At 61.0% G+C, this 56,242-nt stretch carries 59 protein-coding genes, 1 tRNA gene and 2 pseudogenes (1 of these 62 cut by a window edge); 32 read left to right on the plus strand and 30 right to left on the minus strand.

Features of this window, described 5'->3' with window-relative positions; all coding sequences use genetic code 11:
- From GM668_RS30535 to GM668_RS10120, 9 genes are all read left to right on the plus strand, one after another.
- Positions 1-461: hypothetical protein (locus GM668_RS30535; RefSeq protein WP_170305578.1), on the plus strand; the 461-nt coding region annotated here is incomplete at its 5' end.
- Complete coding sequence (locus GM668_RS10085; RefSeq protein ID WP_155438832.1) at positions 449-1,087, plus strand: hypothetical protein; 639 nt, start codon at positions 449-451, stop codon at positions 1,085-1,087. The genes GM668_RS30535 and GM668_RS10085, both read left to right, overlap by 13 nt.
- Positions 1,084-1,611, plus strand: coding sequence for a hypothetical protein (locus tag GM668_RS10090; RefSeq protein ID WP_155438833.1), 528 nt, complete (start codon positions 1,084-1,086; stop codon positions 1,609-1,611). The genes GM668_RS10085 and GM668_RS10090 overlap by 4 nt, the downstream gene beginning before the upstream one ends.
- Positions 1,612-3,729: a secretin GspD/PilQ domain-containing protein gene (locus GM668_RS30905; protein ID WP_371868679.1), complete on the plus strand. Its 2,118-nt coding sequence runs from the start codon at positions 1,612-1,614 to the stop codon at positions 3,727-3,729.
- The gene (locus GM668_RS10100) at positions 3,726-4,217 is read left to right on the plus strand and encodes a type II secretion system protein (RefSeq protein ID WP_155438834.1); all 492 of its coding nucleotides are present in this window, start codon (positions 3,726-3,728) and stop codon (positions 4,215-4,217) included. Before GM668_RS30905 ends, GM668_RS10100 begins: the two co-directional genes overlap by 4 nt.
- Complete coding sequence (locus GM668_RS10105; RefSeq protein ID WP_155438835.1) at positions 4,211-4,591, plus strand: type II secretion system protein; 381 nt, start codon at positions 4,211-4,213, stop codon at positions 4,589-4,591. The genes GM668_RS10100 and GM668_RS10105 overlap by 7 nt, the downstream gene beginning before the upstream one ends.
- 37 nt (positions 4,592-4,628) lie before the next feature.
- Positions 4,629-5,075: a type II secretion system protein gene (locus tag GM668_RS10110; protein WP_155438836.1), complete on the plus strand. Its 447-nt coding sequence runs from the start codon at positions 4,629-4,631 to the stop codon at positions 5,073-5,075.
- Between the two features lie 95 nt (positions 5,076-5,170).
- On the plus strand, positions 5,171-5,596 hold the full coding sequence (locus tag GM668_RS10115; protein ID WP_155438837.1) for a F0F1 ATP synthase subunit epsilon: 426 nt from the start codon (positions 5,171-5,173) through the stop codon (positions 5,594-5,596).
- A 56-nt stretch (positions 5,597-5,652) separates the two neighbouring features.
- Complete coding sequence (locus GM668_RS10120) at positions 5,653-6,600, plus strand: hypothetical protein (protein WP_155438838.1); 948 nt, start codon at positions 5,653-5,655, stop codon at positions 6,598-6,600.
- On the opposite strand, the gene GM668_RS10125 is transcribed toward GM668_RS10120, so the two are convergent.
- The 9 genes from GM668_RS10125 to GM668_RS10160 form a co-directional block, all read right to left on the minus strand.
- Positions 6,597-7,148 carry a hypothetical protein gene (locus tag GM668_RS10125; RefSeq protein ID WP_155438839.1) on the minus strand — a complete coding sequence of 184 codons (552 nt, stop codon included), beginning with the start codon at positions 7,146-7,148 and terminating at the stop codon, positions 6,597-6,599. The genes GM668_RS10120 and GM668_RS10125 overlap by 4 nt on opposite strands.
- Positions 7,149-7,158: 10 nt before the next feature.
- Positions 7,159-7,524, minus strand: a complete 366-nt coding sequence (locus tag GM668_RS10130; protein WP_155438840.1) for a VOC family protein — start codon at positions 7,522-7,524, stop codon at positions 7,159-7,161.
- Between the two features lie 142 nt (positions 7,525-7,666).
- Positions 7,667-8,167 (minus strand): GTPase RsgA, encoded by a 501-nt coding sequence (rsgA, locus tag GM668_RS31425; RefSeq protein WP_260115500.1) that lies wholly within the window; start codon positions 8,165-8,167, stop codon positions 7,667-7,669.
- A complete protein-coding gene (gene rsgA / locus GM668_RS31430) occupies positions 8,101-8,757 on the minus strand; it encodes a GTPase RsgA (protein ID WP_371868680.1) in 657 nt (218 codons plus the stop codon). The genes rsgA (GM668_RS31425) and rsgA (GM668_RS31430) overlap by 67 nt, the downstream gene beginning before the upstream one ends.
- A 179-nt stretch (positions 8,758-8,936) precedes the next feature.
- Entirely contained in the window at positions 8,937-9,308 is a 372-nt protein-coding gene (gene speD, locus GM668_RS10140) for an adenosylmethionine decarboxylase (protein WP_155438841.1), read from the minus strand.
- Positions 9,308-9,490: a hypothetical protein gene (locus GM668_RS10145; protein WP_155438842.1), complete on the minus strand. Its 183-nt coding sequence runs from the start codon at positions 9,488-9,490 to the stop codon at positions 9,308-9,310. Before GM668_RS10145 ends, speD begins: the two co-directional genes overlap by 1 nt.
- Positions 9,490-10,944: a DUF4178 domain-containing protein gene (locus GM668_RS10150; protein WP_155438843.1), complete on the minus strand. Its 1,455-nt coding sequence runs from the start codon at positions 10,942-10,944 to the stop codon at positions 9,490-9,492. The genes GM668_RS10145 and GM668_RS10150 overlap by 1 nt, the downstream gene beginning before the upstream one ends.
- A 19-nt stretch (positions 10,945-10,963) precedes the next feature.
- Positions 10,964-11,998, minus strand: a complete 1,035-nt coding sequence (locus GM668_RS10155; RefSeq protein ID WP_155438844.1) for an SPFH domain-containing protein — start codon at positions 11,996-11,998, stop codon at positions 10,964-10,966.
- 65 nt (positions 11,999-12,063) lie between these two features.
- Positions 12,064-12,450, minus strand: coding sequence for a DUF350 domain-containing protein (locus GM668_RS10160; protein WP_170305579.1), 387 nt, complete (start codon positions 12,448-12,450; stop codon positions 12,064-12,066).
- 55 nt (positions 12,451-12,505) lie between these two features.
- On the opposite strand from GM668_RS10160, the gene GM668_RS10165 reads away from it, so the two are divergent.
- The 11 genes and pseudogenes from GM668_RS10165 to gabD all read left to right on the plus strand — a co-directional run bounded on the left by GM668_RS10165 (position 12,506) and on the right by gabD (position 25,709).
- Entirely contained in the window at positions 12,506-14,017 is a 1,512-nt protein-coding gene (locus GM668_RS10165) for a polyamine aminopropyltransferase (protein ID WP_155438845.1), read from the plus strand.
- Entirely contained in the window at positions 14,017-15,627 is a 1,611-nt protein-coding gene (locus GM668_RS10170) for an NAD(P)-binding protein (protein WP_155438846.1), read from the plus strand. The genes GM668_RS10165 and GM668_RS10170 overlap by 1 nt, the downstream gene beginning before the upstream one ends.
- Positions 15,628-15,664: 37 nt before the next feature.
- Positions 15,665-16,123, plus strand: coding sequence for a hypothetical protein (locus tag GM668_RS10175; RefSeq protein ID WP_155438847.1), 459 nt, complete (start codon positions 15,665-15,667; stop codon positions 16,121-16,123).
- 100 nt (positions 16,124-16,223) lie between these two features.
- Entirely contained in the window at positions 16,224-17,372 is a 1,149-nt protein-coding gene (gene dgoD / locus GM668_RS10180) for a galactonate dehydratase (protein ID WP_155438848.1), read from the plus strand.
- A gap of 5 nt (positions 17,373-17,377) precedes the next feature.
- Positions 17,378-17,584 (plus strand): annotated as a pseudogene (locus GM668_RS31145) (2-dehydro-3-deoxygalactonokinase); the annotation flags it as partial.
- A 62-nt stretch (positions 17,585-17,646) separates the two neighbouring features.
- Positions 17,647-17,811, plus strand: a pseudogene (locus tag GM668_RS31150) (2-dehydro-3-deoxy-6-phosphogalactonate aldolase); the annotation flags it as partial.
- 2 nt (positions 17,812-17,813) lie between these two features.
- Positions 17,814-18,449: an SMP-30/gluconolactonase/LRE family protein gene (locus GM668_RS10190; protein ID WP_155438850.1), complete on the plus strand. Its 636-nt coding sequence runs from the start codon at positions 17,814-17,816 to the stop codon at positions 18,447-18,449.
- Positions 18,450-18,522: 73 nt separating this feature from the next.
- Positions 18,523-19,476, plus strand: a complete 954-nt coding sequence (locus GM668_RS10195; RefSeq protein ID WP_155438851.1) for a LysR substrate-binding domain-containing protein — start codon at positions 18,523-18,525, stop codon at positions 19,474-19,476.
- 60 nt (positions 19,477-19,536) lie between these two features.
- Complete coding sequence (locus GM668_RS10200; protein WP_155438852.1) at positions 19,537-20,343, plus strand: PPK2 family polyphosphate kinase; 807 nt, start codon at positions 19,537-19,539, stop codon at positions 20,341-20,343.
- 110 nt (positions 20,344-20,453) lie between these two features.
- On the plus strand, positions 20,454-24,209 hold the full coding sequence (locus tag GM668_RS10205) for a response regulator (protein ID WP_170305581.1): 3,756 nt from the start codon (positions 20,454-20,456) through the stop codon (positions 24,207-24,209).
- Positions 24,210-24,257: 48 nt separating this feature from the next.
- The gene (gene gabD, locus GM668_RS10210; protein WP_155438854.1) at positions 24,258-25,709 is read left to right on the plus strand and encodes an NADP-dependent succinate-semialdehyde dehydrogenase; all 1,452 of its coding nucleotides are present in this window, start codon (positions 24,258-24,260) and stop codon (positions 25,707-25,709) included.
- A gap of 4 nt (positions 25,710-25,713) precedes the next feature.
- On the opposite strand, the gene GM668_RS10215 is transcribed toward gabD, so the two are convergent.
- Positions 25,714-26,832 carry an extracellular catalytic domain type 2 short-chain-length polyhydroxyalkanoate depolymerase gene (locus GM668_RS10215; protein WP_155438855.1) on the minus strand — a complete coding sequence of 373 codons (1,119 nt, stop codon included), beginning with the start codon at positions 26,830-26,832 and terminating at the stop codon, positions 25,714-25,716.
- A 156-nt stretch (positions 26,833-26,988) separates the two neighbouring features.
- Between GM668_RS10215 and GM668_RS10220 the strand changes: the two genes are divergently transcribed.
- A complete protein-coding gene (locus GM668_RS10220; protein WP_155438856.1) occupies positions 26,989-27,576 on the plus strand; it encodes a glutathione peroxidase in 588 nt (195 codons plus the stop codon).
- Between the two features lie 14 nt (positions 27,577-27,590).
- On the opposite strand, the gene GM668_RS10225 is transcribed toward GM668_RS10220, so the two are convergent.
- Entirely contained in the window at positions 27,591-28,001 is a 411-nt protein-coding gene (locus GM668_RS10225) for a rhodanese-like domain-containing protein (RefSeq protein ID WP_155438857.1), read from the minus strand.
- Positions 28,002-28,095: 94 nt separating this feature from the next.
- Here GM668_RS10225 and ftrA point away from each other — a divergent pair, with 94 nt between their 5' ends.
- Entirely contained in the window at positions 28,096-29,052 is a 957-nt protein-coding gene (ftrA, locus tag GM668_RS10230) for a transcriptional regulator FtrA (RefSeq protein ID WP_155438858.1), read from the plus strand.
- A gap of 70 nt (positions 29,053-29,122) precedes the next feature.
- A complete protein-coding gene (locus tag GM668_RS10235; protein WP_155438859.1) occupies positions 29,123-29,482 on the plus strand; it encodes a DUF1428 domain-containing protein in 360 nt (119 codons plus the stop codon).
- Between the two features lie 2 nt (positions 29,483-29,484).
- Here the strand turns inward: GM668_RS10235 and GM668_RS10240 are convergent, their stop codons facing one another.
- The 6 genes from GM668_RS10240 to GM668_RS10265 all read right to left on the minus strand — a co-directional run bounded on the left by GM668_RS10240 (position 29,485) and on the right by GM668_RS10265 (position 37,076).
- Positions 29,485-30,669: a hybrid sensor histidine kinase/response regulator gene (locus tag GM668_RS10240; protein WP_170305582.1), complete on the minus strand. Its 1,185-nt coding sequence runs from the start codon at positions 30,667-30,669 to the stop codon at positions 29,485-29,487.
- Positions 30,666-32,849, minus strand: a complete 2,184-nt coding sequence (locus tag GM668_RS10245) for an ATP-binding protein (RefSeq protein WP_155438860.1) — start codon at positions 32,847-32,849, stop codon at positions 30,666-30,668. The genes GM668_RS10240 and GM668_RS10245 overlap by 4 nt, the downstream gene beginning before the upstream one ends.
- Entirely contained in the window at positions 32,849-33,733 is an 885-nt protein-coding gene (locus GM668_RS10250) for a TIGR02285 family protein (RefSeq protein ID WP_155438861.1), read from the minus strand. Before GM668_RS10250 ends, GM668_RS10245 begins: the two co-directional genes overlap by 1 nt.
- Positions 33,734-33,846: 113 nt before the next feature.
- On the minus strand, positions 33,847-35,745 hold the full coding sequence (pabB, locus tag GM668_RS10255; protein WP_155438862.1) for an aminodeoxychorismate synthase component I: 1,899 nt from the start codon (positions 35,743-35,745) through the stop codon (positions 33,847-33,849).
- 3 nt (positions 35,746-35,748) lie between these two features.
- On the minus strand, positions 35,749-36,321 hold the full coding sequence (slmA, locus tag GM668_RS10260; protein WP_155438863.1) for a nucleoid occlusion factor SlmA: 573 nt from the start codon (positions 36,319-36,321) through the stop codon (positions 35,749-35,751).
- 26 nt (positions 36,322-36,347) lie between these two features.
- Positions 36,348-37,076 (minus strand): HAD-IA family hydrolase, encoded by a 729-nt coding sequence (locus GM668_RS10265; protein WP_170305583.1) that lies wholly within the window; start codon positions 37,074-37,076, stop codon positions 36,348-36,350.
- A gap of 18 nt (positions 37,077-37,094) precedes the next feature.
- On the opposite strand from GM668_RS10265, the gene GM668_RS10270 reads away from it, so the two are divergent.
- A complete protein-coding gene (locus GM668_RS10270) occupies positions 37,095-38,021 on the plus strand; it encodes a TraB/GumN family protein (RefSeq protein ID WP_155438864.1) in 927 nt (308 codons plus the stop codon).
- Positions 38,022-38,062: 41 nt separating this feature from the next.
- Here the strand turns inward: GM668_RS10270 and GM668_RS10275 are convergent.
- Positions 38,063-38,137, minus strand: a tRNA-Thr gene (locus tag GM668_RS10275).
- A gap of 42 nt (positions 38,138-38,179) precedes the next feature.
- On the minus strand, positions 38,180-39,106 hold the full coding sequence (gene argB / locus GM668_RS10280) for an acetylglutamate kinase (protein WP_155438865.1): 927 nt from the start codon (positions 39,104-39,106) through the stop codon (positions 38,180-38,182).
- 120 nt (positions 39,107-39,226) lie between these two features.
- On the opposite strand from argB, the gene GM668_RS10285 reads away from it, so the two are divergent.
- The 6 genes from GM668_RS10285 to GM668_RS10310 are packed head-to-tail and all read left to right on the plus strand — an operon-like array spanning position 39,227 to position 44,775.
- Positions 39,227-39,805, plus strand: a complete 579-nt coding sequence (locus GM668_RS10285) for a sigma-70 family RNA polymerase sigma factor (protein ID WP_155438866.1) — start codon at positions 39,227-39,229, stop codon at positions 39,803-39,805.
- A 2-nt stretch (positions 39,806-39,807) separates the two neighbouring features.
- A complete protein-coding gene (locus GM668_RS10290; protein WP_155438867.1) occupies positions 39,808-40,014 on the plus strand; it encodes a zf-HC2 domain-containing protein in 207 nt (68 codons plus the stop codon).
- On the plus strand, positions 40,011-40,220 hold the full coding sequence (locus GM668_RS10295) for a cysteine-rich CWC family protein (protein WP_155438868.1): 210 nt from the start codon (positions 40,011-40,013) through the stop codon (positions 40,218-40,220). Before GM668_RS10290 ends, GM668_RS10295 begins: the two co-directional genes overlap by 4 nt.
- 42 nt (positions 40,221-40,262) lie before the next feature.
- The gene (locus GM668_RS10300) at positions 40,263-43,304 is read left to right on the plus strand and encodes a hybrid sensor histidine kinase/response regulator (protein ID WP_155438869.1); all 3,042 of its coding nucleotides are present in this window, start codon (positions 40,263-40,265) and stop codon (positions 43,302-43,304) included.
- Positions 43,305-43,315: 11 nt separating this feature from the next.
- Positions 43,316-44,464: a response regulator gene (locus GM668_RS10305; protein ID WP_155438870.1), complete on the plus strand. Its 1,149-nt coding sequence runs from the start codon at positions 43,316-43,318 to the stop codon at positions 44,462-44,464.
- Positions 44,464-44,775 carry a SemiSWEET family sugar transporter gene (locus tag GM668_RS10310; RefSeq protein ID WP_155438871.1) on the plus strand — a complete coding sequence of 104 codons (312 nt, stop codon included), beginning with the start codon at positions 44,464-44,466 and terminating at the stop codon, positions 44,773-44,775. Before GM668_RS10305 ends, GM668_RS10310 begins: the two co-directional genes overlap by 1 nt.
- Here GM668_RS10310 and GM668_RS10315 read toward each other — a convergent pair.
- From GM668_RS10315 to GM668_RS10325, 3 genes are all read right to left on the minus strand, one after another.
- Positions 44,772-45,713, minus strand: a complete 942-nt coding sequence (locus GM668_RS10315) for an extracellular catalytic domain type 1 short-chain-length polyhydroxyalkanoate depolymerase (protein WP_308506821.1) — start codon at positions 45,711-45,713, stop codon at positions 44,772-44,774. The genes GM668_RS10310 and GM668_RS10315 overlap by 4 nt on opposite strands.
- Positions 45,714-46,068: 355 nt before the next feature.
- Complete coding sequence (locus GM668_RS10320) at positions 46,069-47,388, minus strand: extracellular catalytic domain type 1 short-chain-length polyhydroxyalkanoate depolymerase (protein ID WP_229499154.1); 1,320 nt, start codon at positions 47,386-47,388, stop codon at positions 46,069-46,071.
- A gap of 9 nt (positions 47,389-47,397) precedes the next feature.
- The gene (locus GM668_RS10325) at positions 47,398-47,811 is read right to left on the minus strand and encodes a ribbon-helix-helix domain-containing protein (protein WP_155438873.1); all 414 of its coding nucleotides are present in this window, start codon (positions 47,809-47,811) and stop codon (positions 47,398-47,400) included.
- A gap of 221 nt (positions 47,812-48,032) precedes the next feature.
- Here GM668_RS10325 and GM668_RS10330 point away from each other — a divergent pair, with 221 nt between their 5' ends.
- Together GM668_RS10330 and GM668_RS10335 are read left to right on the plus strand one after the other, a co-directional pair.
- The gene (locus GM668_RS10330) at positions 48,033-48,248 is read left to right on the plus strand and encodes a DUF1289 domain-containing protein (RefSeq protein WP_155438874.1); all 216 of its coding nucleotides are present in this window, start codon (positions 48,033-48,035) and stop codon (positions 48,246-48,248) included.
- 4 nt (positions 48,249-48,252) lie between these two features.
- Positions 48,253-49,164 carry an MBL fold metallo-hydrolase gene (locus GM668_RS10335; RefSeq protein ID WP_155438875.1) on the plus strand — a complete coding sequence of 304 codons (912 nt, stop codon included), beginning with the start codon at positions 48,253-48,255 and terminating at the stop codon, positions 49,162-49,164.
- Here GM668_RS10335 and GM668_RS10340 read toward each other — a convergent pair whose 3' ends face one another.
- From GM668_RS10340 to GM668_RS10375, 8 genes are all read right to left on the minus strand, one after another.
- A complete protein-coding gene (locus GM668_RS10340) occupies positions 49,165-49,770 on the minus strand; it encodes a helix-turn-helix domain-containing protein (protein ID WP_155438876.1) in 606 nt (201 codons plus the stop codon).
- A gap of 72 nt (positions 49,771-49,842) precedes the next feature.
- Complete coding sequence (locus tag GM668_RS10345; protein ID WP_155438877.1) at positions 49,843-50,418, minus strand: hypoxanthine-guanine phosphoribosyltransferase; 576 nt, start codon at positions 50,416-50,418, stop codon at positions 49,843-49,845.
- A gap of 91 nt (positions 50,419-50,509) precedes the next feature.
- On the minus strand, positions 50,510-51,790 hold the full coding sequence (locus GM668_RS10350) for a phenylacetate--CoA ligase family protein (RefSeq protein ID WP_155438878.1): 1,281 nt from the start codon (positions 51,788-51,790) through the stop codon (positions 50,510-50,512).
- Between the two features lies 1 nt (position 51,791).
- On the minus strand, positions 51,792-52,151 hold the full coding sequence (locus GM668_RS10355) for an MmcQ/YjbR family DNA-binding protein (protein ID WP_155438879.1): 360 nt from the start codon (positions 52,149-52,151) through the stop codon (positions 51,792-51,794).
- 11 nt (positions 52,152-52,162) lie between these two features.
- A complete protein-coding gene (locus tag GM668_RS10360; RefSeq protein ID WP_155438880.1) occupies positions 52,163-53,011 on the minus strand; it encodes an ABC transporter ATP-binding protein in 849 nt (282 codons plus the stop codon).
- A 90-nt stretch (positions 53,012-53,101) separates the two neighbouring features.
- Positions 53,102-54,406, minus strand: coding sequence for an ABC transporter substrate-binding protein (locus GM668_RS10365; protein ID WP_155438881.1), 1,305 nt, complete (start codon positions 54,404-54,406; stop codon positions 53,102-53,104).
- A 28-nt stretch (positions 54,407-54,434) separates the two neighbouring features.
- A complete protein-coding gene (locus GM668_RS10370; protein WP_155438882.1) occupies positions 54,435-55,493 on the minus strand; it encodes a branched-chain amino acid ABC transporter permease in 1,059 nt (352 codons plus the stop codon).
- Between the two features lie 111 nt (positions 55,494-55,604).
- Positions 55,605-56,242 carry the 3' portion of a branched-chain amino acid ABC transporter permease gene (locus GM668_RS10375; protein ID WP_211923374.1) on the minus strand. 259 nt of this gene lie beyond the right edge of the window, so the window shows 638 of its 897 coding nt (coding positions 260-897); the start codon falls outside the window, past its right edge — the gene reads right to left on this strand; its stop codon occupies positions 55,605-55,607.

The raw sequence follows: 56,242 nt of genomic DNA on the forward strand, positions 1-56,242 counted from the left end.
CCGGCGCTGTGCTGGCGCTGGCGTCGCTGATGGCTGGCGCTGCCTGGCAAACCAGCACGCGCGCTGCGGCGCTGGAACAGGCCCTGGCGGCGCCGGCGGCGCCATCGCCGGTGGCCCAAGCGCGCCGCAGCGAAGCCGAAACGGTCCGCATCCGGCACGTCAACCATGCAATCCGCACGCTGAATATGCCGATTGCCGCCTTGCTGCGCGCCATGGAGCCGCCGCAGGATTTGCCAGTGTCGCTGCTGAACGTGCAAGTGGCGGAAGCCGAGCCGGCCACCGGGCGCGGCACGCTGCGTTTGCAGGCGCAGGCTGCGGACAGCAATGATATGGCCCGCTACGTAGCGTACCTTGCCGACCGGCGGCCGTTGACGGCGGCCGTGCTGACGCAGCACGAACAGGACGATACGGCGCCGGCACGTCCATATCGCTTCACGGTGGAGGTGCGATGGCAGCCTTGACGTACGTGCGCCAATGGCGCGGCGCCGGCGCCGCGCTGGCCTGGCGGATCCGATGTGGCGCCCGGCGCGCGCTCCGGCGCCATGGCTGGCTGCCGCTGGTGTTGCTGGCGGGCGTGCTGCTGGCCGGCGCGGCCTGGTGGGTGGACGATACCCAGGGCCGCCGGCTGCAGGCATTGCAGCGGGAATCCGTGTTGCGGGACGCTGCGCGTGTGCGCGCCCCGGCCGCGCAAACGCCGCAAACAGGGACGGCAGCGCGATTACAGGCGTTTGACGATGTGCTGACACCTTATGCGGAACTGCCGGAAGTGGTCCAGGAAGTTTTGCAATTGGGGGCGCAGGAAGGATTGGCCATGCAGCGCGGTGATTACCGCGAGCAGGCCGACGTGGCAGGCGGCTTTGTCCGTTACCATATGAGCCTGCCCGTTAAAGGCAACCCGCAGGCCGTGCAGCGGCTGATACAGCGCGCCCTGCAAGCCCGGCGCGCGCTGGCGCTGACCAGCGTTCAATACCGGCGCGAGCGCCCGGAGTCGCTGGAAATGGAGGCGCGTATCGAGTGGGTGGTGCATGCCCGTTTGCCGGCCGGCGCCGTTGCAGCCGCGCAGGCGCTGCCGGAGGGGGCGCCATGAATGCACGGACACGCCGCGCAGGATTGATGGTGGTATTGCTGGCGACACTGCTGGCCGCCTATTGGGCGCCGCGGGATGACGCGCAGTCGGCGCTCAGTACGCCCGCCCGGCCGCAGCGGCAACCTGTTGCGGCCACGGCGGGTCCAGTTGCTTTACCGGACAGGGATGCCGAAGTGCTGGAAATCCTGCCGCGCACCGGCGAGGCGATGGCGGAAAACGTCTTTGCCGCGCCACGGCCGGTACAGCCGGTGGCCGCGCCTGTTGCCGCAACAGCGCCGCCGCCCCCGCCATCGCAGCCGGTGGCGCCGGTGGCGCCGCCCCCGCCATTCCAGGTGCTGGGCCGCGCCGTCGAGGATGGCCAGGTCACGCTGTTCCTGCGCTGGGGCGACCGTACGATCCTGGCCAAGGTGGGGGACACGGTCGAAGGCCAGTACCGATTGGATAGTGAAGATGGGCGCATCTTGCAGATACGTTATCTCCCGTTGGATCAACCGCAACATTTGACGATAAGTGCAGGTAAGTAAGTGAATCAACATGACAAGCAGGGTTTCCGGTATGCGCCGTGGCGGTGGGCGATCGCCGCACTGTGCGCCGCTTCGCTGGCTGGATGCGCCGGTCCGCGCGCGTTCCGCGAAGGACAGGGATTGCTGGCCGCCGGCCAGTATGAGCAGGGCCTGGCACAACTGGAAGCCGCCGTGCAGCACGAGCCCGGCAACGGTGAATACCGCCTGGCGCTGGCCAGCCAGCGCACGTCCGTGATCAATCGTTTGCTGGCAGCGGCGGATATGGCCAGGAGCGAAGGACGTGCGGACGAGGCGCGCCAGTATTTCGCGCGGGTGCAATCCATTGAGCCGGCCAACGCCATGGCGCGCCAGGGCTTGCAAAACCTGGCGATGGACCGTCAGCATGAAACGCTGGCCAGGGAAGCGGCGCAACTGGTGGAAGAAGGCAGCCCGGCCAGCCTGCTGCAGGCGCAGGATAAACTGCGCCAGGTCTTGGCCGAGAACCCGTTCCAGCGCCAGGCGCTGGCCGTGAAAGAACGGTTCGACGAATTGCATGGCCGGCAGGCGCGCACGGATGCGCGGCTGTCTGCACGCTTCCAGAAGCCGATTACGCTGGAATTCCAGGATGCACCGCTGCGCACTATCCTCGATGCGATTGCGCAGATGGCGGGCCTGAACATTTTTTATGACGCCGATGTGCGTCCGGACTTGAAGGGTACGTTGCGGGCCAAGGACATGTCGGTGGAGGACTGCCTGAACCTGCTGCTGACGACCAGCCAGTTGCGCCAGAAAGTACTGAGCCAGAATGCGGTCCTGATTTATCCGAATGCCCAGCAAAAGGTCAAGGATTACCAAACGCTGGTGGTGCGCACGTTTATCCTGGCCAATGCCGACGTCAAGGCAGTGGCGAACAGCATCAAGACCATCGTTAAAACCCAGGACCTGGTGGTCGATGAGCGCCTCGGCATGCTGATCATGCGCGATACCCCCGAGGCCGTGCGCCTGGCCGAACGCCTGGTCGCGTTGCAGGATGTCGGCGATCCCGAAGTCGTGCTGGACGTGGAAATCGTTGAAGTCAAACGTTCCCGCCTGCTGGAATTGGGTATCCAATGGCCGACCCAGCTGGCATTGTCGCCATTACAGCTGGATAAAACCCCTTTAACGCTGCGTAACTTGCGCGGCATCCGTTCCGCGACCACGGCGGCGACGATCGACAGCCTCCGGATCAATGCCCGCAAGGAAGACCAGGATGGCAATATTCTGGCCAATCCCCGCATCCGTGTGCGCAACAAGGAAAAGGCCAAAGTGACCATCGGCGACCGGGTTCCGGTCATCACGACCACGTCCACCAACCTGGCCGTCACTGAATCCGTCAATTACCTGGATGTCGGGCTGAAGCTGGAAGTGGAGCCGACGATTTCGCTGGACGATGAAGTGGCCATCAAGGTTGGGTTGGAAGTGTCGAACCTGGTGCGTGAAGTGATCAGCAAGACCGGTACCTTGTCGTACCAGATTGGCGCCCGCAGCGCCAACACCGTGCTGCGCCTGAAACATGGTGAAACCCAGGTGCTGGCTGGCCTGATCAGCGACGAGGACCGCTCGAATGCCAACAAGGTGCCTGGCGCCGGGGAGTTGCCGCTGCTGGGCCGGTTGTTCGGCAGCCAGAAGGATGATGCGCAGCGGACGGAAATCCTGCTGTCCATTACACCCCGTATCGTGCGCGCCATACGGCGGCCGGAACTGCCGGCAGCGGAATTTGATGCGGGTACGGAAGCGCTGGCCGGGGCCAAGCCGTTGACGCTGGCGCCAGTTGTTGGCGCCGTCCCGGCACAACCGGCAGCGGCACAACCGGCAGCGGCACAGCCGGCAGCGGCACAACCGGCAGCGGCACAACCGGCAGCGGCACAACCGGCAGCGGCACAACCGGCAGCAGCACAGCCAGCCACAGCACAGCCAGCCGCAGCACAGCCAGCCGCAGCACAGCCAGCCGCAGCACAGCCGGCGGCACCGTTGTCGGAAACCGCATCCCCGCCGGGCGCCTGGTCTCCATCCAAGGCGCCGGCTGTTGCACCATTACCGGTGCCGCCATCGCCAGCGCCGGTGCCCATTACTGCCAAAGGCAAGACGGGACACTCATGACTGCAGTTTGCCGCCGCGTATCCCAGCAAGGCTTTACGTTCATTGAATTGATGATGACGCTGGCCATCATGGGGGTGCTGGCCATGCTGGCGGTACCCACCGCGCAAGTGGCGGTCAAGCGTCAGCAAGAATATGAACTGCGCGCCGCGCTGATACAGATCCGGGAAGCAATCGACGCTTACAAACGTGCCGCCGAACAGGGCCGGATCATGATGAAAATCGGCGATAGCGGCTATCCGCCGTCGCTGAATGTGCTGGTGGACGGGGTGGTGGACCAGCGCAGCCCTACGCGGCAGCGCCTGTATTTTCTGAGGCGCTTGCCGGCCGATCCCTTCAATGCAGGTCAAGCTATCCGTCCGGCGGAAAGCTGGGGGGTGCGCAGCTATGCTTCGCCACCGGACGCACCGAGCGAAGGCCGCGATGTTTTTGACGTGTACTCGAAATCCGGGGGAACGGGATTGAACGGCGTCCCGTATCGCGCATGGTGAACCGGCCTGCGCGCGGCTTTACGCTGATCGAACTGTTGACCGTGATGGCCATCATTGCGCTGCTGACCACCGTGGCCGTACCGCGTTACTGGGGAACCATTACACGCGCCCGGGAATTTGCGTTGCGCGACAGTTTGGCATCCATGCGCCGCTCGATTGACCGCTACCACGCTGACCAGGGACGCTACCCCAGTTCCCTGAAGGAGCTGGTTGAGCGGCGCTACCTGCGCGCCGTGCCAGTGGACCCGATCACGGAATCGCCCGCCAGCTGGGTCTTGTTGCCCTCCACGGATCCGGACAGTTCCGGCGTGGCGGACGTGCGCAGCGGCGCCGAAGGGGAGGGCCGGGATGGCATACCGTATGCGGCGTACTAAAGCGCGGCTGGGCCGGCGCTCGGCCGGCTGGGCATATATGTGGACACTGATTGTCGTGGCCCTGGTGGGGCTGGCCGGTACGTATGCGCTGGAGATCGACGCCACGATCAGTCAGCGCGAGAGGGAAAAAGAATTATTGTTTATTGGCCACCAATTCCGTATGGCGCTGCAACGGTACCGCGAGGCAACGCCTGCAAACGGCCGGCCCTATCCTGCTTCGCTGGAAGAGTTGCTGGATGATCGCCGCAGCGGAATGGCGCACCGGCATCTGAGAAAGATTTTTGTTGATCCGATGACGAAAAAGGCGCTGTGGGGCATGGTATGGCTGGATGGCCGCATCGTCGGGATCTATTCCTTGTCGGCACAGGCGCCCGTCAAGCGCGATGGCTTCGAGCAGGACGATGCGGCGTTTAAAAATGCTTCCCATTACAGCGACTGGAAGTTCCTGGTCAGCCCGGAAATGCAGACCGGGGCGAAGCGGTGAGCAGGCATCGCTACACGCCGGTACCTGGGCCGGGCTGCCTTTTCGTTGTCTGGGTGTTAGTATCGTAACCATTCATCACCCTATACAGGATTGCCATGGCCGTCGCCACTTTGCATATCGACGTTGTTTCCGCCGAAGGTCAATATTTTTCCGGTCCCGCCACGTTTGTCGTGCTGCCGGGAGAACAGGGTGAATTGGGTATTTATCCGCGCCATACGCCGCTGATTACCCGCATCCGGCCCGGCGTGGTCCGCATTCAAAAACCGGGCTCAGGCGACGAGGAATTCCTGTTCGTGGCGGGCGGTATTTTGGAAGTACAGCCGGACAATATTACTGTGCTGGCCGATACGGTGATCCGGGGGAAAGACCTGGATGAAGCACGGGCCAATGAAGCCCGCAAACTCGCGGAAGAACAATTGGCGCATCACAGCGGCCAAATTGATTATGCGAAGGTGCAGGCGGAATTGGCGGTTGCCGTTGCGCAACTGGCGGCCATTGCACGCTGGCGAGCCAAGCACTAATGTTGATTTGATAACATTGGCGTGTCATAATTTGCTTTTAATCAACGAAAGCACGGATGAAACGCTTGCTGTTAATAACTCTGCTGTTGTGCACAGCCGTGGCCAGTGCTGGCGAACCGGTGAAAGTCACCAACCTGGCGCGCGATTTCGTGACTTTCTGGGACGCTACCCAGGATATGGCGGAAAACGAACGGGTCGCAGCGTTCCACCGTGACGTCGGCAGCAAATTCCCCGCGTTTTACGGGCTGCAGCGCTTTGGTCCCAAAGCCACCGCAACCGAGCGGGACCGCCACATTGCCAGCGTTATTGCAGGCTTTGGAAAGTGGCGCCAAGCCTACCTGGCCAAGATTGGCCAGTTTGATGCGGAACTGCCTCGCCATATGGCCACGTTTTCGCGCGCTTTCCCTGATTTCCAGCTCCCGGTACCGTTGTACCTGTTGCATTCGCTGGGCGAAATGGATGGCGGCCCCCGTGAACTGGAGGGCAAGCATTACCTGATTTTCGGGGCCGACATGATGACGGCCTTGCATGGCAACGGTAACGAGGCGGCCTTCTTCCACCATGAACTGTTCCATATCCATCACAACGTTCGGGCTCCCGAATGCGAAGGGCAGGGGATGTGGCAGCCATTATGGCGGGAAGGATTGGCAACCTATGTTTCGCAAGCGTTGAATCCTGACGCGACGGAATCGGAAATGCTGCTGACTTTCCCGGAAGGCAGTTTGCCGAAAGTAAAAGCCACGCTATATGCATCGCTGGCGCATTTGGAAACCGTGCTTGATAACAGCGACGATGCGCTGTATGGGCCGTTATTTAGCACTCGACGCGATAACACGGGCCTGGCGCCGCGCCGCGGTTATTACCTGGGCTACCTCGTGGCGCGTGAAATCGGGAAAACCCGCGATTTGCAAACCTTGGCGAGCCTTGATTGCCAACAAGCCCGGCAACTTGTCGTCGATACTGTGCACAAATTAAAGCAGGCTGCCCAGTCCGCCTCTAATTAACTGCACATGCCATAAGTTTTACGGTCTTCAAAATACCGGTACGTAAATGTTCGTACCGGATAGCGTTCATTCTTGATTTTCATATCAGGCAGCATGAAATCAAAGCGCTCCGGCAATTTCCCCTTGAAATGCAATTTAAAACGGTATTGCGTCGTATCCGAGGTGCCGATACCCGTCATCAATACCGGAACTTGTTCAATCACATCGACTATTTCCGGCCGGCCCTCCGTACCACGGCGATAAATCGTCACCAATTCACCGTTGGCTAATGGCGGACCTTTAGGAGCACTGATTTTAAATGCACGGCTGGTGAATTGCGCCATGCCGCCACGGGGCACCATATAGACGACATTGATTTCCACGCCACCGTCCGGCAATGCTATGGGCGGCGTCGCAGTGACAGTAATATTTTCGGGCAGTGCAAATGTCGAACCCTCTTCCCATTTACTGCATGCCGGTGTCGTGGCTTGGTATAACTGTACCGGCTGGTAATCATTGCCACAGGCGGCAAGCGTCAGCAATACAGCAAGTGATGCCCAGTTACGCATAACGATCCTCTCAGCGCTTTTCTTCCATCAATGCCAGTAAATGGCCATCGGGGTCGCGGAAAAACGCCATCCATAATTCATGATCCGGCATTTTAGCAATTAAATGCGGATCACCATCAAATTGTACGCCGCGGGCTTTCAAGATCGCCGCCATGGCTTCAATTTCTTCCACATAGAAATAATGGCAGACCCCGGCGCCCGGCTGGACTGCTTTAGGCGTACCTTCCAGCATCAAACGCACCCCGCCGCAATCAAAAAATACCAGGTCGCCATAACGGAACAGTTTATTCAAACCCAGCGTGCCGCCATAAAACGCTTCTGCGCGGTTGGCGTCGGAAACAGGCAAGGCAATTTGACCGATGCGGGATAAAGCCATGGGATTCTCCGGTTCATGTGGGGGATGCCCAGTTTACTGGTTCTTGTACCATAAATCAGCATGATTGCGCTAACTTCTGGCATAAAACAGTGCTTTTCACCCCTGAAAGGTCCAACCGGGACTTCAGGGGCGCCGCTGGTGCTCATTCCCGTTTGTTGCGGACGGATTTTATGATGGCTTTCCAGCGGGAGCGTTCATTAATACGTTCCAGTGGCGTTTGCTGGGTACGGTGCAAATCGCGCAACAGCTTGTGGTAATTGAAGATGCGGTCCGGATCGCAATGTTCGCGAACTGCACAGCCAGGTTCTGACTCATGGTGGCAATTCCTGAATTGGCATTGTGCTGCCCAATAGCCGATATCTTCAAAGGCTGTGTTAATACTGTCGTCGCCACCATCCGGCCTTAAAGTCCGTAATCCGGGCGCATCAATAATACAGGCGCCGGATACACAGAAATGCATGGAGCGGTGCGTTGTCGTATGACGGCCGCGGCTGTCATCTTCCCTGATGGCGCCTGTTTGCTGATTCGCATTCGTCAAAGTATTGGTTAATGTGGATTTGCCGGCGCCGGACGAACCTAATAAACACAGGGTTTGCCCGCTGTTGAGCCATGGCGCCAATTGTTGAACGGAAGACTTATCCAAGGCGTTGATGGCAAAATGGGGTAGCGGTGATTTAACCTCTGCATGGTTTGTTGAATGCATTCACCAGCGTTAGTAACGGTATCGGCCTTGGTTAATACCACGACAGGTGTAATATCTGCCGCGGCAACCAGGGCAATATAACGTTCCAGCCGCCGTAAATTGAAATCATGGTCCAGGCCCATCACTAATAATGCCGTATCGATATTGCTGGCCACGGATTGTCTACGGCCATCAAAAGAACGGCGGCTTAAATGATTGACTGGGGATAACTTTGAGGTAATCCACAGCTCATCTAATACATTGTTTTCTGCGACAACCCAGTCGCCGACCGCCAGGGAATAATCATTTTCTTCCAATAGGGAGAGTAATCGTGGCAAAACACGGGCTGAACAGGGACGCTCCCCGTCGTGAAGAGTAAGCCTGTCTTTATGAACTTCGATAATGCGCATGACGTGCGCATTCATTCCGTCCTGAACAGGCGCCAGCTGTGAGAAAAACGCGTTGGTAAAACCGATACGCTGCAGCGTTTCAAATTGAATAGATAACATGATGTTTCCCATCAGGCGCGCCATGCAGGCGCGCGACAGCACATCCTTTTGCGTGAAGGCAAAAGGCCGATTTAAATGGGGAAAGCCGGCGCTGCGCGCCGTTACATCATGCCAGTGATGGAAGGGCGTGAATCAGGCTGCCGGCAGGAGGGCAATATCCAAAGTACGCATGGCTGATTCTCCTGTTCGGTTAATGGGAAGCCGCCAGTGTCGCACTATTGTTAATTCGGGTCAATCGCCCTGCCTGGCGTGCGTTCGACGGTTTGCACGATGCACGATTGCGGCGCCAGCGCCGATTGCAACATCTGCAGCGCCAGTTCCGGCCGCGCATCGCCGCACATGAAAATGTCGGCGGCGGCGTAGCCGTGCTCCGGCCACGTATGGATGGAAATGTGGGACTCGGCTAGCAGCGCTACGCCCGTCACACCCTGGCCGGGGCCGAAACCGTGGAAATGGCTGTGCAATACGTGCGCGCCGGCCGCCTCGGCGGCGGCGCGCAGCAGGCGCTCGATCGTGCCGCAACTGGTCAGCTTCGCCGCATCAATGCCCGATAAATCCGCCAGCACATGCCGGCCGCGTGGCTGGTGTTGCATTACTTGTGGCCTCCTCCGCCACCGCCGCCATAGCCCCCGCCATAGCTGCCGCCGCCACTGGAATGCGAACTCCAGCTGGAGCCGCCGCCGGACGAAGAACTGAAGCTGTTCAGCATGTGGACCCAGCTGCTGACAGTGGTCACCGCCAGCACGAAGACCACGTACATGGTGTAGCGGCCCATTATTTATCCTTGTCTTGTGATTCAATGAACAACGCGGGCAGGAAAATCGCCAGCACGCCGAACAGGTTATAGAAGAACGCGCCGCGGAATGACAGCAGGATCGGCACCAGGTTCAGCGCCAGCATGATCATGATGGCTTTCTTGGCCAGGCTCTTGGGGCTGCCGGGGCGTGTTTTCGGGGCCGGTTCCTTGCCGCGCATCGACGCGCCAAACAGCGCCTTCAACTGGTCATAAGGCACCGGCGTGGAACGGGACCACGTCAATTCTTCCCGCGCCAGTTCCGCCGCCAGCCTGACTTGTCCCTGCTCGAATTCCGTCACGTACACCGTGTCGCCCGCCTGTACCCGCCAATTGAACGCGCCCGCCGCATACACGACCCGCGCGCCATAGCTGTACAGCTTCTTGAACGATGCCTTGTCCTGCCGCGCATAGTCGCCGCCCTCCCACTGCGGCCACTCGGACATCACGGTAGCGCGGGACCACCCGTCATCCGTTTCCACCAGCCATGAAAAGCCCGAGCGGGCGCCATACACGAGGTATTCGTTCCAGCGCGTGCCTTCATCGTCTTCACGTACCATGAAGCCGATGACGCGGATTTCCTGCTGGTTCATGCGCGCCATAGCGCCCAGTTCCAGCGAAGGCCGCATGGCTTCCAGCCGCTCGCCTGCCTGCAGCACTTGCACTTTCGGGCTGGCCGCGTCGAGCTGCGCATGGCATGAAGGGCACAGCAGGGCTGACGTCAGCCCGGGCAGGTATTGGATGGGGCCACCGCACGATGGGCAGTCTAGTGCTGTCAGCTTGCCCCGGTGGCGCCCTGTGGTGCGCCGGATTTCGTCATCGTCGCGCAGCAGCTGGCACTGCATGCTTTCCAATGTGACGGAGACGCCCGTGTAGGCAGTGGGCACGTCATCGTCCGAGTAATCAAGCGTGGCAAAGCTGCCGCCATCGCGCAAGTCGGCCACCTTGGCCTGCCAGCCTTCACCCACCTTGAACGGCAATTCACCCTGGCCGCCGATGCATTGCGCCGTGCGCACTTCGGCCACCGTATAGCGGCGGTTATCTACCGTGGTAAAGCTGCCGGGCGACAGGCTGTCGAATGATGGCAGCGCGCCTGAGGTCTGGCGCACGGTCGTGACAACGAACTGGCCGGACGAATCGCCCAGCCATCCATTGGTTCCGTCGTCGAACAGCAAATACCACTCATTCCACATGCCCGCGCTGTATTGCAGCTGGATGCGGCCCACCACGGTGAACTGGCGGCCGCCCAGCACGCCCGACGTGTTGATCTGGACCGGAGAATAATCTTCCAGCACGGCGGACATCTTGCCCATGTCCTTGACTGCATCGGCGCCCTTGAGGACGCTGGTATTGCAGTACTCGCACACGGCCATGACGGACGCGTGCGAGCGGAACGTGACTTCCGCGCCGCAGCTGGGGCAAGAAACTATCTGCATGTCAGCGCTTTAACGTTGTTCAACCAATCAGCTTCTTCAACAATTCCGACTTGGCCGTGTCATAGTCGGCCGCTGAAATCAGCCCCTTGTCCAGCAAGCCTTTCAGCTTGCCCAAACGGGCTTCGATATCGTCTTCCGCCGACACTGCTGCCGGAGCAGCCTGCGGCGCCGCAGGCGACAGCGATGCACCCACGGCCTGGCCCATGGCCTGCCCCAGCGTCACGCCGGCGCCCAGGCCCGCGCCGATGCCGGCAATGCCGCCTTCGTTTTGCGCCGCCAGCGGGATCGCATTGGCCACCTGGAACTTGGTATAGCCAGCCATCTTGTCGGCGCCCAGTCCCCCCTTCATGCCGGCGGAAATGCGCTCGTCCAGCGCGGCCTGCAATTCTTCCGGCAAGCTGACGCTGGCCACGTTGAATTCATCGAGCCCCACGCCATAGCGGGCAAACGCATCGGCCAAGTCGCCGCGCACCTGCTGCGCCATCAGCGCCTGGTTGGCCGCCATGTCGAGGAAGGCCACATTGGATGCGCCCAGCGAGCCGGCCATGGTGGCAAGTAAAATGCCGCGCAGCTGGTCTTCCACGTTATCGCGCGTGTAAATTTCGCGCGTGCCGGACAACTCCGTATAAAACTTGCGGGGATCTGCCACGCGGTATGAATACATGCCGAAGGCCCGTACGCGGATCATGTCGAAATCCTTGTCGCGGATCGTGATCGGCTGCTGCGTGCCCCATTTGCGGCCCGTCTGCACGCGGGTGCTGAAGAAATACACGTCCGACTTGAACGGCGAGTCAAACAGCTTGTCCCAGTTTTTCAGGTTGGTCAGCACCGGCAACGTTTGCGTGGTCAGCTTGTGCGTGCCGGGGCCGAACACGTCGGCAATCTGGCCTTCATTGACGAATACCGCCACTTGCGATTCGCGCACGACCAGCACGCCGCCATTCTGGATTTCCTGGTCTTGCATGGGGAAGCGCCATGCCAGTACGCCTTCCTGGTCTTCCGTCCACTGGATGACGTCGATAAACTGCTTCTTGATAAAGCTGCCAAGGCCCATGATGGTCTCCTTCACATTTAGAGTTTGGGTGCAGGGCCTTTAGGCCGGGCATCCACATACCAGATTCAGGAAATGCAGGCCGCGTTGATGGCGCCAATTGAAATGGAAATGGCGCCCAGCAAACCGCCATACGCGGCATTGCCGTTTTCAATGTGATCGCGCGACATTTTCAGCATGTGCGAGGTAACGAAATACACCAGTACCTGCACTGCCATGGCGCCGAAAGCCCACAGGAAGAATTGCTCGTAATTCGCCGTATGAATCAGGCTCGATGCGATGGTCAGCGAAAAGCCGATCAGCGCGCCGCCCAGCGACAATGCTGCCGCCGGGTTGCCCTGGCGGATCAGCAGCACTTCATCGTAAGGCGTGAGGCGCGTATAGATCGCGAAGAACATGATCAGCAGCAGCGCGGCCAGGAACAGGTGAATCGCATAGTTTAGGATGGGCGGCACGGCATTCCTCGGATAGTATCCTGTAATACTGACAATATTAGTGCAGAAATACCCGATGACAAAAAGAATTCTGATCCTGTCCGTCTTTGTTGTCGCCTCGTGTGGACTGGCCTATGAATTGATTGCCGGCGCGCTGTCGAGCTACCTGCTGGGCGACTCGGTGCTGCAGTTTTCCACGATTATCGGTTGCTACCTGTTCGCCATGGGCGTGGGCGCCCACGTGTCGAAGTATGTCAGCGATGACCAGGTCCTGGCGCGCTTTGTCGACATCGAGCTGGCCGTGGGACTGATCGGCGGCGTGTCGGCTGCCGTACTGTTTTTGACGTTTTCGTGGATGGCGGCGCCGTTCCGCGCGCTGCTGTATGTGATGGTATTCATGGTGGGGGCGCTGGTGGGCATGGAAGTGCCGCTGGTGATGCGCGCGCTGAACGAGCGCAAGACGGAATTCAATGAATTGGTGAGCCGTGTGCTGACCTTTGACTACCTGGGCGCGCTGGCAGTGTCCGTGCTGTTCCCGCTGGTGCTGGCGCCGTACCTGGGCCTGGTGCGCACGGGTTTCCTGTTTGGCATGCTCAATGTGGGCGTGGCTTGCTGGACCATTTACGTGTTCCGCACCGAACTGGAAAACTTGTCCGGCCGCGTGCTGCGCGCCGCCACCGTGCTGTGTGTTCTTGTGGCGGGCTTTATCGGCGCCGACCGCATGACGCACTGGGGCGAACATGGCTTGTTTGGCGATGAAATCGTGTATTCAACGACGACGCCATACCAGCGCCTCGTCATCACGCGCTGGAAAGATGATTTGCGGCTGTACATCAATGGCAACCTGCAGTTCTCGTCGCGCGATGAGTACCGCTACCACGAAGCGCTCGTGCACCCGGCGCTGGAGGCGCTGCCGTGGGCGAAAAAGGTGCTGGTGCTGGGCGGCGGCGATGGCCTGGCGCTGCGGGAAATCCTGCGCTATCCGAATATTGAACACGTGACCCTGGTGGACCTGGACCCGGCCATGACGGGCGCGTTCACCACGCGCGATGAACTGGTGAAATTGAATGGCGGCTCGTTCCGCAATCCGCGCGCCCGCGTCATCAATGCGGATGCGGCGATCTGGCTGCAAAACACGGAAGAGATGTTCGACGCTGTCATCATTGATTTTCCTGATCCCTCCAGTTTCGCGCTGGGCAAGCTGTATTCGGTGCCGTTTTACGGCATGGTGAAAAAACATGTGGCAGCCAATGGCCTGATTGTCGTGCAATCGACGTCGCCTTTCTTTGCGCCGCACGCTTACTGGACGGTGGACGCCACCTTGCGCGACGTGGGGCTGAAGACGTATCCCTATCACGCGTATGTGCCATCGTTTGGCGAATGGGGCTTCATCCTCGCGTCGCCGCAAATGGCGTACCAGCCGCCGGACCAGTACCGCTTGCCGATGCGGTTCCTGAATGGCGACACGACGCGCGCCATGTTTGCCTTCCCGCCAGACATGCAGCGCATGGACATGGCGCCGAACCGGTTGAATACGCAGTCGCTGGTGCATGAATTCGAACAGGACTGGCGCAAGGTGATCCGCTGATGGACCGGCGTTCCTTCCTCGTGTGGGCAGGCGCCAGTGGCGCCGTGGCTGCGGGCAGCGTGGCGGGTTTCCAGCGCTGGCAGGAAATCACGCCCACCGTGCACTACCCGGGCCGCGATGAAGGGCACTTCATGCGCGACCGCAAGGCGCTGCCGCCGCCATCGCAGACCTTGCGCACGGATGTCGCCATCCTTGGTTCCGGCATTGCCGGCATGACGGCCGCGTGGAAGCTGCACAAGCTGGGGCTCACCGATTTCCTGATGGTGGATGGGCCGCAACCGTATGGCAATGCGGCGGGCGGGCGCTTTGGCGACCTGGAATACCCGACCGGCGGCCATTACCTGCCGCTGCCGTCGCCTGAATCCACGCACGTGCGCGACATCCTGTTTGACCTCGGCATCATCTTGCGCGACCCGTATGCGGAAAAGCCGTATTACGACGAGCGCTGGCTGCTGCATGCGCCGGAAGAACGCTTGCTGTTCCAGGGCCGGTGGCAGGAAGGGTTTATCCCGACGGAAGGCGTGCCGGACTGGGAACTGGCGGAACACAAGCGCTTCTTTGCCGAAGTCGACAAACTGCGGCAAACCCGTGGCAGCGATGGCAAGCGCATTTTTGTATTTCCCACCGTGCTGTCGTCGCAAGATCCGCAGTGGCGGGCGCTGGACCGCATCACATTGAAGCAGTGGCTGGAACAGCAAGGCTACCGGTCGCCGACCTTGCACTGGTATTTGAATTATTGCTGCCGCGATGATTATGGCGCGCGCTATGACCACGTTTCCGCGTGGGCGGGGCTGCACTATTACTGCAGCCGCTGGGGGCAGGCTGCCAATGCGTCGAACGGCGCGTGGCTGACGTGGCCGGGCGGCTTGCAGCCATTGGCGGCGGGGCTGGAACAAAAGGCGGCCGTCAAGCGGCATGCTGGCACCGTGGTGTCCGTGAAAACGACGGGGCGGGGCGTGGAAGCGCTATGCTTCCGTCTTGAGCATGGCAAACCGGTCAGCTACCTGGTGCAGGCCCGCAAAGCCATTTGCGCCATGCCCTTGTACGTGGCGGCCCGCGTGGTCGACAACATCGCACAATATGGCTATGACGCGGAACGCGACAATCCCGTGTATTCGCCGTGGCTGGTGGCGAATTTCCTGTTGAACCGCTTCCCGCAAGAAAAGCCGCATACGCCGCTGTCCTGGGATAACGTCGTGTACCAGGAACCGGGGCTGGGTTTCGTCGTGTCCACCCACCAGGATATCCGCGTGACGCCGCCGCCCAAGACCGTGTTTTCGGCCTACGTCGCACTGTCGGACCGCACGCCCGTGTCGGCGCGGCGCTGGATGGTGGCGTCGTCTCCTGCCGAGCTGCTGGCGCTGGCGTCAGCCGATCTCCAAGCCGCGTATGGCGCCGCGTTTGCACCGTGCGTGGAACGGGTCGATATCACGCTGCGGGGCCACGCGATGGCGGCGCCGCTGCCGGGTTTCCTGTCGAACCAGGGGGCGCTGGCGCTGCGTGGCGTGGATGGCCCGGTTTTGTTTGCCCATTCGGATTTATCGGGCTTTTCCGTGTTTGAAGAGGCGGCGTGGTGGGGGATCCGGGCCGCGGCGTTGGCGGCCCAGTGACTGTTAAGTAAAATGGTATCTTTTTTGATATCAAAATATGCTTGCTAAAGTCATTATCGGTTGCGCCGCTGCGTGGGTGTTCAATTGCGCGGCTGCTGAGCCGGAATCCTATGCGTTCTCTGGCAAGGACGCTGCGCAAACCGCCTGCGCCAAAGCCACCGACTTGCGCGAAGTCGTGCTGGCGTTGAAGAAGCAGCTGAAACTACAGGATGGGCCTGAAGCACGACGCAAGACACGGGGGACGGCGAGAATGCTGTTCATGCCTGATGGTACGGTTGGCGTCGAGTGTGCGAAAGGTATGTATCCCACTGTTGACTACAAGGTGTCTGCCTTTGTGCCGGACAAGCATCGGGAAGTGGCAGAAGACGGTGACAGCGAGGATAGCGGGAACAGTGAAGAGAGCGAAGCGTCCCGTATCCAGGCCGTGGAAGTCTGCCAGCGCGAAATCGTGATGGCATGTAAGCCGCTGGACATCGCGCTTGGACGCAAGCATTGAACTTATACCAAAAGAGCATAGGAGCGCGTAAAAGTTTGATATTTCTGATTTAACGTCCCGTCTTAGACTCGCTTCATCGTATCCCCACACAGATGAAGCCATGAAAATCACAAAACTCACCACGTACCGTATTCCACCGCGCTGGATGCTGCTGAAGATTGAAACCGACGAAGGCATCGTCGGCTGGGGCGAACCCGTGATCGAAGGTAAAGCGCGTTCGGTGGAAACTGCCGTTGAAGAGCTCGGCCATTACCTGATCGGGCAAGACCCGCGCCGCATCAACGACTTGTGGCAAGTAATGTACCGCGGCGGCTTTTACCGCGGCGGTCCTATCCTGATGAGCGCCATGGCTGGTATCGACCAGGCACTGTGGGACATCAAGGGCAAGGCGCTGGGCGTGCCGGTCTACGAATTACTGGGCGGCCTCGTGCGCGACCGCATGAAAACGTATAGCTGGGTGGGCGGCGACCGTCCGGCCGACGTCATTGCCGGCATCAGGGCGCTGCGCGAAGCAGGCTTTGATACGTTCAAAATGAACGGCACTGAAGAATTCGGCCTGATCGACACGTCGAAGAAAGTCGATGCCGCCGTATCGCGCATTGCGGAAATCCGCGAAGCGTTTGGCAATGACATCGAATTCGGCATCGACTTCCACGGCCGCGTGGCCGCGCCGATGGCCAAAGTCTTGCTGAAGGAACTGGAACCTTACCGTCCACTGTTCGTGGAAGAACCGGTACTGGCGGAACAGGCTGAATACTATCCGCGCCTGGCCGCGGCCACGCCGATTCCGCTGGCGGCCGGTGAGCGCATGTATTCGCGCTTTGAATTCAAGCATGTGTTCGAGCGCGGCGGCATTTCGATTTTGCAGCCGGATTTGTCGCACGCCGGCGGCATTACTGAATGCGTGAAAATCGCCGCCATGGCGGAGGCGTATGACGTCACGTTGGCGCCGCACTGCCCATTGGGCCCGATCGCGCTGGCGTCGTGCCTGCAAGTGGACTTCGTGTCGTACAACGCCGTGATCCAGGAACAAAGCATGGGCATCCACTACAACAAGGGTGGCGAAGTGCTGGATTACGTGTTGAACCCGGAAGACTTCCACCTCGATAAAGGCTACATCAAGCCGCTGCCAAAGCCGGGCCTGGGTGTCGTGATCAATGAAGAAAAAGTCATCGAAGCGAGCCGCAACACGGAAGATTGGCGCAACCCGCTGTGGCGCCACTTCGACGGTTCCGTCGCCGAGTGGTGATGGCGATGGCTACCGAACAGCAGGCGCTGGCCGGTGCCCGCCTGATAGGCGTGGATTGGGGCAGCACCAGTTTGCGCGCCTTCCTGATCAGCGCCAATGGCAATGGCGCATCCGTGATTTCCGGCGCTGCCGCATTTGCCGGTGCGCTCGATGACGTGGCGGGCGCCTGGATGCGCGCCCGTCCTGCCTTGCCGGTTGTCGCGTGCGGCATGGTGGGCAGTTTGCATGGCTGGCGCGACGTGCCGTATACCGCCTGTCCGGCCGATGCGCGCGTGTGTTGCCCGTTGGCGGCATCGCGCCCGATACGATGGGCGGCTACCGCGCCGCCGGCGCAGCCGGTTTCGGGCTGGGATCCGCGCTGTACAAGCCCGGCATGAGTGCGTCGGCGGTGGGCGGCAATGCGCGCGCCTTTGTCCGCGCGTGGTGCGAGCAGGCGTAGCCATGGCGGCCGCCATGCCGAACTTGCGTCACCAGATGGACGAAGCAATCGGCAGCCAATGCGCCACGCTGCTGGCCCGCGGCCACGTGGATAACTTGCGCTGGCACCATGGCCTGTGGTGGTGGTGCGACCCGGATGGCGTGTCGATGTATACGTGGCCGGGACCACAAGGCATCGCGCCCGTGAAACCGGCGCGCACGCGCCTGCCGGACCGCGCCGCCGCGCTGGCGCACAGCATCGCTGTCAGCCCCGATGGCCGCACGCTGTATTTCAGCGACGCCGTGACCCACCGCATCATGCAGTGCGATTACGATGCGCCAGCCGCGAAAGCCGCCAATATCCGCTTGTTTGCCGACGTGCCGCATGCCCAGCCGCGCGGCGTCGTGGTCGATGCGGATGGCTGCCTGTGGAGCGCGCATTTTGGCGCAGGCAAAGTAGTATGCTACGGGCCGGATGGCCGCCAGCTGCGCAGCATCGCGCTACCGGCCGAATACCCGACCCAGCCTGCATTTGGCGGGCCGCAGCGCGACCAGTTGCTGGTGGGCGCCATGCCGCAGCCCGGCGTGGCGGGCGGCTTGTACCAGTTCGATTCAGGCGGTGCACGCGGCTTGCCCGACACGCTGTTCAACGACCAGTGAGGTGGACGTACGCATTGACGGTGGCAGGACCGCTCTCTATCATGAATGAGTCCGTTTCCTTGACGTAATGCCAATGTCCGATCCCCGCGCCGACCGCTTTGTCCGCTCCCACCTGAAAACCCGCCATCTCGTGCTGCTGGTGGAATTGGGGCGGCATGGGTCGATTTTGCATGCGGCGCAAGCGGCCAACCTGACGCAGCCTGCCGCCTCGAAACTGCTGGCGGAATTGGAACATGCGCTGAACGTGCAACTGTTTGAGCGCTTGCCGCGGGGCGTGGTGCCCACGTGGTATGGCGAAGTGATGATCCGCCGCGCCGGCGCCGCGCTGGCGGAAATGGATTCCGCGCACCAGGAAGTGATGGAACTGTTGTCCGGCCTCAGTGGCCGGGTGTCGGTCGGCACGGTGCTGACGCCATCGGCGGGCCTGGTGACCGATGCCGTCAAGCTGGTCAAACAGCGCCATCCCCGGCTGCAGGTTTCCGTTACGGTCGATACCAGCAAGCTGATGACGGAGCGGCTGCGCGCGGGCGAGCTGGATATGGTGGTCGGCCGTATCCTGGACAGTACGCTGGCCAATGAATTGCACTTTGAACCGCTGACCGATGAACCTCACAGCCTGGTCGCTGGCGCCGGCCACCCGCTGGCGGGGCGCACGGACCTGGCGTTGGCCGACCTGGCGGCCACGCCGTGGGTATTGCCGCCGGCCGGCAGCATCTTGCGCGACCGTTTGACGTCGCTGTTCCTGTCGGCCGGGCTGGAGCCGCCGGTGGAAACCGTGGAAACGCTGGCTTTGCCGGTCTTGACGTCGCTGCTGATCGGCAGCCACATGGTGGCCGCTACGCCGGAAGAACTGGTGCGGCCTTACCTTGATACGGGCTTGCTGGTGGTGCTGCCGTTCGAACTGGGCTTGCGCATGGATATGTACGGCATCATTACGCGCCAGCGCCACCGCTTGTCGCCCGGTGCGGAAACCATGCTGGCCGCGCTGCGCGACGTGGCGGCGTCGCGCTACCCGCAGCGGCGTTGATGCGCCACGGTTGGCGCGCATCTGCTAGGCTCATCCCAACGCCAATGCCGAGAGGATGCCATGAAAGCCCGCGACCTGTTCCGCGTTCCAGACAAATTCACGCTGCGCGAAGAAGATGCCGCGCGCCAGCCGCTGGGCGACGGCAGCAAGTCGGGCGACAAGGAACGCACGGATCAGGTGCTGGAGCGTGTCAGCGACCTGCAAACCATCTTGTATGCGCAGCGCAAGCACAAGGTGTTGCTGGTATTGCAGGGCATGGATACGTCCGGCAAGGATGGCGCCGTGCGTTCGCTGTACAGCGGAATCAACCCGGTCGGCTTGCGCGCCACGTCATTCAAGGCGCCTACGCCGCTGGAAGCGGGTTACGACTACCTGTGGCGCGTGCACCAGCATGTCCCTGCCAAAGGGGAAATCGCCATATTCAACCGCAGCCATTATGAAGAAGTGCTGATTACGCGCGTGCTGAAGCAAATCGGCAGCAAGGAGTGCCAGCGCCGCTATGGGCATATCCGCGACTTTGAACGCATGCTGGCGGAAACCGGCACCACCATCGTCAAAGTGTTCCTGCATATCTCCAAAGATGAACAGCGCAAGCGCTTGCAGGCCCGGCTCGAGGATCCGAAAAAGCAGTGGAAGTTCGACCAGTCCGACATCGACCAGCGCAAGAAGTGGCGCACGTTCCAGGACGCCTATGAAGATGCGATCCTGGCGACGGATGCGGACCATGCGCCATGGTTCATCGTGCCGGCCGATTCCAAGCCGCACCGCGACCTGGCGATCGCCACGCTGTTGCTGGAAACGCTGCAAGACCTGCGCCTGCGCTGGCCACCACCCGATGCCAAACTGGCAGAGTTAAAAATTCGATAAGTGCCGCACCGGCATGGTGCAGATTTTGCGACAACGCGCAGAAAATTTTTATCATCCAGTGGGTTTTTATCTGATACTAGCCAATGCTGAGAAAGGAAGCATGGCTTTCTATGAAGATAAAAACCGTCACGGCGTTGACTGCACTGTTTTCGTTGTCAGTGCTGCTGCTGCTTGCTTTTGACCTGTTCCAGCTCCTGACCATTCACCAGGACGTGGTGAAAAGCGAAGAGGCGCGCTTTCAATCCTATAAGCTGGCCGAGCAACTGCGCCAAAGCTCGGATGATTTAACACGCATGGCGCGCACCTATGTGGTGACGGGCGATACCCAGTACGAAAAGAATTACTTTGCCATTCTCGATATCCGCAATGGCAAATTGGCGCGGCCACGCAATTATACGAATACATATTGGTGGCATGCGGCCGGCCCCGGCGGCAGCGATGGCGCCGAAGCGCTGCAAAGCCTGATGCGCAAGGCGGGATTCAGCGAGGCGGAATTCGGCATGCTGGCGGAAGCGCAGGCGCGCTCCGATGCGCTGGTGTCCATTGAAAAAGAAGCATTTGACGCCATGCGGGGACGCTTCAAGGATCCCGGGCAGGGCGGCGTGGTGGAACGCGCGCCGGACGCCGCTTATGCGCGCACATTGATGTTCAGTCCCCGCTATCACGCGGAGAAGGACCGCATCATGCAGCCGATTGACGCTTTCCTGCAATCGGTCGACCAGCGCACCAGCCAGGCCTTGCGCGCGCTCGAGGCGCGGCAGGTCGCGTATCTGCAATTGGCGCTGGCCATTGCCGCGGTGGCGGGCGTGGTGACGCTGTCCAGCTGGGGCTATTTGAACCGCAAGATACTGCGCCCGGTGCTGGATCTGCGCGACCATGTGGCCAGCATGACCAGCGGCGCCAAGGAAAAGATCGAGACCGTCAATGCTGTCGCCGAGGGCAACCTGGAACATGACATTGCCGTGCTGGCGATGCCGCCGAAGGCGTTGTCCGTGGCGGCGCCCAACGAGGTGGGGCAGTTGCTGGGCGATATAGGCAGCATGAGCGAAGTGCAGCGCTCACTGGACCTGGCGCTGCGCGCGATGACGCAGGCGCTGCGCAGCCACCGCGGGCGGGAAGCGCTGCTGGACTGGCACAAGAGCGGCATCAATGAATTGAACATGCGCATGCGCGGCGACATACGGCTGGCCGACATGGGCCCGGAACTGGTCAGCTTCCTGTGCACGTATGTGGGCGCCACGGTGGGGGCGCTGTATTTGTACGAACCGGAAGGCAAGGTATTGAACCTGATGGCGTCCCACGCACTGTCGGGCGCGCCCGGACAAATCGCGCTGGGCGACGGCGTGGCCGGCGCGGCTGCCGAACAGCGGCGCATCTTGCAGGTGACGCAGGCGCCGCCATCGTACCCGCACATCGCGTCATCGACCGGACATGCCGCGCCGGCCGCCATTCTTGCCGTGCCGCTGCTGCATGACGGGCGGCTGTTTGGCCTGGTGGAAGTGTCGGGCTTCCAGCCTTTCACGGACCAGCACCTGGACTGGCTGGCCAAGGCCGGCGAGGCGCTGGCCATTGCCATCGACGTGGCGCAAGCGCGCGAACGGGTCAATGAATTGCTGATGCAAACGCAGGCGCAGACGGAAGAATTGCGCGTGCAGCAGGAAGAATTGCAGCAATCGAATGAAGAACTGGAAGAGCGCGCGCTGTTGCTGGAGCAGCAGCGGGAAATCATCCGCAAGCGCAGCCAGGAAACCGAGGCCGCCAGCCGTGAACTGGCGCGCAAGGCGCAAGAGCTGGAGCGTGTCAGCGCCTATAAGTCCGAGTTCCTTGCGAATATGTCGCACGAACTGCGCACGCCGCTCAACAGCATGCTGATACTTTCCAGCCTGCTGCAGCAAAACAAGGGCGGGCACCTCGATGACAGGCAAGTTGAATACGCAGCCACCATCCATGGCGCGGGCAAGGATTTGCTGAATTTGATTAACGATATCCTGGATTTGTCGAAGATCGAAGCAGGCCAAATGGCCATGCATATCGAAGAAGTGGACGTCGGCGCGCTGCTGCAACAGTTGCAGGCGCTGTTTGCTCCCGTGGCCGAACAAAAACACTTGCTGCTGAACGTCGGGCAATTGCCGGGCACGCCGGAACGCATCCGCAGCGACGAACACCGGCTGCTGCAAATCTTGCGCAACTTGCTGGGCAATGCGTTTAAATTCACCAGCGCGGGCGAAGTGTCGCTGACATTGGCGTTGTGCGCGGACAGTCCGCTGGGCGAACCGGCGCTGGCCTTTACGGTGCGCGACAGCGGGATCGGCATTGCACCGGACAAGCATGACATGGTGTTCCACGCATTCCAGCAGGCCGATGGCTCGACTGCCCGCAAATATGGCGGTTCCGGCCTCGGGTTGTCGATTTCGCGCCAGCTGGCGCAGCGTCTGGGCGGTGACATCACGCTGGCCAGTGAGCTGGGCAAAGGCAGTACGTTTACCGTGTACTTGCCGCTGCAGGCTTGCGATGCTTCCCGGCCTGCAGTGGCAGCGGAAGCGGCGCCGGCATTGGCCAAGCCGCAGGCAATGGCGCCGTCTCCGGCGCAAGAGCCGGTCCGCGAGCCGGCATCGGCGGGAATAGCGGCGCTGGACGTGCCGGGCGCCATCCCCGATGACCGCGCGCTGAGCGCGGAGGGCCGCCGCGCCATCCTGATTATCGAAGATGATCCTGCGTTTGCCCGCATCTTGCGCGACAAGGTGCGTGAGCATGGATTTCTGGCGCTGGTTGCCACTGATGGCGAAGCGGGGCTGGCGCTGGCCGAGCGGCGCGCACCGCATGCCATCATCCTCGACGTCATGCTGCCCCATATGGATGGCTGGGGCGTGATGCGCCGCATTAAGGAAAATGACGCCACGCGCGGCATTCCGGTCCACTTCATTACCTGTGTCGATGAGCGGCAGCGGGCGCTGGATATGGGCGCGGTCGGCTTTGCCAGCAAGCCAGTCAGCGCGGAACAGCTGGAACAGATTATCGATGCGATCGACACGTCATCCATGACGCCGGGCAGCAAGCGATTGCTGGTGGCGGGACAGCCCGGGCAGGCTGCGGCCATGGCGGCATTGCTGGCGCGCGACCAGCTGGAAATCGTCCAGGCGCACAGCGGCGCTGACGCGTTGGCGCAATGGGAGCAGGGCACGTTTGATTGCATGGTGCTGAACCTGGGCTTGTCCGGCATGGCAGCGCCGGCGTTGCTGGAGCGCTTGCGGCGGCCCGGCGCAGTGGGCCGGGTGCCCGTCATTATTCATTCCGACCAGCCATTGGCGCACGAAGACATGCGGCAGCTGGAACGCTTTACGGAACACATCATCGTCAAAGGCGCCAAGAGCCAGGAACGGTTGCTGGGCGAAGTCAGCCTGTTCCTGCATCACGTGGAAAACGCGCTGCCGCAACAGCAGTATGCAGCGCGGCGCGAGATGGCCAAGGAAGCGATTTTCGCGGGCCGCACGGTGCTGCTGGTGGATGACGATATCCGCAACGTGTTTTCACTGTCGTCGGCGCTGGACACCAAGGATATGCGGGTGGTGCACGCCGCCAATGGCCGCGAAGCGCTGGAGCAGCTGGCGGCTTGTCCGGAAATCGATGTGGTGCTGATGGACGTGATGATGCCGGAAATGGATGGCCTGGAAGCCATGCGCCGCATCCGCATGGTGCCCGAATGGCGCCGACTGCCCATTATTGCGCTGACGGCCAAGGCCATGCTCAATGACCGCCAGCAATGCCTCGATGCAGGGGCCAGCGATTACATTGCGAAGCCGATCGACATCGATAAACTGTTTTCGCTGATGCGCGTGTGGCTGTACGGGGATGCAAACAAACCGTGACTGGCGTAGCATACCTGGCAACCGTCATCCCAACTTACGGAGACCAGCATGCAACTGAAAAATTCCAGCTTGTTGCGCCAGCAAGCGTATGTCAACGGGGCCTGGGTCGGCGCGGACAGCGGCGGCACGCACCCCGTTACGAACCCCGCGACCGGCGAACAGATCGGCGTGATCCCCAACCTGGGCGCTGCTGAAACGCGGCGCGCGATTGAAGCAGCCAATGCCGCATGGCCGGCGTGGCGCAAAAAGACCGCCAAAGAGCGCTCGGCCATCTTGCGCAAATGGTCGGATTTAATGCTGGCCAATGCGGAAGACCTGGCGCTGCTGATGACGACGGAACAGGGCAAGCCGCTGGCGGAATCGCGCGGCGAAGTCGCGTATGCGGCGTCGTTTTTTGAATGGTTTGCGGAAGAAGCCAAGCGCATTGCCGGCGATACACTGGCGTCGCCGTGGCCGGACAAGCGGCTGATCGTCACCAAGGAACCGGTCGGCGTGTGTGCGGCGATTACGCCGTGGAATTTCCCGCTGGCGATGATTACCCGCAAGGCGGCGCCGGCGCTGGCGGCAGGCTGCCCTATCGTGCTGAAGCCGGCCGAAGCTACGCCGTTTTCTGCGCTGGCGCTGGCGGTCCTGGCGGAACAGGCCGGGGTGCCGCCTGGCGTGTTTTCTGTTGTCACGGGTTCGCCGCGCGAAATCGGCGCGGAAATGACGTCCAATCCCATTGTGCGCAAGCTGAGCTTTACCGGTTCCACCGGCGTGGGACGCCTGCTGATGGAACAGTGCGCGCCCACGATTAAAAAACTGTCGCTGGAACTGGGCGGCAATGCGCCGTTCATTGTGTTCGACGATGCCGACCTCGATGCGGCGGTAGAAGGCGCGATTGCATCGAAGTACCGCAACTCCGGCCAGACGTGCGTGTGCGCGAACCGCATTTACGTGCAGGATGGCGTGTATGACGCATTTGCCGAGAAATTCGTGGCAGCCGTGGGCAAGCTGAAGGTGGGCAATGGCGCCGATGCGGGCGTCACGCAAGGGCCGCTGATCGATGATAAAGCCGTGCAAAAGGTGGAAGAACATGTGGCCGATGCGCTGGCCAAGGGCGGCCGCCTGCTGATGGGCGGCAAGCGCCATGCGCTGGGCCATGGTTTCTTTGAACCGACCGTGATTGCCGACGTGACGCCCGCTATGCGGGTGGCGGGCGAAGAAACGTTTGGGCCACTGGCGCCGCTGTTCCGCTTCCAGACGGATGACGAAGCCATTGCGCTGGCCAACAGCACGGAATTCGGATTGGCCGCGTATTTCTATTCGCGCGACGTCGGCCGTATCTGGCGCGTGGCGGAAGGTTTGGAATCGGGCATGGTCGGCGTCAACACAGGCTTGATTTCCAATGAAATTGCACCGTTTGGCGGCGTCAAGCAGTCGGGCCTGGGACGTGAAGGATCGAAGTACGGGCTCGACGAGTATCTGGAAATCAAATACATCTGCCTGGCCGGTATTTAGTGCATTAATGCCCCGTCAGGCGGTCCGCCATGCGCTTGATGGCGGCCATCTGGCGGCCTTGGCGGCGCGCATACGCCGGGTCGTCATAGCTGAACCAGTCCCAGCAGGCTTTCGGATTGGCCAGCGGATAAATCGCGGCGGTTTGCGGATACAGCACCAGCAGGCGGTTGCTGTCGGCCCACGCGTTATAGCCGGCATGGCGGATGAATTGGTCGCCTACCTGTTCCGCATTTTGCAGGCAGCCGTGAAAGGCAATGTGCAGCCGGCAACCCTGGCCCTGGCTGGCTTCGCAATCGCGCGGCACATACAGGTAGCCGCGCAGCGCCATGCCATGCGCGGTGGGGTCGGGCAAGAATTCCGACTGGTCGAACGCGACCATCCTTCCCGTGGCAGGGGCCGTGCTGCGGGGGAGCAGGCCGGGATAAATCCACTGCAATAGCGCGCCGGCGGCATCGAAGCCGCAATTGCTGATGTAGGGAGTATCCAGTTCGCCGCATGCGTTGCCGTAGTTATCGGTCGGCATCGCATGCTGCGCGTGAATATCGTTGCGGTAAGCGATGAATGGCGTATAGCGGCTGTACCATGCGCGCAAATCGTCCACGATGGGCGTCGGCACGACGGTATCGCCAGTACCGGAAAACAGCCAGATGCGGTGGCGGGCCAGATTGGCCAGCGGCGCGATGGCTCCTTGTTGTTCATACTCCGCGGCAATGGCGGCCAGCGCGGGCGGGTTCGTGCCGCCCCGCTTGATATGGCACGGCAGCCAGCCGGTGCAGCTGCAAACTGCCGTGGCCGTGTCCAGCCTGCCCTGGGCGCAGTCATAGGGGCCGCCGGCAATGATGCCGGCGCCCGTCACCAAATCGGAATACGCGACGTCAAATTGCACGGCCATATAAGCCCCTGACGACAAGCCGGACACGGAAACGCCGCTGGCTTGCATGGGGGCCAGGCGTGCAGGCTTCACCTGCGGCGGCTTGACCCATGGCGGCCACCACCATGGCCGGGCCTGTTCCTGGCTGGCCCCCGCTTCCACCTGTGCAGCGGCATGGGCGGGCAGCCGCACATAGGCGGCAATGGCCATCAAGATGATCAGCATCAGTATGGGCAAGGTTCGGCGCGGCATGGCAAGGCTCCTTGAAATAGGGAACTTCCCATTTTGCGCGGGTAAGGCAGATACCTTTTGTGCTGCCTCAAGCGCATGTTTGCTTTTTACGCTTGTCGGAGATGTGGATGGCGCACGGTTTGGCTTAGAATCGTTTTTTTACCTGCGCACACCATCATGTCCAAGAAAATCGCTTTCGCCCTTGTTTCCGCCCTGGTCCTGTCTGCCCAGGCGCCTGTCCATGCGCAACAGGCTGGCGTTGCGGCAACGGCTGCGCCCGCTGCCTGCCCAGCCATCCTCAAGCAATCGTTCAACCGTTTGCAAGACGACGCGCCACAAAACCTGTGCCAATACGCCGGCAAGGTGATCCTTGTCGTCAATACGGCCAGCTATTGCGGCTTCACCAAGCAATACGAGGGACTGGAAGCGCTGTACGCCAAATATGGCGCCAAAGGGCTCGTGGTGCTGGGTTTCCCGTCGAATGACTTCGGCAAGCAGGAACCCGGCTCATCCAAGGAAATCGCGGACTTTTGCTACAACACGTATGGCGTGAAATTCCCCATGTTTGCAAAATCCGTCGTGTCCGGTTCGGCGCCCAATGCGCTGTATGCGGACTTGATCAAAGCCACCGGCAAGGCGCCGGCGTGGAACTTCCACAAATACTTGATCGACCGCAACGGGAAGGTCGTGGACAGCTTCCCGAGCAAGGTGACGCCGGAAGATAAGCAGCTGGTGGGGGCGGTGGAGAAGGCGTTGGGCGGATAAGTCCGCCCCGGGATTTATGTGGCTGCCGCCACTTCCGATTTCTCCAGCGTAAATCCCTCATCCACCCACCCGGTGATGCCGCCCGGCATGACTTTGACGGGCAGCCCCAGCTTGGCCAGCCGCACGGCGGCGCGGGCTGCGCCGTTGCAGTGGGGGCCGGCGCAGTAGACCACGAACAGCGTGCCCTGTGGATAAGCCGCCATTTTTGAACCAATGATTTTGCGGTGCGCCAGGTCGATTGCGCCCGGCACGTGGCCGGCTGCGTATTTTTCCGTGCCGCGCACGTCCAGCAATACGAAATCCTGCTGGCCGCTGCTGATCGCGTGGTGTACGTCCCAGCAATCCGTTTCAAACGTGAATGATGCTTCAAAGTGGGCCAAAGCGTCTGCGCTGGAAGCTGCCGGGATTTCAGTAACGAAGGACATGCGGTTCTCCTGGTGGGTTGCGATGGAGTCATTATCAAGCCCGCTCATCACGCTGAGCAGTGGCGCAAATGCCAAACTCCGTTAAGATTAGGCCATGGAAAAACATCTTGTTGTCGCCCTCGCTTACGACCGCCTGTGCACGTTTGAATTTGGTTGCGTGGTGGAATTGTTCGCACTGGACCGGCCGGAACTGGGCGTACCCTGGTATGACTTTGAAGTGGTGGCAGTGGAACCGGGGCCGATCCGCGCAGCCGGTGGCATCACGGTGCAGGCGCCATATGCACCGGCCCTGCTGGCGCGGGCGGACACCATCGTCATCCCTGGCTGGCGCGATGCCGATGAAGCGCCGCCGCCGGCATTGGTGGACGCCATCCGGGCCGCCCATGCGCGTGGCGCGCGGCTGTGCTCGATTTGTTCCGGCGTCTTTGTGCTGGCGGCGGCAGGTGTATTGGATGGCAAGAAAGCGACGACGCACTGGCGCTATACGGACCGGCTGGCCAAACGCCACCCGAAAATCATCGTGCAGCCGGATGACCTGTATGTCGATGAGGGACAGGTGATTACGTCGGCAGGTTCCGCAGCCGGGATCGATATGCTGCTGCACGTGGTACGGCGCGATTACGGCGCCCGCATCGGCAACCTGGTGGCGCAGCGGCTGGTCGTGGCGCCGCACCGCGAGGGCGGGCAGGCGCAGTTTTTACCGCGTCCGATGGCGCATGATGAACAGGGCAGGCTGTCGCGCCTGATGGAGTGGCTGCGCAGCAATCCTTCGCTGCCGCATACGGTCAACAGCATGGCGCAACGCGCGGCCATGAGCCCCCGCACGTTGCAGCGGCAATTCCAGGAAGCGACCGGCATGGGCGCGATGGAATGGCTGATCCATGAGCGGGTGGCGCTGGCCAAGGATTTATTGGAAACCGCGGATATTCCATTGGTACAAGTGGCGGAACGGGCAGGTTTTGGTTCCGAAGAATCGCTGCGCCACCACTTCCGCCGCCTCGCTGCCACCAGCCCCGGCGCTTACCGCCGCCAGTTTGCCGGCGCGGTTTAAACACTGCTTGTGTCTGCAATCAAACGCGCCTACTCTTGCAAGTCCACCAACCTGTCACATGGAGGTTGCCATGCCGTACGTCGATGGATTTGTATTGCCCGTTCCGAAAGCCAATGTTGAGGAATACAAGAAGATGGCCAACCTGTGCGCCGATGTGTGGCGCGAACATGGGGCGCTGGAATACCGCGAGTGCATTGCCGATGATGTGAAGCCGGGCCAGCACACGTCATTCCCGCAAGCCGTGAAGCTGGAAGACAATGAGACGGTGATTTTTGCGTGGATTGTTTATGAATCCCGCGCCAAACGCGATGAAGTCAACGAAAAAGTCATGAAAGACCCCAGGCTGGCTGAAATGATGGATCCCAAGAAATTGCCGTTCGATGGCAAGCGCATGTTCTGGGGTGGCTTCGACATGATCATTCAGAAATAACGCTACGCTTTCAAAGGCAGGGTCAGCAGGAATCGCGTGCCGTCACCGGGCGCACTGCTGACCTGGATTTGCCCATTCAAGACTGTGGTGGCAATGTTGTAGCACACGTATAAGCCGAGGCCGCTGCCGCCTGCCCCCATCTTGGTCGTGAAAAACGGGTCAAAGATGCGCTGCAAGTTGGCTTCCGGAATGCCGATGCCGTCATCGGCCACCGTCAATTCCAGCTGGCCCGATTCCGCTATGTCCGCCTGAATGTGGATGCTGCCATGGCTGCGCCCTTCAAACCCGTGCAGCACGGCGTTGTTGATCAGGTTGGTAATGATTTGCCCCAGCGGGCCAGGGAAACTGTCCAGCTCGATCGACCGGTCGATAGCGTGCTGCACTTTGAACGGCGTGTTTTTCAACGTGGGCGACAGCAGCAGCACGGTTTCCGTTACCACGTCGGCCAGCACAAATTTACGGCGCTGTGCACTGGTGCGGTCGACGGCGACTTGCTTGAAGCTGTTGATGAAGCTGCCCGCCCGTTCGAGGTTGCGCTGCAAGATGTCGCCCACTTCATTCGCTTCCCGTAAATACTTTTCCAGCGCGGAACGCGTCAGCCCTTTGCCTTCCTGCAAATCCCGCGTCATGCCACGGCTCAAGTCCGTCAGCGTGCTGGCGATCAGCAAACCATTGCCGATTGGCGTATTCAATTCATGCGCAATGCCCGCCACCATGGCGCCCAGTGCAGCCAGCGTTTCACTGCGTACTAGTTCCGCCTGCGCCAGGTTCAATTGCGCCACGGTTTTTTGCAATTCCCGCGTCGTGTGGTGCAAGTTCAAATGCGTCGTCAGCCGCATCAACACTTCTTCCACCTGGAATGGCTTGGTGATGTAATCCACGCCGCCCGCCTGGAAGCCCGCCATCTTGCTGCGCGTTTCACTGAGCGCGGTCATGAAAATCACGGGAATGTCGCGCGTCAGCGGATCATCCTTCAGGCGGCGGCACGTGGCCAGGCCATCCATGACGGGCATCATGACATCCAGCAAAATCAAGTCAGGGCGCAAGAACACTGCCCGCATCAAGCCTTCTTCGCCATCTTGCGCCACCACCACGCATAAGTCGTGCTGTTCCAGGTAATCAACCAGCACACCCAGGTTGGCGGGCGTGTCATCGATGATCAGCACGGTCTTTTGTGCGGCCGTCACGATGGCAGCCCCAGGTGCTGTTGCGCCAGCGCCAGGATGGCGCGCGACTGGTAGCCATCGGCCAATGCCTGCAGCCGTGCCGCGAAAGGCCGGTAGCGGTCGTCGCGTGCCGCCAGTTCCGTGGCAAAGCGGTGAATGCTGCGCATATTGCCCGTCATGGCCAGCGCATACAGCTGTTCGATATCGGCCGGCGGCGGCGCCAGCATCGGGGTATCGGTGGGCACATCAACAGGCGCCGGGGCCATCCCGGTGATCCACCGCAGCCGCAGGCAAGCGCCAATGTGCTGCAGCAGCGCCGGCTGGTCGATCGGTTTGGGCAGGAAGACATTGGCGCCTGCATCCAGGCTGGCCGCTTCGCCTGCCTGTGAAATGCTGGCGGACACGGCAATGATGGGTAAATGGCGCAACATGGGGTCGGCCCGCATGATACGCATCAACTCCAGCCCGTCGATGCCGGGCATGGCAATGTCGGTAATGACGAGGTCCGGCAAATCGCGCTGCATGGAATCCAGTCCGGTCTGGCCATCAACTGCTTCCCACGTGACAAAGCCCAGTCCTTCCAGCAAATCCGCCAGCATGGCCCGGTTGCCATCCTGGTCATCGATGACGAGCACGCTGCGGCGCGTGCCTTCATAACCTGTCACCACGGGCGCCGTACGCGTTGCCGCTGCCGACGATGCCAGCGGCAGCACCAGTTCGAACCAAAACCGGCTGCCTTCATCCGGCAAGCTTTGCACGTCGATATGGCCGCCCATCAGCGCCACGATTTGTGCACTGATGGCCAGTCCCAGTCCCGTGCCGCTGGCGCGCCGTCCCGCATCGCCCGCCTGTTCGAATGGCTGGAAGATGCGCGTCAATTCTTCTTCCGTCATGCCGACGCCGCTGTCATGCACCGTGAAGCGCAGCCGCACCTGGTCCGGCACGGTATGCGGACGTTGCTGCACGCGCAAGCTGACCTGGCCCGATGGCGTAAATTTGATGGCGTTGCCCAGCAAGTTCAGCAACACTTGGCGCAACCGTTTTTCATCGCACAGTACGGCAGCCGGCAAGCCCGGCTCCAGCATGCAGACAAAGCGCAGCAGCTTTTCTTCCGCCTTCACGCGGACGATATCGCCGATGCCGTCAATAAAGGCGGCCAGCACCATGGGTTGCGGTTCCAGCGTGAATTTCGCCGCTTCAATACGGGATAAATCCAGCACGTCGTTAATCAGCGACAGCAAATGCGTGCCGCTGCGTTCAATGGTCGTGATGCCGCGCTGCTGGCGTTCGGACAAGCCGCCATCGCGGTCGAGAATTTGCGCATAGCCGAGAATGGCATTGAGCGGCGTGCGCAATTCATGGCTCATGTTGGCGAGGAACTGGCTTTTTGCATGGGTTGCGCTTTCCGCTTCGGCCCGCGCTGCCTGCACTTCCGCATTCAGGCGCTGCAATTGTTCATTTTGCTGGCGCAATTCTTCCGTGCGCGCTTCCACCTGGTTTTCCAGGAAGCGGTTGGCGGCTGCCAGCAATGTGTGCATTTCTTTATCGGCATGGCGGCCCAGGTGCGCGTGCAGGCGCGTGGCCGTGCGCAATTGCTGCGCTTCCGCCAGCGCCCGTGACAACGACGTTAACGGACGCGACAGCGTGTAATAAAACACGATCGTGGCGGCCAGCGCCAATCCCGTGTTTTTCAGCAAGTCGAACAGTACCGTCAATCCCGCACGGGCCAGTACACCGGCTGCCAGCACGCTGGCGTCAACTTGTACGGTGACGCGGCCTACCGGTTCTTTCAAATTGGGCGTGTACAACGGCAGCGTGAATTCCCGTTCACCCTGCGTCAGCCAGTCGGCCAGCCACGCCATGCGGTCTGGCGCACGGGGACGGGAGCGCTGCGCCAGCACGACGCCTGTTTCCGTGGAAATCACAGCGGTGTGGAACGGCTGGTACATCAGCAGGCTATCGACCACGCCTTCGGCCAGATACGGGCTGACACTAAAGGCTGCCTGGCTGGCGGGGCGGCTCAGGCTGTTCAACACTTGCTCGATGGTGCCGCGCACATTTTGCCGCTCGTTATGCAAATCGATGGCAATTTGTACCGTTGAAAACAGCGCACTGAGCACCAGGGCCACGGCCAGCACCCGGGCAGCCTGGCGGACATGCAGGCGGTTCAGATAAGCAGTTGTGGCATGCAGCCTGTTCATCAGGGTTTGACGGCAAAGGTGTGGCGGCGCATGGCGTCCGCCAGTTTGCGGGCATCGTCATCGAGCCACGCTGCATAATGCGCAGCCAGCGCTTCGCGTACACCGGGTTTGGCCAGCACCGCATTGAGTTTGCGGATCACTGCCTGGCCCTGTTCGCTGTTGGCGCATGCCACGTGGTTGACGACCACATCGGCTTGTTCATCGAGCGGATAAAAAGCCAGCGCCTTGACGTCGTCCACCGTGCGCCCGCCCAGGTAATAGGGTACCTCGAAAGGCTGGCCCAGCATGCCGTCGATGCGTTTGGCGATCACCATTTGCGTCAGGTTGCGCGATGCGTCGGGGATGCTCAGTGTGAACAGTTGGGATTTGTCGCGGTATGGCTTCAGCACGGCGTCAACGGGACCGCCATAGCTGCGGGCGGAATCAATACCGACATTGAATTTGCCATCGGCAAGTAGCTTGTCCAGGACGAGTTTTCCTTTGGCATTCATATAGGGCGCGACGCGGGCGGTATCGCCCCGGCGCACGAACATGCCCGCAGGCAAAGCCGCCAGCGTTGGCGTGGAAAACGTCATGAATTGTTCCCGTTCCGCGTTGCGGATCAGGCCGGGATTGCAGGCTTGCGGATCGGATTTCAACATCATGGCGACGCGCTGGATCGGCACGATGACGACTTTGTGCTTGTACTCCGGCAATGCGGGGATCAATTGCTGCTGCAGCGACAGTTCGATAAAACCGGCCCCCTTGTGCGGACCGTCGGCAATCACCAGCGGCGCCAGGTCATACAGGTACCACGTGATTTCCTGCGCAGCCAAGGCAGGCGCAGTGCACCCGATCCAGCCGGCGCACAGGGCTGCTGCCTTCCATCGTGCTGGCGTGTTCATGGCGGCCTCCCCGCTGTGATGAGCGGATTATTGATGGCAGATTACTCTTGCATTGTATGCCATTGCCGCTGCGCAAAGGTGGTAACAAAGCCGCATTGCTTGCGGGGAAGAAGTCAGGCGGCGATCGTGGCTGGAAGCGCGCCGCGCAGCGCATTGCATAGGACAATCTCGTCGGCTTGATCCAGCATGGCGCGGGTGACGACAGCTTCTTCCGCATTCCAGGCGGGATCATCCAGTAGCACGCTGCGCATGATGCCGGGCAACAAGCCGCAGGCCAGCGGCGGCGTCAGCCAGCGGCCCTGGATGTGCACGAACACATTGCTGCGGCCGCCTTCCGTCAATTCGCCCCGTTCGTTGAAAAACAGCATGTCGAACGCGCCTTGTGCTTCCGCAGCGCGCCACGCAGCGTCATAGCGGGCCCGTACGCTGCTTTTATGGCGCAGGAAGACATCGTCCGCGCGGGTGGTATCGGACGCCAGTAAAACGCGCACAGGGGCGGCCAACGGCGCCAGGACACCGTGCTGGACGGACAAGGCGCCGTCGGTGGCCGGGGCAGGCGCCGCACGGGCGGATGCGTTGCCGGAACTGAGCGATGCCGCATGGCCTGCGCGCAGGGCCAGCCGCAAGCGCATCGGCGTTGCCGGTGCGAACGTGGCGCAAGTTTGCGCGGCCAGCGCGCGCGCCGCCGCTTCATCCCATGGATAGCCGAAATAGCGGGCCGACGCCGCCAGCCGCGCCAGGTGGCGGTCCAAGTGGCGCACGCCGTCTTCGCGCGTGGCATACATGGTTTCAAACAGTTCATGTTCGCTGGCAAGGCCCGTCAGGAAGCGCGCCTTCAGCTTGCATTCGGCATATTCATCAGCCGGATCGCTGTCGTACACGATGCCGGCGCCCACGCCCAGTTCACCGCGGCGTACCCCGTGCGCGGGCGGCTGCAGCGACAACGTGCGGATCGGCACGGACATGCAGAATGGGCCTATGGTTTCCCCTGCCGGCGCAGGCTCAAACCAGCCGATGGCGCCCGTGTACAGGCCGCGCGGCGCCGGCTCCAGCTCCGCAATGATTTCCATCGTGCGGCGCTTGGGCGCGCCCGTGATGGAACCACACGGATACAGTGCGTCAAAGATATCGGCCAGCGTGGCTTGCGGTTTCAATTGCGCCTGCACGGTGGACGTCATTTGCAGCACGCTGCTGTAGCGGCGCACGTCGAACAAAGCAGGGACCTTGACGGTGCCGGTTTGCGCAATGCGGCCGATATCGTTGCGCAGCAAGTCCACGATCATCAGGTTTTCCGCGCGGTTCTTCGTGTCTTGCGCCAGGGCGGCTGCACGGCGCGCATTTTCTTCGTCATCGGCCGCGGCGGGCGCCGTGCCTTTCATGGGCCGCGCCGTCAATTCGCCATCGGCAAAGCGGACAAACAATTCCGGCGACAGCGACAATACCGCCGTGCCGTCATCGGGCGCAATCAGTGCGCCATATGGCACGGGCTGGCGGGCGCGCAGGCGCTGGTACAGCGCAAAGATGGAACCATATGCATCGAAGCGCAAACGGTACGTGTAATTGACCTGGTATGTATCGCCTGCCGCGATGTAGTTGCGGATGCGCGCTATGGCTTCCGTGAATTGCGCTTCATCGACGTTGGCTTCAATCGCGGCAATGCCGGACGGCTCGCTGCCTGCCCGCGCGGCCAGCCATGCCGCCACTTCCGCTTGCGCCAGCAGTTCGCAGCATTCAAAAACCAATACGCGCGCCGTGGGGGCATCCGCATCGGCGGCCGGATGGGAAGGCATGCCGAGGATGTGCGCGCCCAGTTCATACGCGCACAGCGTGACGGCATGGCGGCCTTGCGCCAAATGCTTTTCCATCTCAGCCAGTACTGCGCGCCATGCCGTCACGCCACCGTGGCCATCGCAGCGCAGCGTCGCCACATGCCCCGTGTACAGGCGGGAACGGGCTTGCGCCAATCCGTCCGGGCTGGCGTCGTCCAGCAGTGCGAATACTTCGTGGTTCATAAATTAAAGCAGCAGGGCGATATGCAGCGCCGTATCGTGCGACGGATCGAGTTTGAAGCCGCTCTTCGCATAGCGGTGCCAGCGGCCGATCACATAGGCCAGCAAGACCGCGGCGCGGGCGCTGATGTCGTCTTCGTGGCCATAGCCTTCCGTGGTGGCCAGGCGCAGCGCCTGGCGCAATGCCAGCTCGATACGTTCGTGCAGCTGGTTCATGCGCTGTTGCAGGCGCTCGTCTTCACCCACCAGCGCATCGCCCGTCAGCACGCGGGTCATGCCGGGATTACTGGCAGAAAATTGCAGCAGCATGCTGATGATGTCGCGCACTTGCGCCACGCCGCTGGCCTGCTTTTCCATGATCTGGTTGATCACGCCAAACACGCTCGCTTCAATGAAATCAATCAACCCTTCGAACATTTGCGCCTTGCTGGCGAAATGGCGGTACAGCGCTGCTTCAGAAAATTCCAGCTTGCGCGCCAGCGCTGCCGTGGTGATTTTCTCGCCTTTGGGTTGTTCCAGCATTTCTGCCAAAGCGACGAGGATTTGCTGCCTGCGCTGGCCGGGCGGTGTGCTTGCCATGATAGGAAATTAAAATGATCAAAGAATTATGAACGCAGCCGTGCCAGCTGCGCGGGCAAGTGCCGCACAGATTTTACTTTGACATCGACCCAGCGTGGACGGAAAAAGCGCTTAGGCACATGCGCCATGCCGATCGGATCCGCCACTTTCAGGTATTGCGTGACCCATGCCGTGCGCATGCCCAGGCTCCGCGCGGCGCGCAAATTGGCCAGCGTGTCTTCCACCAGGATGCAGCGCGCCGGCGCCGCTTTTTGCTTTTTCATCACGCTGCGCAGCATCAGGCGCGATGGTTTCGGACGCAAATGGCGGTGGATGCGCATGTGCTCAATCGCGATGTGGTGTGAAAACTCGCGGTGGATACCGAGGATGCGCAGCACGTCGCGCGAATAGCGGTGCGGCGCGTTGGTCAGCAACACTTTGCGGCCGGGCAGGGCGCGCAGCAGTTGTCCCAAGCCCTTTTCCGCCCGCACCATGGAATCGAGTTCCGGGAAGTCATGCGTGACTTTCAGGAAGTGGGCGGAATCCACGCCATGGTGCTTGACGAGGCCCAGCATGGTGGCGCCATAGCGCCGCCAGTACAAGGTGCGCGCTGCATTGACGGCATCCGCGCCGGCCGGTGCGCCATCATCGCCCAGGACGCGGGCAATGTAGGTATTCATGTTGGCCGTGATGGCTGGAAAAATCGCGTGCGACGCATTGTGCAGCGTATTGTCCAGATCAAACAGCCAGACCGGGGAGGAACGGGGTATATTCACGGCAGAAGAGGGGAAATCATGCAACGCCAGATTATAGTTTTATTTTGCAGCCTGTTCCTGTGGTTCGGCGTACCGTTCAACGGCCCACTGCAGGCGGCCGAACCATCGGCCGCTATCCCCAACCGCGGCGCATTGTTCAAGCTGGAACACGGCGGCCATACTGCTTATTTGTTCGGCACCATCCACGTGGGGGCGGCGGATTTTTATCCGTTGGAGCCGCGCGTGACGGCCGCGCTGCAGCAGGCGTCCGTGCTGGCGCTGGAAATCGACCCGCTGGGCGACCAGGCCGCCATTACCCGCGCCGTGCGCGACCACGGCATGGCCCGCAATGGCCGCGGCGCCGTATCGGAAGAGTTATCCCCCGCCTACCGTCCCCGCTTGCAGCAATTGTTGCGCCGCTATGCGATTGCGCCGGAAACCGTGGCGCCCATGCAGCCCTGGATGGTGGCCAGCCTGCTGACCATCAGTGAATTCGTTGCGCAGGGCTATGAGCCGGCGCTGGCAGTCGATGCGTGGCTGTCGCGCCAGGCCAGGGAGCGCCGGTTGCGTGTGGTGGAGCTGGAATCCGTGGCGGGGCAAATGATGCTGTTTAACCGCATGAGCAACGCGGAACAGGCGCGCTTCCTGGAAGAAGGCATTGCCGCCATTGAAGATGAAGAACAGGCCAGGCAGGCGCGCGACATCGTCCATGCGTGGCGCCACGCGGACCAGGCCGGGCTCAATGAAATCGCGCGCAAGGCGGAAGAAGACGACACGTTTTCCGGCAAATTCGTACAGCGCGTGTTGCTGGACCAGCGCAATCCCGGGCTGGCATCCGGTATTGCCAGCCTGCTGGCGCGCGAACGGCACAGTTTTGCCGCAATTGGCGTGCTGCATCTGGTCGGCAAAGGCAACGTGCCGGAATTACTGCGCAAACGCGGTATCGCCGTGGAACGGATTTACTAAAAACGAGGGAAATTATTAGAGAAACTGCGGGGGGCGGAGAGTGGTGCCCTTGACGTGGATTGAACACGTGGCCTCTCCCTTACCAAGGGAGTGCTCTACCACTGAGCTACAAGGGCATTCATTCTGGCGGCTGTGGTACAACGAACGCCGCCAAAAAATTAGTGAGACCGGATCATAGTGCCAAAAGCCTGTTCCGTCAAGACTTCCAGCAACAAAGAATGCTCGATGCGGCCATCGATGATGTGCACGGTGTTGACGCCGGACTTGGCAGCGTCCAGTGCGGACGAGATTTTTGGCAGCATGCCGCCGGAAATCGTGCCGTCAGCGAACATTTCATCGATTTCACGGGCCGACAAGTCGGTCACCAGCTTGCCATTCTTGTCTTGCACGCCGGCGATGTTGGTCATCATGATCAGCTTTTCAGCTTTCAGGATTTCCGCGATCTTGCCAGCCACGACGTCGGCATTGATGTTGTAAGCCTGGCCATCCTGGCCGAAACCAATCGGCGAAATGATTGGAATGAAGGCGTCGTCCTGCAGCGCTTTCACGACAGCCGGGTTGATGGCGTCGATTTCGCCGACAAAACCAATGTCCAGGAACTGGCCCGGGTTGTCGCGGTCTGGCATCGCCATCTTGCGGGCGCGGATCAAGCCGCCGTCTTTACCGGTCAGGCCCACTGCCTGGCCGCCGTAATGGTTGATCAGCATAACGATGTCTTGCTGCACTTCGCCGCCCAGCACCCACTCCACCACTTCCATGGTTTCTTCGTCGGTGATCCGCATGCCTTGCACGAACGTGCCCTGCTTGCCGATTTTCTTCAGCGCGTTATCGATTTGCGGACCGCCGCCGTGCACCACCACCGGATTCATGCCGACCAGTTTCAGCAGGATGACGTCGCGTGCGAAACCGTGTTTCAGGCGCTCATCGGTCATTGCATTGCCACCGTATTTGATGACGATGGTCTTGCCATGGAAGTTGCGGATATATGGCAGCGCTTCAGCCAGGATCTGTGCCTTGATTTGCGGGGACACCGCGGTCAGGTCGCTGGCAGGCACTTCCAGGTTCAGATTCGAGAGAGACGTCATGGCAATTCCGGTAAAAGTATTTTGTGCAGGTGCGTTTGAGCGCGATTTTACAGCCAACTGCGGATTATAGGGCTTTTTGCTGATTGTCAATTCCGATGGCTTCAGCTAGGCTGGCTGACTATGACCGCCCCTGACCACCTGCACCGCCAACTCGAAGCCATGCGGCCCCAGCTTGTCCGCTTCGCATTGTTGCAACTTAGAAACGAATCACTGGCGGAAGATGCCGTGCAAGATGCCCTGATCGCTGTACTGGAGCAGCCTGACCGCTTCCAGGGACAGTCGTCGCTGCGCACCTACGTGACGGGCATCCTGAAATTCAAAATCATCGACTGCCTGCGCGCCGCCACCCGCGAGCGCCCCATTGAATATGGCGAAGACCAGAGCGAAGATGATGTCATTGATGCATTGTTCCTGGCCGACGGCCACACGGTCGACATGCCGCGCCAGTGGGGCAATCCAGACCAGACACTGGAACAAAAAGACTTCTTTCGTGTGCTGGAAATTTGCCTGGAAAAGCTGCCCGCCAAGGCTGCCCGCATTTTCATGATGCGCGAATGGCTGGAACTGGAAACCGAAGAAATCTGTAAGGAATTGGCGATTTCTTCGTCTAATGCATGGGTGCTGCTGTACCGGGCGCGCTTGCGGCTGCGCGAATGCCTGGACTTGAACTGGTTCGGCGCTCACACTGTAAAAGGCTGACCATGGATAAACTCAAGCCCACCTGCCGCGAAGTGCACCGTCTGGTGTCCGAGGGAATGGACCGCGACCTGACCCTGGTCGAGCGCGCCCGCATGCGCCTGCACTTGATGGTATGCGGCGCCTGCACCCGCTTCAATGTGCAAATGGACACACTGCGCCGCGCCATGCGCAACTTCCCGCTGGGCGGCGATGACGGAGACAAGCGATGAGCATTTGCAAACGCTGCGGCGCGGAATTCCATTGCGCGATGGCCGATGGCAATGACGGCAGCCCGTGCTGGTGCACGGCCATGCCGCCTGCCTTCCCTGTGCCATCTGGCGACACGGACGTCACGTGCTGGTGCCCCGCATGCCTGAAACTGCATATCGAGCAGCGGCAAGCGCAGCGCGCCGATACCGCAGGCGATTCCAAGTAATGAACCTGGCCGCTGTATGCGGCAAACATTGAAAGACCCATCATGCGCTTCCAGGACATCCGCATCAGTGTCCGCATTACCGTCGGCTATGCCACCCTGATCTTGCTGATGCTGGGTGTGATCCTGGTCGGCGTGTCCCGCATTTACTCGATCCGCGCTGAAACGGACCACATCCTCAGCATGGACTGGGCCGCCGCTGCAGCCGCCAACAATATCGACACGCAGTCGCGCGAAGCAGCCACCCGTATTGCTACCTTGATCATCCAGAAAAAGCTGGAGCAACGGATCGAAAGCTATGCGCGCATCGATGCCATCAAGCTCAATATCGACCGCGAACTGGAGCGGCTGGGCGAGCTTGATGCGACGCCGGACGCCATGCGGCTGATCGAGAAAATCAAGAAAGCGCGCGCCGAATACTATGACTCGTTCATCGCCGTGGCGGACATGGTGGAAGCGGAAGACCGCGATGCGGCCGAAGAGCGCATGATCCACCTGGCAATGCCGGCGCTGAACCGCTTGCTGGGTGCGATCCATGAACTGAACCAGCTGCAGCAAAACCAGGTGATGGCCAGCGCCGCCAATGCCCGTGCCGATATCAATTCATCGCTGATGGCCATGACCCTGTTCGGCCTGGCCGCCATCATGGTGGCCGTGGGTTTTGCGTATTCGGCCCGTTCCATCACGCGTCCGCTGGATAAAGCCATTGCCATTGCCACCCGCGTGGCGCAGGGCGACTTGAGCATGGAGATCGAAGCCACGTCGAAAGACGAAACGGGCGAATTGCTGCGCGCACTGAAGCACATGACGGTCAGCCTGGCGGCGGAACAGCAGCTGCGCCATGCGGTGGAAGTGGCGGAAGACGCGACCAAGGCGAAGTCGGACTTTTTGGCCAACATGAGCCATGAAATCCGCACGCCGATGAATGGCATCATCGGCATGACGCACCTGGCGCTGCAGACGGACTTGACCCCGAAACAGCGCAATTACCTGGAAAAAGTCGAATCGGCTGCGCGCCACCTGCTGGGCATCATCAATGACATCCTGGACTTTTCCAAGATTGAAGCGGGCAAGATGAATTTCGAGCGCATCGATTTCTTCCTGGAAGACGTGATGGCGCAAATTGCCGATTTGTCCGTCATGCGGGCGCAAGATAAAGGGCTGGAACTGCTGTTCGATATCGGTCCTGACGTGCCGACGGCGCTGGTGGGCGATCCGCTGCGTTTTGGCCAGGTATTGATCAACCTGACCAACAATGCCATCAAGTTCACGGAAAAGGGCGAGATCGTCGTTACCATCCGCCTGCTGGAAAAGCTGGAAGATGGCGTGCGTTTGCGCGTCGACGTGCGCGACACGGGCGTGGGCTTGACGCCGGCCCAGCAAAGCAAATTGTTCCAGGCTTTTACGCAAGCCGATACGTCCACCACGCGCCACCACGGCGGCACGGGCCTGGGCCTGACCATCAGCAAGCGGCTGGTGGAAATGATGGATGGCGAAATCGGGCTGGAAAGCGAAGCGGGCGTGGGCAGCACGTTCTGGTTCACGGCGAAATTCGGCCTGGCGGCCGTGCCCCAGGTGGAAATCAAGCCGGATGCCGACATTTCCAGCGTGCGCGTGCTGGTGGTGGACGATAACGCGACGGCCCGCGAAATCTTCCTCGGCATGCTGCAGTCCATGAAATTCGATGCTGCCGCCGCTGAAAACGGCGAAAAGGCGCTGCACATGGTGGCGCAGGCGCGTGCGGAAGACAAGCCGTTCGGGCTGGCGCTGGTGGACTGGCAAATGCCGGGCATGAGCGGCATCGACGTGGTGCAGGCGTTGCGCGCACAGGCTGAACAAACCGCATCTGAACCGCCGCGCGCCATCATGGTGACAGCGTACAACCGCGACGTGCTGATGGATGAGGCGCGCGACATCCCGCTCGATGGTCTGCTGAGCAAACCGGTCAGCGCTTCGACCTTGCTCGATGCCGTGTCGTCCGTGTACGGCAAAGGCTTTTCAGAATGCCGCCGTATCCGCCGGGCGCAAGATTACCAGTCTGCGGCGGCATCCGTGCGCGGCGCATGGCTGCTGCTGGTGGAAGACAATGAAATCAACCAGGAAGTCGCGCAGCAAATCCTGGGCGATGCCGGTATCCGCGTGGATGTGGCCAGCAATGGCGCCATGGCGCTGGCGAAAATCGGCGTCAATGATTACGACGGCGTACTGATGGATTGCCAGATGCCGGTCATGGATGGCTATGACGCCACCCGCAAGCTGCGCGAAAATCCCCGTTATGCGGACTTGCCCGTGATCGCCATGACCGCCAACGCCATGGTGGGCGACAAGGAAAAATGCCTGGATGCGGGCATGAATGACTTCATCGCCAAGCCGATCGACGTGGCGCAACTGTTTGCCACGCTGGCGCGCTGGGTCAAGGTAAAGAATCCGCAGCAAGTGGTGGCGGAAGCGCCGCCGCAGGAAGATACGCTGCCAATGATCCCGGGCTTGAAAATGGACGCGGCATTGCAGCGCGTGGGCGGCAACGTGAAATTGATGCGCAAGCTGCTGGCCCGTTTCGCGGAAACGCAGATCGGCGTCATGCAGCGCATCCACGACGCGATTGAAAACAATGACCTGGAAACCGCCACGCGCGAAGCGCATACGGTCAAGGGCCTGGCAGGCAATATCGGCGCATCCGGCGTCGTCGACAGCGCGGCAAAGCTGGAACAAATGCTGGCGCAAGGTGTGATGGAAGGCCGCGATGACGCGCTGGCGGCGCTGACGCTGGAATTGCAGGAAGTGCTGGGCGTGATCATGCTGGCGCTCGACGCGCGCCGTATGGGCGCCACGCAGGCGCCGTCGGCCGCACCGGCAGCCAGCGCCGACCCGGAAGCACTGGCAACGGCCATGCGCGATATGGCCGCGCTGCTGGCGCAGGACGATGCGGCGGCGGCGCGCCTGGCGGAAAGCCTGGAAGCGCAATTGCAGGCGGCCGGGCAGGGCGAGCATGGCCGCCAACTCAGGCGCCAGATTGCGCAGTATGATTTCGAAGGCGCGCTGGCGCAATTGCAGGAAGCGGCGGGCGCGTTGCAAGTCACCTTATAATTTCAGCCATCATGACAGCTACGCAAGCCAAACCAACCATCCTCGTGGTGGACGACACGCCGGACAATATCGACCTGCTGTGCGCCATCCTGGAAGAAGATTACCGCACCAAGATCGCCGTCAATGGCGAGCGGGCACTGAAGATCGCCAATGGCGACAGCAAGCCGGACTTGATCCTGCTCGACATCATGATGCCGGGCATGAGCGGTTATGACGTGTGCAAACAGTTGAAATCCAACCCTGCGACGCGCGATATCCCCGTGATTTTCGTGACGGCCATGAGTGAAATCACGGACGAGCAAATGGGCTTGTCGCTGGGCGCGGCCGACTACATCACGAAACCGGTATCTGCACCGATCGTGCTGGCGCGGATCAAGACGCAGCTGGCCATGAAGCGCGTGCACGATTTCCTGCGCGACCAGAACACGTTCCTGGAGTCGGAAGTCAAACGCCGTACGGCCGAGGTGGCGGCATTGCAGGACGTGGCGATCCACACGATGGCGTCGCTGGCGGAAACGCGCGACAACGAGACGGGCAACCATATCCGCCGCACGTCGTGGTACGTGAAAGCGCTGGCTGAGCGCTTGCGCCATCATCCGCGCTTTTCGCACTTCCTCGATGACGCCACGATTGAATTGCTGTTCAAGTCGGCGCCGCTGCACGATATCGGCAAGGTGGGGATTCCGGACCGTATTTTGCTCAAGCCAGGCCGTTTCGAACCGCATGAAATGGAAATCATGAAGACCCATACCACCTTGGGACGCGACGCGATTATCGCGGCCGAGCGGGAACTGGGGATCGAAGTGGATTTCCTCCGCTTTGCCAAGGAAATCGCGTACGGCCACCAGGAAAAATGGGATGGCAGCGGTTATCCGGAAGGGCTGGCGGGTGATGCGATCCCGATTTCCGCACGCCTGATGGCGCTGGCCGACGTGTATGACGCGTTGATCAGCCGCCGCGTGTACAAGGACGGCATGTCGCATGAGCAGGCGGTGGCCATCATCACGGAAGGACGGGGCACGCACTTCGATCCGGATATTACGGACGCCTTCCTCGACATCCAGAGGCAATTCGTGGAAATCGCGCTGCGCTATGCGGATACGGACCACGACATGGACAAGAAGCGGGAACGTATCGAGTTGTTCACGAAGGATGCCTGATGCAGCCGTACTGGGTTGATTTGCTGGGTTATTGCGCCGCGTTTTGCACGACCATCGCGTTCGTGCCGCAAGTCGTGCTGGTGTGGCGCCGCCGCAGCGGGGAAGGGGTGTCGACGCTGATGTACATCGTGCTGACGGTCGGCATCGCGCTGTGGTTCATCTATGGCGTGATGCTGCAATCGTGGCCGGTCATCATTGCCAATGGCATCACGCTGCTGCTGGCGCTGGCCGTGCTGGCAATGAAATGGATGTTCCGGGGACGGGCGCCGCGTACGGTACAAACGCCGGCGCCATCCCGCAAGACGGGTTAATCCCGGCACGTTTTAAAGAAGCGCAGCATTTCCCGGCTGGCGTCGGGACCGCGGGCATCCGTGTAGCTGCCTTCTTCACTGCCGCCGCTCCATGCATGGCCTGCCCCATGCACCACCCAGTGCTCCCCCAGCGGCTTGCCATTGCTGCGACGGTGCGTGATGCGGGTGTAGCGGTAGCCATCCGGCACGCTGCCCGTGTCGGTGGCGGCGTTGTGCAGCACGCCGTGGCCGTGCAGTTTCTGGATCAGCACCTGCTCGCCATTGCGCGGGTGGACGGTGTTGTCCTGGTCCCCGTGAAACACGATGATGGGCAAGCCGCCTCCTTTGATGGGTTGCGCCTGCATGCCCCGTTTCATGGCGGACAATGCGGAAGGCAAGTCTTGTGCGGCGGCGAACGGCATGCCGGAATGCACGCCGACGGCGCAAAAGATATCCGGATACAGGGCGCCGACTATGGCTGCCATGGCGCCGCCCGCCGATAGTCCCGCCACATACACCTGGCTGCGCTCGATGCTGTAGCGGGCCATGACCTGGTCCGCGATACCGGCAATGATGGAGGGTTCGCCCTGGCCCCGTTGCTGGTCCAGCGCGTTGAACCAGTTCCAGCAGCGGTGCGGGTTGGCGTCTTGCGACTGGGCCGGATACACGACAAAACAGCGCGCTTCCTCGGCCAGTGCATTCATGCGTGTACCGGCGGCAAAATCGTCAGGGTCTTGCGTGCAGCCATGCAGCATCACCACCAATGGAAGCGGCTGGCCACGGTAACCACCCGGCACATACAGCTTGTAGCTGCGGGTACCCGCGTGGTTGGTGAATTCCCCGTGCAGGAAATGGCCTGGTTGCGGCGGCGGCCCTGGAAACAATGTTGATAGGAACTGGCGCGTGGCATCGTGGAATTGCGTGCGCAGCTGGTCGAACAAATCGTGGTCGAGTTTCATGGCTACCTCCATCGGTCGCGCTGCGCCGGATCACTAGGGATAGCGCAGCGTATGGGTGGATGTCTCCGGAACGCTCTGCGTGGCGTTGACGCCATCTGCCCGGCCAGTTGTCTGGCCGGTTACGGCACCAGTATAAAAGCTAAGCAGCCGGGTTTGTGTATGTTGGCGCACACACGGGGGTATTCGCGCCGGATGCTAAGTAAGTACCAAGAAATTATTGTGAAGTTATGACGAACAGAACCGGATGCGCTGCAAGGCGCCCGGTGCGACGCAGTGCGAGCACTGCTAGCAGCGGGCAACGCGGCAGAGCGCCGGTTATGGAAGTCAGAACTCACAAGAATTTATGCGTACTTACTTAGGCAGCGACAGTGTGGAAAAAACGCAGCATTTCGCGGCTGGCATCGGGACCGCTTGCATCGGTATAGCTGCCATCCGTGCTGCCGCCGGACCAGGCATGCCCGGCGCCATGGATGACCCAGTGTTCGCCCAGCGGCGTGCCGTCGGGATGGTGGTGCGTGGTGCGGGTAAAGTTGCGCCCCTGCGGCACGCTGCCCTGGTCGCGCTGGGCGCGGGCGCCGGCATGGCGGTGCAACTGTTGCGACATGACTTGCTCGCCGTTGCGCGGGTGGACGGTGTGGTCACGATCGCCATGGAATACGATGATGGGTCGGCTGTTGCCGGCAATGGCCGCATCTTTGGCGGGCGCGCCCTGTTTCATGGCTTGCAGCGCGGACGGCAAATCCCTGGCCGACGCGTACGGCAGGCCGGAATGCACGCCCACCGCAGCGAAGATGTCGGGATACAGCGTGCCTGCAATGACGGCCATGGCGCCGCCGGCCGACATGCCGGCCACATACACTTGCCGTGGCGCCACAGCATATTGCGCGGCCACCTGTTGCGCGATACCGGCGATGATGGCGGGCTCGCCCTGGCCCCGTTGCTGGTCCAGCGCATTGAACCAGTTCCAGCAGCGTTGCTGGTTGGCTTGCCGGGACTGGGCCGGATAGACCACCAGCAACCCTTGTTCCTCGGCCAATGCGTTCATGCGGGTGCCGGCAGCAAAATCGTCCGGATCCTGGGTGCAGCCATGCAGCATGACCAGCAGCGGCATGGGCTGGCCATGGTAGTTCGCTGGCACGTACAGCTTGTAGTCGCGGGTGCCGGTGGCGCCGCGGTACACGCCGGCGACGAATTGCGCGCCGGGTGGCAATGGCGCAGGCGTACGGACCTTGCGCTGGCCCGGCAAGTCCAGGCCGGGCAGGTCGGATAGTCCGGAGAGGTCGGGCAGGTCGGGCATCGCGGCCGTGCCATCGGACTGCAAGGCGCCCAGTTTTGCCAGCAAGCCATCGACCAGGGCCTTGGCGCCGGGCGCCATGTGTACGGATGCGCGCTGCGGCGCCTGGGTTGCGGCTGCCGGGCTTTCTGGTTCATCGTGCACGTCGCCAGCCAGCGTGTGGATGTGCAGGGTATCGGCCGGGTTGGCCGGGGGGCGGCTCGTGCGGGAGGCGGCCGGTGCGGGATTCAAGTCGCGCATGGCGGGTTGTTGCTGTGCGGGGGCAGGCTGGCCGCCCAGCGCTTGCTGGATGGCGGCGGTGGCAGCCACGGGCCCGTTGGCCATCAATTGCCGGGTGGCGTCGTGTAACTGGTTCAATAGTGCCTGGTTCATTTTCAACATGGATTGCTCCTAACGTATGCGCCCTGACAGGGCGGCTTTGACGGCAGCGCTGGCGTGCAGCGCGCCCAATACCGTGATGGATTCAATAGTGGCCAGCGCCAGTTCGGCTGGCACGTCGGTGGCGATGCTGGCCAGTCCCAGCACCTGGATTTGCAGGCGCTGGCCGGCCGCCTGTATGGCTTCGAGGTCGGCGCGGGTGTAATGCTGCATGCCCAGCACCAGGCTTTTGCGCGCGACAGTTTGCTTGACCACGTCGGCATGCTGCGCCAGCTGGTTGCGGATGGCGGTCCGGATCAAGTCGGTACGGTTGGCGTAAAAACCTTCCTGCACCAGTAAATCAATCTGGCCAAGGTCGACCGGGCCGAGGTTGATCGTGATTTTTTCGGAATCTGTGTTTTTAGGCTTGAGTTCATGCACCGACATTGTGTTCTCCATCTATTTGGCATCCATGTGCCATCCATGTGGATGGTAGTATAGGACCAAAGTATCGTTTTTCAAGCATAAAAAAGCGGTTTGGAGTAAGGTGCAGGTTTCTATGGCTAAAATGCTGCAGTGCGATGACTGTAGAGGGAGCGTTCCAGCCCTGACCCACTGCCGGGATGCCTGGCGCGGTAAAATGTCGCACTCCTTATTGAATTTTCGCAATGAGCACTGACATCCCAACTGCGGCGCCACTGGCTGGCGCCACGGTGCCATCCCCCTGCGTCAGCCTGTGCAAAATGAACCGGGACACTGGTTTTTGCGAAGGCTGCCTGCGTACCATCGATGAAATCGTCGCGTGGTCGCGCGCCGATGACAACTTCAAACGGGCCGTGTGGGAAGAAATCCGCCGCCGTGAAGAAATGATTGATTTCGGATGACACCATGACGGTTTTGCATGACAACATCCACGTGTTCGAGCGGGGCTGGCTTTCGTCGAACAATATCCTGATGCTGGGCCGTCACGATGCGACCCTGGTCGATACCGGCTATGTGCTGCACGAGCAGCAAACGCTGGCGCTGGTGCGGCACGGACTGCATGGCCGCCGCCTGGACCGCATCGTCAACACCCACCTGCATTCCGACCACTGCGGCGGCAATGCGATCTTGCAGGCGCATTTCGGCAGCGCCACGTACATTCCCGTGTCGGAAGCGGACAACGTGCGGCGCTGGGATGAAGACAAGCTGAGTTTCAAGGCGACAGGACAGACGTGTCCCCGCTTTTCCATCGATGGCACGCTGTCGCCTGGCGACAAGCTGACCATGGCCGATATGGAATGGGACGTGCTGGGCGCACCCGGCCATGATGCGCATTCGCTGATGCTGTTTTGCGCGCAGGAAGGCATTTTGATTTCCGCTGACGCGCTGTGGCAAAACGGCTTTGGCGTGATTTTCCCGGAACTCGATGGCCAATCCGGCTTTGCCGAAGAACGCGCGACCTTGGATTTGATTGAATCGCTGGATGCGCGCGTCGTAGTGCCGGGCCACGGCGCCGTGTTCACGGACGTGGCGCAGGCGCTGAAGCGGGCCCGCGTGCGGCTCGATTTCCTGTCCGGGAACCCGGCGCGCAATGCGGAATATGCAGTGAAAGTGCTGTTGAAATTCCTGTTGCTGGAAAAGCAGCGCATGAAGGTCGATGACGTGCCGGCGCTGTTTGCATCGTTGCCGGTCATTGTCGCGGCGTCGCAGAATTATCTGGGCAAATCGCCTGAAGAAGTGGCGCAGTGGACGGTCAAGCAGCTGGTGCGCGCGTGTTCGGCGCGGATTGAAGATGGTTATTTGCTGAACGACGGCTAATCAAGCCCCCGCGCCGGCCAGTTTCACCAGGTCGGCGTCCGTCCCTTTGATGAAAATCTTGGTCCGTTCCATCACGCTGGCCAGCGCCGCATCATGCGCGCGCCACTGCAGCCAAAACGTGTCCGCCGTATAGCAAACGGGCGCGATGTTTCGCCCCAGCATGGGCGGCAACGTTGCCAGCACGTCCTTCAATGGCGCATGCAATTCTTCCGGCGCCACGGCCACCAGTTCAATGGCGCCGCCGCCATGCACGGTGCCTTCCACCGCGTCGCCGTGGATAAATACTGCCTGCATCTTTTCTAGCACGGGCGCCAATGCAGCCTTGATGGCTTCAGCGGTGCCAAAGGTCTTCACGACGATGCCGCGCAATTCCTCGAAGATCGGTGCTTCGTGGTTGACTTGATAATGTTTTTGATTGCCAGAACGCCAGCCGTGTACGAGGCCGGATGCTTCCAGGCTGGCCAGTTCGCGCTGCACTGCGCCGGAGCCGCAGGCGGCAAGGGAAATGATTTCGTTGGCGTAAAACGAGCGGTACGGCTGGCCATACAAAATGGCCAGCACACGCTGCTGTGTCTTGGAAAACAGTACGTCCGCAAAGATACCCATATTGGGCATCTTAGTACCCGAAATGGGTACAGTCAAAGAGAAATTGCTGACGAGAAATCTCGTAGTGACTACTTACTTTGAATCTTCAGTCTTGATGGCCCACAGACCCGGCAAATTGCGCCAGTAGCCATACGCATCCATACCGAAGCCTACGACGAAGCGGTTCGGGATCGTAATGCCGACCAGGTCAGGTTTGACCGGCTTGGTTTTGCCGATGGCCTTGTCCGCAAACACGGCCAGAATGACTTCGGCAGCACCCATTTCCAGCAGGCGCTCTTTGACGTGGGCCAGGGTTTCGCCTTCGTCCAGGATGTCGTCCAGCACGATCACCGTGCGGCCTGCCACGTTCGAGCGCGGGATGACTTTCCATACGACCTGGCCACCCTTGTCTTCATCGCCGTAGCGGCTGACGTGGATATAGTCGAATTCCAGCGGGAACGTCAGTTGCGGCAGCAGATTGCCGGTGAACACCACGGCGCCGCCCATGACGCCCAGCACCAGCGGGAATTCCTGGTTGTCCGTGTTGTTGAAGCGGGCGTTCAGCTCATCCGCCATACGCGTCACGGACGCATCGACAGTGGCCTTGTCAAAGATTTCTTCCGCAGATTCGAGGAGGGCGCGTGCGCGGTTGTGGTGGAAGTCTTGCATGATTGTTATGTGTTATGACAGCTGGTAGGAAGGCATTATTATCCGCCATATCCCGCCAGCCTGCTCCCACGTTGGATGAAAGCCACAGAAATCACGAATAGTCGCGTACGTCGTCGATCACCTTGCCATCATTCGGCAAACTGCCGCGAACTGCGAATTGCACCTCGCCGCGCAGCTTGGTCAGGTCACGTATACTCTCTATGATGGGCGGCGCATAAGCGGCAGCGGGATCATCCACTTCGCAATGCAGGGTCATCACGTCGTTCGACACGCGGCCCGATACCACCAGGCGCGCCTTGTGGATTTCCGGGTGGCGCCGTGCGATTTCATTGACTTGTGCCGGATGCACGAACATGGCGCGCACTTTGGTGGTCTGGTCGGCCCGGCCCATCCAGCCGCGGATGCGCACATTGGTGCGGCCGCAAGGCGATGGCCCCGCATCGGTCAGTACGGCCGACAAATCCCCCGTGCCAAAGCGGACCAGCGGATAGTCGGGATTGAACACGGTGACCACCACTTCGCCCACTTCGCCGGGCGCCACGGGTTCACCGCTGCCGGGGCGGACGATTTCCAGCAAGATGTCTTCATCGACCACCATGCCGGGATGGACGACCCCGGACGTCGCGGTTTCATACGCCATGCTGCCTGCGTCGGCCGATGCATAGCATTGCAGCACGCTAGGCACGCCATGGTCGATCAGCCAGCGCCGCAACGAATCCGGCAGCGCTTCCGCACTGACCAGCGCGTTTTTCAGGCATGAGATATCGGCGCCCATGTCGCGGGCTTTTTCGATAATGATTTTCAAGAACGAAGGCGTGCCGACGTAGGTGTCCGGCCGCAGCGCCGCCATCGCTTGCACTTGCTGTTCGGTCTGGCCGCTGCCGGCCGGGATCACGGGGCAGCCAAGGCGCGCGGCGCCGCTTTCGACCATGAAGGCGGCAGGCGTGAAATGGTAGGAGAAACAGTTTTGCAGCAGGCTGCCGGGACGCACGCCGGCCGCATACAGGGGCCGCGAAAAACGCCACCAGTCCGCGCCTAAGCCCTCCGGATCGAAGATGGGACCGGGCGACATATACACGCGCTTCAACTGGCCGACCGAGGTGGCATTCAAGCCGCCGAATGGCCGCTCTTGCAGCTGTAGTGCTTTCAAGTCGGACTTGCGCGTGACTGGCAGCGCGGCCAGCGCCTTGCGGCTGTGGATATCGCGCGGGTCGATACCGGCCAGGATGCGGCCCCAGCCCGCAGCGCTTTGCGCGCGCGCCACCAGGCCAGGCAAACGCGCCAGCAATTCGCCTTCGCGCTGTTCCGGATCGCGTGTTTCCAGGCTATCCAGCGTATCGCTGGGAGTACCGCTGATTTGGGTATCGCTCATGTCACGCACCTTGGCCCTCTCCGATTTCGCGCTGCAATTTTTTAGTCAGTTTGCTGAACACCAGTTCATACGAACGCTTGAGTAATTCCGCCGCTTCCGCATCGCTGACGGCTTTCAAATCTTCGATCTTGACCCACCGGGCGCGCGCCAGATATGGCGCGGGAATAATGCCCTGGCGGTCCGTCAGTTCGAGAAAGCGGTCATCGTCGACTTTGAAGCTGATGCCGCCGGCGGCGACACAATTGCCCGTCACCGCGAACATCTTGTCGCCGACGGAAAAAACGAGGTCGGCGCCCCACTTGATATCTTCCGTCGCACCGGGCAGGCTGCGGCAAAAGGCTTTGGCTTTCTCGATATTCATTACCATCCTCTTCAAGCCAGCCAGCGTTTGCGGCGGCGGTAAAACTTCATGTCGCGGAAGCTCTTGCGGCCAGCGCCGGACATGCCCAGATAGAATTCCTTGACGTCTTCATTGTTGGCCAGGTCCGATGCGGCGCCTTCCATGACGACCCTGCCGTTTTCCAGGATGTAGCCAAAGTCCGCATAGCGCAGCGCCACCATGGTGTTTTGTTCGGCCAGCAGGAAGGACACGTTTTCCTTGGCATTCAAGTCTTTGACGATGCCAAAGATTTCTTCGACGATTTGCGGCGCAATGCCCATCGATGGCTCGTCCAGCAAGATCATCGATGGCCTGGCCATCAGCGAGCGGCCAATCGCGCACATTTGCTGTTCACCGCCGGACGTGTAGCCGGCCTGGCTGGTGCGGCGCGTCTTCAGGCGCGGGAAGTAGTGGTACACCTTTTCCAGCGATTCGCGCAATTCCGCGCGGCTCTGGCTGCGCGTGTATGCGCCCGTCAACAGGTTTTCTTCAATGGTCAGGTGGCCGAAGCAGTGGCGTCCTTCCATCACTTGCGACAAGCCCCGCTTGACCAGTTCATTCGGCGTCAACTGGTCGACGCGCTCGCCCTTGAACGTGACTTCGCCTTTGGTGACGTCGCCCCGTTCACCGCGCAGCAAGGTGGAGATGGTTTTTAACGTGGTTGATTTGCCGGCCCCATTGGCGCCCAGCAGCGCGACAATTTTCCCTTGCGGGACTTGCAGCGAAACGCCTTTCAGCACGAGGATCACGTGGTCGTAAATCACTTCCACGTTATTGACCGACAGGTAAGGCTGGACCGCGTTGGCGGCGGCAGCGGTTTCTTGGGCAGTGGCGGTGTTCATAAATGTTCCTACAATGTGGATGCCCGGCCTGAAGGCCCGGCACCCATGCTGTAAATGATTGCGCCGCCTGCGGGCGGCGCAAAGCAGTGGCTACGACTTGGCGCAGGCCGGCGTGATCTTCTTCTCTTCCGCATACTTGGCCGACGATTCATCGACCAGCTTGCGGGTCAGCGCCTTGTCGCCCACCACCCACGTTGGCGTGATGGCATTCCACTTGGCGCCATCCCACTGCTGCACTTTGACGGCGCCCGAACCTTCGTGGTCTTCGCACGACGTTTTCACTGGCGGGAACATGCCGAACGCGCCCAGCGCTTTTTGGCGCGCTTCATCGATGTTCATGTTTTCCAGGCCCCAGCGCACTTGCTCGCCCGTCATGGGTTTGCCCTTGCCGAATTTTTCCTGCGCGTGGCGGATCGCTTCCGTCCACAGGATGCCGGCCGTCATGCCGCGCATGTGGTAGACGGAACCAATGCGGTTCTGGTCGGACAAATTGCCTTTACCGGCCGCGTACACTTTCTTTCTCAGTTCGTCGATGACGGGGTAATTGCCCGGCGTATTGAACGTCATGGCCGTATAGCCTTTGGCTGCATCGCCTGCCGCCACCGTGTCGTCTTCGGAACCGGCCCACCACACGCCCAGCATTTTGTCGCGCGGGAAGCCGTTGCGCTGCGCGGTCTTGATGGCGACGGAATTCATCACGCCCCAGCCCCACAGGATCACGTAATCCGGCTTGGCCTGGCGGATTTGCAGCCATTGCGACTGCTGTTCGCTGCCGGGTGGCGCGACCGGGATCTTGATCAGCTCAAAGCCATGCTGCTTGGCCAGCGCTTCCAGCACCGGCAACGGTTCCTTGCCGAACGCGGAATCGTGGTACAGGTGGACAATCTTCTTGCCTTTCAGCTTGTCCATGCCGCCGGACTTGTCGCCCAGGTATTTGATCATGGCGGCGGCCTGGTTCCAGTAGCTGGTGATCAGCGGGAACACATAAGGAAACACTTTGCCGTTGGCGGCATCGGAGCGGCCATAGCCCAGGGTCGTCATCGGCACTTTGTCGGTGGCCACGCGGTCCAGGATGCCGTACGCAATGCCGGTCGACAGCGGATCAACCAGCGTGGCGCCGCCATTCTTGGTTTTCATGCGCTCATAGCATTCGACGCCGCGCGCCGCATTGTATTCAGTTTCGCATTCTTCCCACGACAGCTTGACCCCATTGATACCGCCATTGGCGTTGACGAGGTTGAAGTAATCGATGATACCGCCATAGAAGCCGGAGCCGCCGGACGCGTAGGGACCCACGCGGTACGACGGCAAGGCAATGAATTGTTCGGTGTTGGCGAAAGCACCGCCCGCAGTGGCAAGCAGGACAGCGGCAGCAATGGTTTTTACGTATGCCATGTTCAAGTCTCCTATCTAGGTTGTACGCTCAGTGCGGGAAAGGCCACAGGCGTAATTTCTCTTTACCGATTTGCCACAAACGCGCCAGACCGTGGGGTTCCACGATCAGGAAGAAAATAATCAGGGCGCCAAACACCATCAATTCCAGGTTCGACGCCACGCTGGTTGGCAATGCGAGGCTGTGGGCCAGCACATTGAGGAATACTGGCAGCAGCACAATAAACGCGGCGCCCAGGAAGCAGCCGAGTATGGAACCCACGCCGCCAATGATGATCATGAACAGGATGCGGAACGACAGTTCCAGGTTGTACGCTTCCGGTTCCACCGTGCCCAGGTAGGCAAACGCGTACAGCGCACCGGCCACGCCGCAGTAGAACGAGCTGACGGCAAACGCCAGCAGCTTGGTGCGCATCAGGCGGAAGCCAATGACTTCCGCTGCCACGTCCATGTCGCGCACGGCCATCCACGAGCGGCCCACGTTCGAGCGCACCATGTTTTTTGCCAGCAGCGCCATGACGGCGACCACCAGCAATACCAGCACGTATTTGGCGGCCGGCGTATCGAATGCATAGCCGAGGATTTCAATTTTTTGCGCGGTGATGACGCCGGATGCGCTGTAGTTGGTCAGCCAGCCAATCTTGGTGAGGCACCAGACGACGAAGAATTGCGTGGCCAAGGTGGCGGCGGCCAGGTAAAAGCCGCGGATGCGCAGCGATGGCAAGCCAAATGCAATCCCCACCAGCGCGGCGCTCAATCCGCCCAGCACGAAGGCCAGCAAAATTGGAATGCCCGGGATGCGCAGCACGAAGTTATACGACGCAAACGCACCGACGGCCATGAAGGCTGCCGTCCCCAATGACAGCTGGCCCGCGTAGCCGGTCAGGATATTTAAGCCCAGCGCTGCCAGTGAAAAGATCAGGAATGGAATCAGGATCGCCGACAGCATGTACGGCGAGGCGGCGAACGGCAGTACCAGCAGGGCCACCGCCAGCGTGCCGAACAGCATGCTGCGGTCTTGGCGGATCGGCAGGATTTGGCCGTCCGTTTCATAGCTGGTCTTGAACTGGCCGGTTTCACGATAAATCATGGCTGCTCCTAAAGTTCTTCAAAAATCGGCGCAGCTAGGCGCGGCGACGATGGCAGTACAAATGGTACGACGAGCCGCGGCAACGACGCTGCGGCGGTTTTTGATGGACTTTCAGATGCGACGGATGATTTTTTCGCCGAATAGTCCTTCAGGGCGAACGAGGAGGAACAGCAGGGCCAGCACATACGGGAACCAGCCTTCGATACCGCCGCCCACCATCGGGCCGATATACACTTCCGCCAGTTTTTCCGACGCGCCGATAATCAGGCCGCCGACAATCGCACCCGGCACGGACGTGAAGCCGCCCAAAATCAGCACGGGCAACGCTTTCAGCGCAATAAAGGTCAGTGCGAATTGCACGCCATTGCGGGCACCCCACAGCAAGCCCGCCACCAGCGCCACCATGCCGGCCACGGCCCACAGGATGGCCCAGATGCGCTGCAGCGGAATGCCGACGGCCAATGCGGCCTGGTGATCGTCCGCCACGGCGCGCAGCGCGCGGCCCACTTTGGTTTTCGAAAACACCAGCGACAGCACTGCCACCATGATGGCGCACACGCCGGCCGCCATCACGTCGAACTGCGACACGATGATGTTGAATTTCTCGGCCAGGAATTCCAGCGGCACGTCTTCAATTGGCAATTCCAGCTTGTGCACCTGGTTGCCCCAGATCAGTTGCGCCAGCCCTTCGATAAAGAACGTCAGGCCGATGGTGGCCATGAACAGCGTGATTTCCGGCTGGTTCACCA

Source organism: Pseudoduganella ginsengisoli (assembly GCF_009720865.1).
Lineage (GTDB): Bacteria > Pseudomonadota > Gammaproteobacteria > Burkholderiales > Burkholderiaceae_D > Rugamonas > Rugamonas ginsengisoli.

Bases quoted from the DNA above. Each gene is read 5' to 3' on its own strand.
- GM668_RS10085 (WP_155438832.1), top strand. From the start codon at position 449: ATGGCAGCCTTGACGTACGTGCGCCAATGGCGCGGCGCCGGCGCCGCG.
- GM668_RS10090 (WP_155438833.1), top strand. From the start codon at position 1,084: ATGAATGCACGGACACGCCGCGCAGGATTGATGGTGGTATTGCTGGCG.
- GM668_RS10100 (WP_155438834.1), top strand. From the start codon at position 3,726: ATGACTGCAGTTTGCCGCCGCGTATCCCAGCAAGGCTTTACGTTCATT.
- GM668_RS10105 (WP_155438835.1), top strand. From the start codon at position 4,211: ATGGTGAACCGGCCTGCGCGCGGCTTTACGCTGATCGAACTGTTGACC.
- GM668_RS10110 (WP_155438836.1), top strand. From the start codon at position 4,629: ATGTGGACACTGATTGTCGTGGCCCTGGTGGGGCTGGCCGGTACGTAT.
- GM668_RS10115 (WP_155438837.1), top strand. From the start codon at position 5,171: ATGGCCGTCGCCACTTTGCATATCGACGTTGTTTCCGCCGAAGGTCAA.
- GM668_RS10120 (WP_155438838.1), top strand. From the start codon at position 5,653: ATGAAACGCTTGCTGTTAATAACTCTGCTGTTGTGCACAGCCGTGGCC.
- GM668_RS10125 (WP_155438839.1), bottom strand. From the start codon at position 7,148: ATGCGTAACTGGGCATCACTTGCTGTATTGCTGACGCTTGCCGCCTGT.
- GM668_RS10130 (WP_155438840.1), bottom strand. From the start codon at position 7,524: ATGGCTTTATCCCGCATCGGTCAAATTGCCTTGCCTGTTTCCGACGCC.
- speD (WP_155438841.1), bottom strand. From the start codon at position 9,308: ATGCAACACCAGCCACGCGGCCGGCATGTGCTGGCGGATTTATCGGGC.
- GM668_RS10145 (WP_155438842.1), bottom strand. From the start codon at position 9,490: ATGGGCCGCTACACCATGTACGTGGTCTTCGTGCTGGCGGTGACCACT.
- GM668_RS10150 (WP_155438843.1), bottom strand. From the start codon at position 10,944: ATGCAGATAGTTTCTTGCCCCAGCTGCGGCGCGGAAGTCACGTTCCGC.
- GM668_RS10155 (WP_155438844.1), bottom strand. From the start codon at position 11,998: ATGGGCCTTGGCAGCTTTATCAAGAAGCAGTTTATCGACGTCATCCAG.
- GM668_RS10165 (WP_155438845.1), top strand. From the start codon at position 12,506: ATGACAAAAAGAATTCTGATCCTGTCCGTCTTTGTTGTCGCCTCGTGT.
- GM668_RS10170 (WP_155438846.1), top strand. From the start codon at position 14,017: ATGGACCGGCGTTCCTTCCTCGTGTGGGCAGGCGCCAGTGGCGCCGTG.
- GM668_RS10175 (WP_155438847.1), top strand. From the start codon at position 15,665: ATGCTTGCTAAAGTCATTATCGGTTGCGCCGCTGCGTGGGTGTTCAAT.
- dgoD (WP_155438848.1), top strand. From the start codon at position 16,224: ATGAAAATCACAAAACTCACCACGTACCGTATTCCACCGCGCTGGATG.
- GM668_RS10190 (WP_155438850.1), top strand. From the start codon at position 17,814: ATGGCGGCCGCCATGCCGAACTTGCGTCACCAGATGGACGAAGCAATC.
- GM668_RS10195 (WP_155438851.1), top strand. From the start codon at position 18,523: ATGTCCGATCCCCGCGCCGACCGCTTTGTCCGCTCCCACCTGAAAACC.
- GM668_RS10200 (WP_155438852.1), top strand. From the start codon at position 19,537: ATGAAAGCCCGCGACCTGTTCCGCGTTCCAGACAAATTCACGCTGCGC.
- GM668_RS10205 (WP_170305581.1), top strand. From the start codon at position 20,454: ATGAAGATAAAAACCGTCACGGCGTTGACTGCACTGTTTTCGTTGTCA.
- gabD (WP_155438854.1), top strand. From the start codon at position 24,258: ATGCAACTGAAAAATTCCAGCTTGTTGCGCCAGCAAGCGTATGTCAAC.
- GM668_RS10215 (WP_155438855.1), bottom strand. From the start codon at position 26,832: ATGCCGCGCCGAACCTTGCCCATACTGATGCTGATCATCTTGATGGCC.
- GM668_RS10220 (WP_155438856.1), top strand. From the start codon at position 26,989: ATGTCCAAGAAAATCGCTTTCGCCCTTGTTTCCGCCCTGGTCCTGTCT.
- GM668_RS10225 (WP_155438857.1), bottom strand. From the start codon at position 28,001: ATGTCCTTCGTTACTGAAATCCCGGCAGCTTCCAGCGCAGACGCTTTG.
- ftrA (WP_155438858.1), top strand. From the start codon at position 28,096: ATGGAAAAACATCTTGTTGTCGCCCTCGCTTACGACCGCCTGTGCACG.
- GM668_RS10235 (WP_155438859.1), top strand. From the start codon at position 29,123: ATGCCGTACGTCGATGGATTTGTATTGCCCGTTCCGAAAGCCAATGTT.
- GM668_RS10245 (WP_155438860.1), bottom strand. From the start codon at position 32,849: ATGAACAGGCTGCATGCCACAACTGCTTATCTGAACCGCCTGCATGTC.
- GM668_RS10250 (WP_155438861.1), bottom strand. From the start codon at position 33,733: ATGAACACGCCAGCACGATGGAAGGCAGCAGCCCTGTGCGCCGGCTGG.
- pabB (WP_155438862.1), bottom strand. From the start codon at position 35,745: ATGAACCACGAAGTATTCGCACTGCTGGACGACGCCAGCCCGGACGGA.
- slmA (WP_155438863.1), bottom strand. From the start codon at position 36,321: ATGGCAAGCACACCGCCCGGCCAGCGCAGGCAGCAAATCCTCGTCGCT.
- GM668_RS10270 (WP_155438864.1), top strand. From the start codon at position 37,095: ATGCAACGCCAGATTATAGTTTTATTTTGCAGCCTGTTCCTGTGGTTC.
- argB (WP_155438865.1), bottom strand. From the start codon at position 39,106: ATGACGTCTCTCTCGAATCTGAACCTGGAAGTGCCTGCCAGCGACCTG.
- GM668_RS10285 (WP_155438866.1), top strand. From the start codon at position 39,227: ATGACCGCCCCTGACCACCTGCACCGCCAACTCGAAGCCATGCGGCCC.
- GM668_RS10290 (WP_155438867.1), top strand. From the start codon at position 39,808: ATGGATAAACTCAAGCCCACCTGCCGCGAAGTGCACCGTCTGGTGTCC.
- GM668_RS10295 (WP_155438868.1), top strand. From the start codon at position 40,011: ATGAGCATTTGCAAACGCTGCGGCGCGGAATTCCATTGCGCGATGGCC.
- GM668_RS10300 (WP_155438869.1), top strand. From the start codon at position 40,263: ATGCGCTTCCAGGACATCCGCATCAGTGTCCGCATTACCGTCGGCTAT.
- GM668_RS10305 (WP_155438870.1), top strand. From the start codon at position 43,316: ATGACAGCTACGCAAGCCAAACCAACCATCCTCGTGGTGGACGACACG.
- GM668_RS10310 (WP_155438871.1), top strand. From the start codon at position 44,464: ATGCAGCCGTACTGGGTTGATTTGCTGGGTTATTGCGCCGCGTTTTGC.
- GM668_RS10315 (WP_308506821.1), bottom strand. From the start codon at position 45,713: ATGAAACTCGACCACGATTTGTTCGACCAGCTGCGCACGCAATTCCAC.
- GM668_RS10320 (WP_229499154.1), bottom strand. From the start codon at position 47,388: ATGTTGAAAATGAACCAGGCACTATTGAACCAGTTACACGACGCCACC.
- GM668_RS10325 (WP_155438873.1), bottom strand. From the start codon at position 47,811: ATGTCGGTGCATGAACTCAAGCCTAAAAACACAGATTCCGAAAAAATC.
- GM668_RS10330 (WP_155438874.1), top strand. From the start codon at position 48,033: ATGAGCACTGACATCCCAACTGCGGCGCCACTGGCTGGCGCCACGGTG.
- GM668_RS10335 (WP_155438875.1), top strand. From the start codon at position 48,253: ATGACGGTTTTGCATGACAACATCCACGTGTTCGAGCGGGGCTGGCTT.
- GM668_RS10340 (WP_155438876.1), bottom strand. From the start codon at position 49,770: ATGGGTATCTTTGCGGACGTACTGTTTTCCAAGACACAGCAGCGTGTG.
- GM668_RS10345 (WP_155438877.1), bottom strand. From the start codon at position 50,418: ATGCAAGACTTCCACCACAACCGCGCACGCGCCCTCCTCGAATCTGCG.
- GM668_RS10350 (WP_155438878.1), bottom strand. From the start codon at position 51,790: ATGAGCGATACCCAAATCAGCGGTACTCCCAGCGATACGCTGGATAGC.
- GM668_RS10355 (WP_155438879.1), bottom strand. From the start codon at position 52,151: ATGAATATCGAGAAAGCCAAAGCCTTTTGCCGCAGCCTGCCCGGTGCG.
- GM668_RS10360 (WP_155438880.1), bottom strand. From the start codon at position 53,011: ATGAACACCGCCACTGCCCAAGAAACCGCTGCCGCCGCCAACGCGGTC.
- GM668_RS10365 (WP_155438881.1), bottom strand. From the start codon at position 54,406: ATGGCATACGTAAAAACCATTGCTGCCGCTGTCCTGCTTGCCACTGCG.
- GM668_RS10370 (WP_155438882.1), bottom strand. From the start codon at position 55,493: ATGATTTATCGTGAAACCGGCCAGTTCAAGACCAGCTATGAAACGGAC.